This window comes from Lacrimispora struthionigena (assembly GCF_048627165.1).
In the GTDB taxonomy this organism is placed as follows: Bacteria; Bacillota; Clostridia; order Lachnospirales; family Lachnospiraceae; genus Lacrimispora.
Genome location: NZ_JBMBWP010000002.1, coordinates 1,770,344 through 1,828,014 on the forward strand (window position 1 = coordinate 1,770,344; position 57,671 = coordinate 1,828,014).

The following is a 57,671-nucleotide window of genomic DNA, read 5'->3' on the forward strand; positions in this document are numbered from 1 at the left end:
AGATCACTACTGAACTGAACCGTTTCTACAATATGGCGGCCCCAATATTGGGGGGTCGTCATTTCATCTTCCTTCACCCATTGACCGGTCACATTGGAGACAATGGGAATGCTGGGATTTTGCATGGGAAACTGACTGATAAATTGTTGAAATTCTTCAGCTGCTGCTGCCATCATGCCAGTATGAAACGCATGTGATGTTTTAACGATTGTACTTTTTATATTCCTGTCAGCCAGCAGATTCCGAAATCGTTCAATTGCATCCGCACTGCCACCAACAACACAGCGGTCGGAGGTGTTATCCAATGACAGCGTAATATCTCCGGGCAGTAGTGGTGCAACCTGTCTGGCGTTTAACATAACAGCAAGCATTGATCCTGACTGCTGTTTCTGCATGATTTCTCCACGCATTTTAACAATTTCCACGGCGTTTTGAAGACTCCAGACACCAGCCACGGCTGCAGCAGTTACTTCGCCAATGCTGTGACCGATAACCATATCGGGGCGCACACCCAAATCAATCAAAGTCTTAGAAATCGCATATTCGCTTAGAAATAATGCAAATTGGCTGTATTTAGTCTCATTAATCTGCTCTGGTTGTGTATCACCCAATATAACTTCAACATATTCTTCCCGTTCTTCTTTTGAGAGATAATTTAAAATCTGATCCGCATACATCCGGTACCGCTGCCCCAAAACGATGTCAGTGCCATAATAAAGCTGTCTGCCCATCCCCTGATATTGACTTCCCTGTCCGGAAAACATAAAGCAGACCTGTTTGATATCTCTGGCGATTTGGGCTGGATCGCTTAGCACATCAGCAATTGCCTGATCAATATTACAGGCATCTAAAAACTCTGAGTCCACCACTACCGCTTTTCGGTATGGTAAATGTTTTCTGCCTGTCATCATTGTCCAGGCTGCATCGGAATAATTAATATTGCCGGAAGCTGCAAGATTACTAAGTACAGCTCTCAGATTTTCAGTCAGGGCTGATTCTGTCTTGCCGCTGACTAAAATCAGGTTCTGATCATCGGACGGACTGCTTTCACGTTGCTCCTTAAATTCTTCTACGATCATATGGGCGTTTGTTCCTCCCACACCAAAAGAATTAATTCCTGCTCTTAATGGAATCTGATCCTGACTAATCCAGTTTTGTCCTTTATTTGTCACTACAAACGGAGTCTGGCTGAAATCAATCCTGGGGTTGGGATTGTGATAGTTTACTGTACCTGGAATATATTTATGTTTCAGACTCAGGGCAACTTTAACTAAGCCCACAATGCCTGCTGCAGTATCAGCATGACCGATATTTCCTTTTACAGAGCCTAACGTGCAGTAATTTTTCTTGTCTGTGCCAAACGCTTTCGTAAGCGACATCACTTCAATTGGATCACCAAGAATCGTTCCTGTTCCGTGTGCTTCAATATAACTAACTGTTTCAGGATCAATTCCCGCCCTCTGATAAGCCTGAATAATCGCCTGAGACTGTCCTTCTACGCTTGGTGCGGCAAAACCAGCTTTGATGCTTCCATCATTATTGATAGCAGAGCCTTTGATAACCCCATAGATATGATCGCCTGAAGCAATGGCCTCCTCCAGTCTTCTTAGCACAACAATACCCATACCATTTGAAAAAACAGTTCCCTGGGCACCGGCGTCAAACGGGCGGCAGTGCCCGTCTGGAGAAAACATCATTCCATCATAATACATATATCCACCCTCGTTTGGCGATTCAATGGTAATTCCGCCAGCGATAGCAAGGTCACATTCCCTCATAATTAACGATTGACAGGCAAGATGCGGGGTTACAAGAGAGGTTGAGCAGCCAGTCAGGGCTGACAGTGCAGGTCCCTTTAAGTTAAACTTATAAGCTAACCGGGTTGCCAGAAAATGATTGGTGCTCATTGTGTACGATTCATATGTCTCACTATAGCCTCCATCACCATTGCCTAACGCGTCTGCATACCAGACAAAGTCATCGGAACCACCCACGAAAACACCAATTTTATCCTCGGTTGATTCGGGACAGTAACCAGCATCCTCCAATGCCTGCCATGTCCCTTTATACAAGGCCCGAAGCTGGGGTGACATCAGTCTTACTTCATTGGGAGTATGTTCAAATAATGCCGAGTCAAAATAATCAATGGACTGAATTCGCCCCTTAGCTTTGACATAATGCTTATCTTCAATTACTGCCTTTTTAATTCCCAGAGCCAGAAGTTCATCATCACTGTAGAAATGAATGCTTTCTTTTCCTTCCTGTAAAACAGTCCAGAAATCGTCTAAAGTTTCAGCCCCCGGAACATTTACGGACATGCCGATAATGGCAATATCACAAGGTTGAAATGATTTACCCTGGTTTGAGAACAACTTTCTGTTTTCCATTGTTGTCTCCTGATTTCCTGCAAGAAATTCAGCCAGCATTTTAATGGTGGGAAACTCATATAGTGCGGTAATTGAAAAATCGGAATCTATGTAGCGTTTTAGTTTATTATGGGCAAGAATTGCCAGGGTCGAATGACCTCCAATTTCAAAGAAATTATCAGATACATCAATTTTTTCAATTCCCAATACTTCTTTCCATACTGCAGCTATGATATTCTCAAGAGGTGACTCTGGAAGGTGATTAACACTGCCGTTTTCTTTACAACGATGATTAACTGCTATTAATGCTTTACGGTCGGTTTTACCGCTATTGTTGACCGGAATTTCATCAAGCCGGGTAAAGGAGGACGGGATCATATAAGCTGGAATATGACTGTTTAAAAACTTTCGCAGACTGTTCTGATTAATTTCCTGCTCTGCAAGATAGTACGCGCTAAGAACCTGCAGATGATCTGCGGTCTGCTTCATGACTACCACTGCTTTGATAATATCAGGATGCTGACTCAGCGCATTTTCTATTTCACCAAGCTCAATCCGTAAACCATTGATTTTTACCTGGGAATCAATCCGGCCTAAAAATTCAATGGTTCCATTGGGCAGCCATCTGACTAAGTCGCCAGTCTTATACATTTTTTGATACCAGGCCGGATCGATAGCATTATCATAGAATGGATTTTCACAAAATTGCTGGTTAGTCAGTTCTGGCTTATTTAAATATCCCCTTGCCAGACCTACTCCGGATAAGCAAAGTTCTCCCGGCACTCCAATCATCTGAAGCCGGTTATTTTTATCGGTAACATACCACCTGATTTCATTTAATGGACTGCCTATTGACACATTAGCCGTTTCTTCACAGGCAGTAATGGAATAATTAGATGCCCACATCGTACACTCAGTGGGACCGTAAACATTTTCCAATCTGGCTGAAATTCCAGTTTGAAAATACAGCTTAATCGTGTCGGGTGTAATTGCTTCACCACCAACAAAAATCCATTTTAAAGATTTTGCTTTTAATACATTTTCTTTATTTAAAAATAGTTCCAGGAAGAGCCGGAACATGGTTGGAACAAAGTTTATGTGAGTAATTTGATATTGATTGATATATTGTAAAATCAGTTCAGGATTTTTTTCACCATCTGGTTCCATAATGCATAGCGTGCCCTGGCCTGCAAACCATCCATATAATTCAGTCCCTGAGATATCAAAAGAAAACGGTGTTTTATATAAATATACATCTCCTGACTCAACCGGGAAGCGGCGTTCCAGATCCAATATCGTATTAACAACACTATGATGTTCAATCATAACCCCTTTTGGTTCTCCGGTAGAACCTGATGTATATTCAATATAAGCAAGGTCATATGGATTCAGCTCAATTGTTGGGTTGGTATCATCACAATATGACCAATCCTGATCGTGATCCAGATAAAACACCATGCCATTTTCGCAAAAAGTCACATCCATATCGGAAACAGTCAGACAGATTGAGATGTCCGCATCAGCCATAATATATTTCTTTCTGTTTTCAGGATAGTAACTTTCAATCGGCACATAGGCGCACCCGGCCTTTAAAACAGCCAGGATTGCTATCACCATTTCCTTTGACCGTTTTAGCTGGATGCCGACCACTTCATTTTGCCTCGTCTTATTTTCCAGAATTTTTCTGGCCAGTTGATTTGCCTTCCGGTTCAGCTGGTCATAGGTCAGCGCCCCCTCATGATAAACCAGCGCCTTGCGATCCGGATATAAATGAACCTTTTTATGAAACAAATCAATTACGTGGGACGGAACATAATCAAAGAAAGAACTCTGATTGAAATCAATAAGTATCTTTTCTTTTTCCTGCTCCAGAAACAGATCAATTTCTTTCATGGAGATGTCCGGATCAGCAGTGACAATTTCAAGTGTTTTAATAAAGCGCTGACCAAGCAGCTCAATCATTTCCTGGTCATAAATATCGGCTTTGTATTGAATTTTAACAAAATTGTCGTCCGGCATTCGGGAAAACGTAATCATGATGTTGCCTGGAAACGTTGTATCATCCATCTGATACGGCCGGCACTTGATACCTTTCCCTGTTAAATGGGTAAACTTATCGTATACAAACGAAATATCGAAAATAGTCTGGATACCGGCGTAAGCTCCAGGAAAATTATCTCTTGCAATCAGATTATTGGGATAACCTAAATTTTGATGGGCGCCAATAAATTGTTCATATGTTTCATTAACAATATCCCGGAACGTCAAATCACCACCAAAATTATTAGTAAACGGTAAGGTGTAGATAAAACAGCCCACCGACTGATCAAACGTGCTTCCAGGACGATACGTAAACGGAGTGGAAATAGTTACCTGATCTTCATTGCAGCATTTAGACATAAGGAGGCTTAAGGCTGACAGACTTACTAAAAACGGAGTTCCCTCTACCTGCCATGCAGTTGTTTCAATTTTATCCATTAATTCTTTGCTTATGGAAAAGTTTTTTTCCTTACCAGAACCAAAGTTATTTATGGAGCTGAAATCTTTTGGAAAATCTAATGGCTTTGCACCCTGAACTCTGTTGCTCCAGTACTTCTTTTGCGGTTCATAAACTCCTTTGGCCAATTTATCTTTTTCCTGATCTAAAAATTCGAAAAAGCTGTAATCTGGTGTGACAGTAATTTCTTCTCCATTTATTAATTCTGTATAATATGTAATTAATTTACTTAACAGGATATCCAGTGATATTCCATCGGCTATTAAATGATGAATATTGACAAGTAATACAAAAATCTCCGGCGCCTGCTTAACTACAGAGACTCTTAGTAAAGGGGCACTGGATAAATTAAACTCATAAGTAATTTCCTGATTAATAATAGATTTGGTCTCTGCCTCTATATTAATTGCAGAGCCTACGTCGTAAACGTGTGCTTGGATGCTGATTTTATCTTCTATTGCCAGCACCAATTTGTTATTTTCTGTTTTGACACTACTCCGTAAAACCGGCTGCTCTTCCATTAATAGCATTAAGGCACGATCAAGCTGTGAAAGATTTAAAGCAGCCTCTATCTGCATCGCAGCTGGTATATTATAGATATTCTTCCCCCCAGCCTGACACTCAAAATATATTCCCTTTTGTATTTCTGACAGCTCCATAAACTTGTATTCCATACATTACCTTCCTTAATATAAATCGTAATTATTATTAAAAAGTCCAGAACCCATCAATGTTTGTAGATAAAACTGTTAAGTAAATGGCATATATGATCGTCACAATGATCATTGCAATTTCATTTTTATCTTTTTTCCCCTTCATTTTAATACTGTTTAAATGGGACCATGTTCCACTGATACTGTACATATACCAGTTAATCAGGGTAGCCGTCCAGAATCCTCCCCGAAACCAGATACACATAACCCCCAGAACACCAATTGCGATTTGCGAGAAGCCATATTTAATCTGCCAGGGACCACCAGGCCATCCAAGATATTTTGCATTTTTTTCTGCGAAAGCAATATTACTAAAAAAGCCAACAATTCCAACGTCACCAAAGAGTACTACAAATTGATGAAGTAAAAGAATGGAAGAAATTGTGCCTGCATCACTGGGAAATCCCCGTATGTATAAATGAATAATACCCGTAACAACCCCCAGAATAATATTTAAAGTAAAAATCATATTAGCCACCTCGTTTGTTTATTATTTTTAGTAACTGTTAGCGCCAGATTTTATGGTTATGTACTTGTCAGTGACACTCCTATTTTTAGTATAGGCTGCCCATATTCCACTTCCTGGCCGTCTTTTACCATAATTTCTGTTACTTTACCATCAACCGGACATATCACATTGTTATAAAGTTTCATTGCTTCAATCGTACAAAGAGGATCGCCCTGCCTTACCATAATAATATTGTTCTCCAGGTCATCGGTAAGAAACTCTTTCAGATGTATGATTCCCACATGGGGAGAAGAAACAACAACCGGATCATCCCCATGAGATATCTCATTTTTTGTTTCTTTACGATTTATCACAATATTATAATCATTTTTTAATCCACCCAAGGTTTCCACGTTCTGTGGCTTATGAAAGCTAACTTCTCCTTCATGGGATTTAAACTGAAAAAAATCCAACTCTGAATTTTCACAAACATCAATGATGCTTAATAATTCCTCTATTAACAATTCCATCTCTCCTATGTCTTATATATTTTTAATTTCACCTATATTCCTGTATTTCATTAACCGGTCATTGCATATTTCTTCGCCAGACTTAAACTCCAGCTCAGTAAGCACTTTTAAAATGACAGTTTTTATCCTGTCTGCCAGCTGAGTCATTTCCTCTGTTTCTTCAATTATATAATCTATAATTTGGAGACCGTATAAATCCCTGGCTGTTATTTTTAAATCCTTTGCAGCCTGGAAAGCATAACGTTTATCTTTCCATAAAATACTTGCACAGCCTTCCGGTGAGACAACCGAAAAAATGGCATTTTCCAGCATGATTATCCGATTTGCCACAGCTAAGGCCAAAGCGCCGCCACTTCCTCCTTCCCCAGTTATCACAGTAATTACAGGGACTTTGAGCAGGGACATTTCATACAGATTCCTGGCTATGGCCTCTGACTGTCCTCTCTCCTCCGCTTCCATACCCGGGTATGCTCCCGGAGTATCTACCAACGTAATAATGGGACGAGCATACTTTTCCGCCTGTTTCATCAGACGAAGCGCTTTCCGATATCCTTCAGGAAGCGGCATTCCAAAATTGCACTCTTTACGATTTTTATAGCTGTCTCCTTTGCACTGCATAATCACAGTAACAGGCCGCCTGTCAAGATATGCCAGTCCACCTCGTACCGCCCTGTCATCTCCGTAACAACGGTCTCCATGTAATTCAAAAAAAGAGTCAAATAACAGATTAACAAGATCCATGCAGCCAAATCTTGTTTCGCTTCTTACCGCGATTACCTTTTCCCATACTGAATTATCACTGTCTTTCAATTGTGACATCGCCAGCCCTCCCGTCAAATTTCTGATGAAAGCAAAGAAGCCGATAAAGTACCTCTTTAAGATCCCCACGTTCCACAATTCGATCAACAAAACCATGTTTGAGCAAATACTCAGAGGTCTGATAATTGTCTGGAAGTTTTTCTTTTATAGTCTGTTCAATCACTCTTTTTCCAGCAAATCCGATTAATGCTCCCGGTTCTGCTATAATAATATCCCCCAAAAATGCAAAGCTGGCACTTACCCCTCCAGTTGTTGGATTCGTGAGAACGCTAATATAAAATCCCCCCTGCTCCGAGTATTTTGCCACAGCCGCAGCAGTTTTGGCCATCTGCATCAATGAGACCACCCCCTCCTGCATACGTGCGCCTCCAGAGGCTGTGAATATAATAACCGGCTTTGATTCAGTTGCGGCACTCTCAAATAATCTGGCTATTTTCTCACCTACTGCCGTCCCCATACTACTCATCATGAACCCGGAATCCATTACACCGATCATCGTGTCAATTCCCATAATGGAGCCCTTCCCTGTGACAACGGCCTCTTCCAAACCTGTTGTCTCGGCTGCCTTTTTGTATTTTTCAAGGTATCCAGGAAAAGAAATCGGATCCTGGAAACCAATGCCGGATTCAGTCTCCTTAAAAGTTCCTTCATCAAGAATCATTGCCAGTCGCCGACTGGCGCTTAAATTCCCATAGCCGCCACAACGGCTGCATATGCTACCATTCATGTAATATCTTTTTTTTTCAAGTACCAGTTCGCATTTATTACAAATAATAAATATAAAAAACACTCCTTTCTTTCAAATAAAAAAAGGAGCTGTGCAATTCCACCGCCTGCCGTCATATGACAGCAGGCGGATTATTTTTCACAACAGCCTTTTTAAGTAGTACCATATTTTTGAAATTTTCCACTCCCATACGCATCAGATAATCCGCACAAATATCCACCTCCGTTTTTCGGTCTAAAAAATCAAGCATCACCCGCACCCTGTTTCTTCTTGGATTAATACATGTTATTACTCCGGTATAGTTTAACAGCGGACCATCAAAAACATATACTTTCTCATTTTCAACAAAAACCGTTGATGATTCAACAACCCCATCCCTGTTAATCAGATTCAGAATTGGTAAAAGCTCCCTTTTTTCCACTTTTTGAAAACAATCATCCGCCTTTAAAAGTCTGAGTACGGAAGAATGCCAGTTTAACCTGAGAATGGCATGAATTCGGACAATGTTACCCGTATAAATAAAAATATATCCCGGAAACATGTTCTTATATACTACCTTCAGGACGCCTGAATGATATTCCACCAGTTTTCTTTTAGGCACAAGCAGCTGATATTCAACATCATCATAGTATGATAATAAATCATTCAGATATGTGGAAGCGATATCCTCCTGTCCTGTATGTACAAAAAAAACATAACACCCTGTTTCATTTTGCATGGCTTCGCCATCAGCCTGTAAAACCAGGCTGCTCCCCCCTTTCTATTACAGCCCTGGAAGCCTCAGCTAGTCGAAACATAAACTGAGTTTCCGGACATTTTTCTAAAATATATACTGGTGTCAAGCACTTATGAATTGTATCTTTATTCAATATACAGCATCTTTTAATCCCAATCAATAAAGAGGGATATTTGAAAGTTTACCGGGATATTATGTCGATGTTTGTTAAAATTGTAAATTCCAGGATTCTAAAAAAACCAGATATGATGAACGATCCTGCGCACATCATATCTGGTTTCTCCAGAGCTTATGATACTATTCTATAGCATCACGTTTATTTATCTGCTTTTTCTCAATTGCTTAAGTTCTGCAAGCAATGTATGGGGTTCTTCCGGTTGATGCATTCCCCATAATGACGACGTTCCATTTGCCCGGATCGCAACTTTAATTACTACTTCCCTTAATTTTTCCTCCAGCTTTCTCATCGTTTACCCTCCTTGTTTTATTCTACCAACTACCATCAATATTATAATTTGCAGTAGTGCAATTATAATTGTTAGTGATAAAGACCGATGGGTGGCTGCAATACCTACGCTAATGAAACAGCACCCAACATAAAGAATCAGAGACCGCACCTTGTTCGCCTTGCGAAGTGTCTCGTTAATCATCTTATTTTTATGAGTTACTGGTCCTAAAATTAAAATAGTCCCTATCCCCATAATTGAAACTATTACCGCCATAATATACACATTAAAATCAATACATGCGACAATCATCATGTTTATCATATAGCATAATGAAAAACATATATTACATTTTAAGTAATTGTCAGCATGAAAACCACCGGTATATTGACGGACTAAAATAAAAACAACGAGGAATACAACAGCATTTGAGTGTGTACCAGTGACAAAACCTAAAAGCAAAATATTCGATATACTAATCAGTTCAGAAATAATCAGCTCTATTCCATATACATAGCACGTGTAATATTCATCTGAAATAAGCCCATTTCTTACCCATCTTTTTCCGACTCTGTTTGCGAATTTCCTGATCAATAATACACCCCTTCAAACTGCATTTTTCAATATATTTCAGTCTAATATAAAAATTATATTAATGCAATATCTGGGGATAATTTGTATAACAACGGGATAATTAATTCATTCTTTATCTTAAACTCATTTTATACTCAAAAATCAAATTATTGCGACGGCTTCTGCTCAAGGGCAGCGATATAACTGCCTCGCCACAATTAACCTCAACTACCGTCCCTTTAATAAGGTAAACATACTTCAGATTAATCAAAAATCCGCTATGTACGCGGACAAATCTTTTGCTTTCTAATTGTTTTTCTATAATTTTTAAGGTAGATCTAAATACATAGGAACTCCCCGCTAAGACTACCTTAACATTATTATGCAGTGATTCAAAATAAATTATATCATTCACTATTACTTCCTTATCTGTAACCGGATTGACAGGTATTTTAAAGGTTTCCATATTATTTTTTATTGCTGTTGCTGCGCTGACCAGCGCCTCATTTAATTCATTCAAATGAGATTTTCTGATAAACCGAAACGGTTGAAATTTTAAAGATTCGTATACATACATATCCATGTTGCTGACAAATATGACCAGTAACTGGTGATTGTGAACTCTAATTTCTTTTACCACATCAAATCCTTTTACACCCGGCATTTCAATATCAATTAAAAGTAAATCAATGCGTATATCTTTTGACAGCTTAACCACTTCCAACGGATCAGTAAATTCATAACACGTAAAATGGATTAGTGGATTTAGTATGAAGCATAATCTTTCTTTAACTAATTTCACGGCACTTACTTCATCATCACAAATAACGATATGGATATCTTTCATATTCTTTCCCCTTTATTATAATGTTTCTATGTTGAGATAATACTACATTATAATTTACAATACCTATATTATAATACTATTTATGCTCAAAATAAAGTATTCTTTCCATAAAGACAGTTAATCAATTTAGTATAATATACCCATTAAAACTTTATTTTCTTATGCAATAAAAGCAGGGTTGAAATCCTTTTCATATGGATTTCAACCCTGCTTTATTACTTTGAACGTGTTTAATTGCATCGTATACTTAATTATTCATCATAGACCAGCTTAATAAATCAGAATAGCTACAATACTCATAATATACTGGTTCCATATTCCATGAGCAAACGGTTCCAATTATCTCTTTGTTTCTTAAAAAATGTCTGAAATATACATTACCTACCGAAGCCGGATCTAATACATTGAATGAATTAAGGGGTATGGACAAACCTTTTCCAACCATTTTAATATAACTTTCTTTCATTGTCCAAAGCTGGCAGAAGTACTCTGATTGATTTTCCACAAGCTGACTTAAAAGGTATCTGTACTCATTTTCAGTAAAAAACCTTTTTGCTAAATCCAGGCAGCTATTTTTTACTAATTCTACATCAACTCCAACAGGTCCCTTATCATTAAGAGCACAAACGACAAATTGTCCCGCATGGGATATATTATATTCAATGTTTGAATTTAACAAAGCTGGTTTCCCATACTTGTTAACCCTAAAAGACAGCTGGTTATTTAATAAATTAAATTCCTTACAAATTGCATATCTTGTTAAAGTATCTCCTAACAGACTTCTTTGAGCGTCTATGTAAAAGTGATACCTTTTAATAGAACTGCGCTTATCATCAGTTACAGAATACGCAAGCTGTTCATATTCATTTTGCAGTAAATCACGGGTAATTTTTATAATAAATAACTTAAGCATGTTAGCTTTCACCTGATTCCAAAACAGAACAGTGCTCAAAATCGTCTATTATCTCCGGTATAAAATTTTTATCATATTGACCCGTCGCAAATCTCTCGTTTTTTAAAATAAACAGTAGAAAGTCAATGTTTGTATCAATACCTTCAATCCGTATCTCATCAAGACAAAGCTGCATCTTCTTAATTGCCAGACTTCTGTCAGCAGCATAACAGCACAATTTTAAAAGTAAGGAATCATAGTATGGAGATAACGTATCGCCGCATCTGTATCCACAGTCAACTCGTACTCCATTGCCACCAGGTAAATGCATCTGTGTTATTTTTCCAAAAGATGGCTCAAATGAGCGATTGGGATTTTCAGCAAGAATTCTGCATTCCAGTGCAAAGTTTTGGAAACTCACATCATCCTGAGCTAAAGACAATTTTTCACCACAAGCAACTTTGATTTGCTCTTTCACAAGATCAATCCCTGAAACCAGTTCCGTAACTGTATGCTCAACCTGCAGCCTGGTATTCATTTCCAAAAAATAATATGTCTCATCGGGCTGAACCAGAAACTCAACAGTACCTACACCTGTATATCCAATCTTTTTTGCAAGACGAATGGAATCCTGATATAGTTTCTTTCTTAACTTCTCAGATATATTCAGACACCTGGCTTCTTCAATAATTTTCTGGCTATTTCTTTGAATGCTACATTCCCGATCCCCCACATGAATGACATTGCCATAGGAATCTGCAAGAATCTGAACTTCTACATGTCTGGCATTCTTTAAATACTGCTCCACAATCAATTCACTGTTTTTAAAAGCTGATTGGGCCTCTTCCCGGCAAAGTTCATAATATAATTCAATCTGATCTTTATGAGTAATATAACGGATCCCCTTTCCCCCGCCTCCGGCTGTCGCCTTTAATACCACAGGCAGTCCGATCTTTGCTATTGCCTCCTTACATTCTTCTACTGATAAAACCACTGTTTCACTCCCCTGTATCGTCGGCAAACCGACTTCACGGGCAACTCTTTTGGCATTATTTTTATTCCCCATTAAACCTATAATCTGACTCTTAGGACCGATAAATCCTATTCCTGAATTCTCACACAGCTCTGAAAAATCTTCATTTTCAGCTAAAAATCCAATACCAGGGTGAATATAATCAACAGCTTTCATACTGGCTAAAGATAATAACCTATATGAATTTAAATAAGATTCAACTGCACTGGCAGGACCAATACAGACAGACTGATCAGCAATTTCCGTATGCAGCGCATACCTGTCTGCTGTAGAATATACTGCCACTGTTTCAATATTTAACTCTTTTAAAGCCCGAATGATTCGAACCGCGATTTCTCCACGGTTTGCAACTAATGTTTTCATCTTTCTGTTCATATCAGTGGCACCTCTGTTTTATCTTATATTATAATCTGTATATCTTCATTCAATATATTACAAATTATCTACATAAGCAACGAAGAGGGATATTTAAAACTTCACCGGGATATTCTGCTGATTCTCTTTTTCCACTCCGGCAGCCGATCCTTTACTATTGCATCATAGGAATTAGTATTTTTATACAAAAGTATTTTTCCAACTCATAAATATCAATATGCCCCTGATATTTCTGAATAATATCATTGATCTGGCGAAATCCATACCCATGTTCCATATTCTCTTTTTTTGTACTATCAAGGCCTGAATTTACTTCCAATATCGAATCTTCAATTGTATTTTTTACAAAATAGGTCTGATAACCGGCTTGATTGAATATTTCAATATAAATCTGCCTCTCTTTCTGCTTTTCAACAGCCTCAATAGCATTATCCAAAATATTACATAGTAAAATGCACAAATCAAAATCATCCATGTAATGTTTATTAAGATCTTCAATTTGTGCATATACTTTAATATCTTTTTTTTGCGCCTGACTTAGCTTATGATTGATGATAAAATTCAAAGAATTATCCGTAAGTTTTACTAAATTAACTTTTAAATCAGCCTTCTCAATTAATTCCACAATATAATTTTTAGCTTTATCATAATCTTTATTTTCTATGTTAAAGGCAATATAGGTAAGATGATTCTTGATGTCATGATTAATTCTGGCAATTTTATCAATCTGCTGTTTGCTCTCTTCAAAATATAGTTTATCATGCTGTTTCATCTGTCTTAGAAAATAGTTTTCATTTTCTATCCTGCTTTTTTCATTCAATTTTATATATGTATAATAATTTATAATCTGGCTGATTAGGATACCAATAATAATAAATGCAGTACCATAACGTTCTTTTAAATTATCATTTCTTAGTGTTAAAAAAATTAATATAATAAGAGCAATATTGTAAATTGAGTTAATTAACATTGGTTGAATATTTTCATTTTCATTTATTATATTTTTTTCTTCCAGATAGATATAAATTTTCACGATACCCCATAAACAACTTTTTGAGATAAGACACATTAATATAAAAAGTTCATTAGGAGTCGTTAAGGTTTCAATGCCTTTGTTCAAAAGCAGCTGAAATAAGCTGAAAATCATAGAATTAAATAACATTAATGTCCCAAAATAAAGTATACAGGACCAAAAAATTCCAATTCTGGTTTTACGTTCAAATTTTAAAGCAGTCATCACCAAATATGAAGCTGCAATACTTATAAGCACTGCCAGAACATCAAACGAATCGTCAAACACCTGTGTAATTAGAAGCAATACTGGAAATAATACGATAAATCCCGGTTTTTCTTTCCACTTATATTTATTAAAGTGTAGTAAAAAGTAGACTGCAAGCAAAGAATCAAATATTATAAGGCTGAATTGAAATATTCTCATAATTGTCTTCTATCCCAGATTCCTCTCTATTTAATATAAAATTTTATATTATATTAGCCTTATTATAATACCTTTTATCTGTAAAATAAAGTATTGTTTGAATAGAATAAGCGGCACCATTTAACTGGTACCGCTTTTCATTCTCCATATAAATCTGATCTGTTTAAAAATTAATGATGCACCATTTCTTCATAAAATTCAAAGGCCTCTTTATCAGTAAAGCCTTCATGAACAATTTTCCTGACTGCAGCGCACATTTCAACAGGATTTTCACTCTGAAATATGTTTCTTCCCATATCAACTCCCTTTGCACCATGACTGATGGAAAGATAAGCAAGTTCCAGTGCCTGCCGCTCCGGCAGCTTCTTTCCTCCCGCCACCACAATGGGAACCGGACAGGCTGCCACCACCTCTTCGAAGTTTTCGCAGTAATAAGTTTTAATAATATTGGCTCCCAGCTCCGCCACAATTCGTGTCGCCAGCTTAAAGAACCGGTCTGTACGCTCCATCTGTTTCCCCACTGCCACAACGCCCATGGTTGGAATACTGTAGCGCATTCCTGAATTAACTGCTTTGGAAAGATTTTCAAGACTGGACAACTGACCATCCGCGCCAATAAAGGTCTGGATTGCCAGACAGTCCGCATTCATACGGATTGCATCTTCAATATCCACCGCCAGTATTTCCCTGGAAAGATCTTCGTCAAGCATGGAGGAGCCTGAAGTTGCACGCAGGGCAATTCCTTTTCTGCCCGAAACAGGAACGCAGCTTCTGATCGCCCCCCTTGTACCCATTAAGACATCTACATAGGGAAGGATTTTCGGCACAACCAGATCCAGGCGTTCCAGGCCTGCCACAGCGCCCATAAAATACCCGTGGTCGAAAGCAAACATCACCGTATTGTGGCTGGTTTCCTCAAAGATATTGGACAGATGCTTTTTCATACCCCAGTCTAAATTATTTGCTCCCTTTACATAAAATGGCTTCTCATTGCCAAAGGGAATTTCCGTATAATAATTGTGTTCAATTTTTACACCATCAAGATCTGCCATATGTATTTTCTCCTTAATCGAAAAGCATTTAATTAGAAATCATAGTTATTCATATTATCTTTGTTAAATATGGTCCGCTCCGGGAGAAGAACAACGCCGTTGTTTACCTCTGCGGTCGCCGCCCCCTCCACCAGGCAGTTATTTGGCATTACTTCTACTGTCCCGATTTGGGGAATATCCAGCTTGTCTCCTACCTTTAACTGGTTGCCTGCAGCTACGTATGCTGCCAGATAGCAGCCAATGGCTCCCTGAACCTGACAATCCCAAAGCCCCCACTGCTCAATAATCCCTGCATTGCAGTAATCCTTAATGGACATAGGGGAAGCAAAACCGGTAATGGTCACATTCTCTTTGGTAAGTCCTTTATTCTGAGCTGCCTTACACTGCCCAGGTAAAGCAGTAGAATCATTGCAGATAATTAAATCAATGTCCGGATTGGCTTCCAGAATGGAGGCACCTATGGAAACAGCTTTCTCTGCATCCTGTTCAGAATAGTAATTATCCGGCGCTACATTTTCCCAGTTTGGAAATGTCTTCTTAATATAAGCCTCTCCTGCTGCCTGCCATGAGTTCTGATCCGCAACGGTTGCCTGAGAATAATGCCAGCAGTATTTAATTTTATCTGCTTTTATATCTTTTCCACGTTTTGTTAATGAATCCGCTCCCATATCTACAAGCATTTTTCCAAGTATATCAGGTGTTCCCTGGGAAACCATCAGGGTGCGGGCTGTATCGGATACATCAGAATCCCAGGTAACTACACTCACTCCTGCAGCCGTTGCTTCTTTCAGTGCCGAATCAAGGCCGGTTGCATCCACGGATGATACACAGATGGCATCCACGCCGCTGGCAACCGCATTGTTAATCACTGAAACCTGATCAGCAACGGCAGCGTTGGGACTTCCCTGATAATCCACGTTAATTCCCCACTCTTTGCCGAATTTCTCAGCTCCCTTCGCTGCTGATTCAAAAAATGCATTTCCCGTCAGCTTTGGAATAAAAACTACAGTCTTTCCGGTAATATCAGATGCCTTCTTTTCTGCTTTTGCTGCGGCTTCCTTATTTGCTCCACCCGCCCCGTTGCAGCCTGCCAGTGCAGATGCAGCCAGGATTCCTGCTAATAAAAGCGCCATTCCCTTTCTCATACAAAATTCCTCCTTTTGATATAAAACTTTATTTATGAGGGATTCTCCCTCTTATTACCGTATTCACGCTTAACCCGGGGTGGTTTAGTAATGCCCGTCCAATGATAATGACCAGTAAAAGTATGCCCACGGGAATATCCAGGTATTGCTGGCTTACCTTAAAGCAAAGTGGCAAACCAAATCTTAACGTCCCGATTGCCACTGCCGCCAGTGCCGTTCCGGGAACACTCCCCTTTCCTCCTGTACTTAACGTCCCGCCCAGAACTACTGCAGTAATAATGGGTAACGTCAATGTAGATCCAATATCACTTTTCGCAGTCCCCAGATAAGAAGTCAGAATAATGCCTGCCACCGACGCACTGACAGCCGAAAGAATGTAGGTACTCATAATTATCAGCCTTGTATTAATACCCGAATATTCTGCCGCATTCTGGTTCACACCTGCCAGAAATACTTCTCTTCCGTACCGGGTCTTGTGCAAAAGAATGTAGGCAAGAACTGCCAATACAAGAAATATAATCACCTGAAATGGAATGATTCCAAACAGCCTGTATTTTGACAATCGGAGAAAGCCTTCCGGAAACCCTCCGATTCCTTTGTAGCTTTCTGTTGCAGAAAGTTTCGACACCAGAAGCCCGATTCCTGTGTACAAAAAACTTCCGCCCAGTGTCACTACCATGGGCTGTACCCCGCAGTAGGCTATGAAAAATCCTGATATTCCTCCGCACACTCCTGCTGCGACCATTGCCAGACATGACGCCGCCCAGATATTAAAGCCAAAGTCCTGCCATGCAACCCCCAGTATGATAGACGATAATCCTACAATGGACCCTGCCTGTATATCAATTCCTCCCGTAATCATTACAAAGGTTACAAAAAGGGAAATGATACAGATGGAGATAATATCATTCATACTTCCAAACAATACTCTGGGCATCAGAAATTTACTGTTTTTCAATGAAAAAATTATTATTTCTAATAAAATGATAAGAGTCAGAACAAACTCCCACTTTTTCCATATCTGCTTTGGTTTATGTGAAAAGGAATTTTTCATGCTTTTTCCCCTCCTTTTTGCGCTGTCCTTGCCAATAAAATTTCATGACGGTTTTTCCTGACTGTATGATTCTGGACTGATGTATTAATCACTACAATCGCTAACAGCATAAAACCGGTAATCGTATTGTCATAATCAGAGGAAAACCCCAGGAAAACAAGAATTCTGCTGATTGATGACATTATGACTGCACCAATGGATGCTCCTGCCAGACTTCCCACTCCACCTGTCAGGCTAAGCCCCCCAAGAACGCAGGCCGCAATTGCCTTCATTTCATATCCGTTTCCGGCAGTGGGTGTAATGAAACCAATTCTGGAAGCGTAAATCATACCTGCCACAGAGGAAAATATTCCGCACAGCACATATGACAGTATTTTTATCTTATTAGCCGGTATTCCTACCAGCGTTGCTCCTGCACAATTATCTCCCACAGCCACAAAATATTTCCCTTTTCGGGTTCTGGTAAGAATGATATGTCCTATTATTACAACCAAAACAGCAGTGCCATAAAAGTATGTAACATTTTTGGTAAGTAAACGATTTGACATTAAGGTAAAATCAGCAGGGAGATTTTCAACCCAGGCGCCCTTTGTATATACATAAATAATTCCCCTGACCACACCATTGACGCCAAGCGTAAATATGAGAGAGGGAATATTTAGTACAGCCACACCAATTCCATTCATCACTCCCACCACAGTTCCTACCAAAACCGCTGCAAAGAGTGCTGTTGCAATTCCGTAACCATCCCGAAGCAGTGTTGCCCCTACAGCTGCAGACAGCCCAAGCACTGCGCCAATCGATACATCAATTTCACCAGTCAGTATAACGAATGCTATCCCTGCAGAGAGAAACGTAAATACCACACTGTCATTAAAGCAATTGATTATGGTTACCGGCTGCCAGAAACTGGGGTTTATTAAGCCTACCAGAAAAATCAAACCTGCCAGAAATAAAAAACTGTTTATCTCCCGGCTTTTTATAATTTTCCTCATATCTCCACCTGCTTTCCTTCGCCAACACCAAAAGATGCTGCCATCAGCCCGGCCTGTGTAATTTCACGCTTTTTCAGTTCCCCTCTGATGCGCCCCCGATACACCACCACAGCCCGGTCTGACAGTTCCACAATTTCTTCCATGTCCGAAGAAATCAGCATTACAGCAACCCCCTGTTTTTTTAGTTTATGTATGATCCCGTATACATCTTTTCGGGCCGCTGCATCAATACCTCTTGTTGGTTCATCAAGAATTATAAGTTTCGGACCAGTTGCCAGGGATCGTCCGATCACTATTTTCTGCTGATTGCCTCCGGATAAACTGCCGGACAGCTGGTCTAAACCAGTAATCCGTATTCGGAAGCCTTCCACATATCTTCTGGCTATTTCGTATTCTACTTTTTTATTTATGAAGATTCTTCCCATTGTTTTTCCTGTAACAAGGGAAGATGTGACATTAGCTGCCACATCGCTGATTGTGAAGAGACCATTTAAACGGCGGTCTTCCGGAACATAGTTGATTCCCGCTTTCAGTATGGCCCTGGTGGAAAGTCCGGTTACATCCACTCCCTCTAAAAGTGCCTGTCCGGATATGGTCTTGTCTCTGCCAAACACAGTAAGCGCCATCTCAGTCCGCCCGGCACCTACAAGTCCTGCCACCCCCAGGATTTCCCCCGGATAAATCTTCAGATTAATATCCCAAAATCCATATCCTGAGAAATGAATCAGTTCAAAAGCGGGTTTTAATCCGCAATAATCAATCACCTTAGTCTCCTGTTTTTTTGCCTCTTCGCAGTCCGGCGGAAGAAGCCCCTTAACCAGCATATCTCTGGTGAATTCAGAAATTTTACCTTTCAGTGTAATGACACCATCTCTCATAATCGCCACATGTGTAGCGATCTGAAACACTTCCGTCAAGCGGTGGGTAATATATATGATTCCAATTCCCTTTTTCTTTAAATCTTCTACAATCTTAAAAAGGCTTTCCACTTCGTCAAATGTCAGGGCACTGGTAGGTTCATCTAAAATCAGAACTTTTGCCTGCCTCATCAACCCTCTTAAGATCTCCACCAGCTGCTGCTCTGCTATGGATAAGCTCATTGCTTTCCTGAAAATGTCCAGATCCCAGTTAATCTCATTCATGATCTCCTTCAGTCTCTTCCGAAGCTTTGCCGGTTTCTCATGAAAGCCCATGATAATATTTTCCTCAACTGTCATATTGGGAAACAGCATGGGTTCCTGGGGTACCATATAGATTCCTTTTGACAGAGATACACCCGGTTTAAAAGCATGAATCCTTTCACCCGCAACAAAGATGCTTCCTTCATCGGGCTGATAGATTCCCATAATAATTTTCATCAGTGTACTTTTCCCGGCACCATTTCCCCCAATTAGCGCCAGCACTTCACCTTCCCCTACACTGATATCGATCCCTTTCAAAACAGAATTGAAACCAAACGATTTTGTTATTCCGGTTGCAGTAAACAGACCATGACCCTGACTTGCGGTTTCTGATTGTTTCATGATTCTCCCCACCCATTGATACGATATTTTTGTTTGCATGTTAAACTTTTGTTACATTCATGATGATACATGATCTAATTTTGATTGTCAATAGCATCACAAAAAATATATAGTGTTTTTGCACTAATTTACTTTATAATTTCTATATTATTTAGTAATAATAATTTATTTTATAGGAATTTTATCAGGATGATCATTTTTATCTCAGCACTATTGACAGATGATATGCCAATTGCTATACTACGTTTAGTTGCAAACATTTTATTTTATTAACAACTTTTGTGACAATCTTAAGAAACCGGGGATAAACAGAATGAATTACGAAGAATCACTTATTGTTAAGACAGCATGGTACTATTATATCGAAAATATGACCCAGCAGAAGATTTCCGACAAACTTGGCATTTCCCGCATGAAAGTAATAAAGCTGTTAGATAAGGCAAGGCAGAACGGAGTGATACAGTTTAAGATCTCTCAGGAACGCAGCCATCACCTTCAGGCAGAACAGGAATTAATTAAAAAGTGGAATTTAAAGGATGCCTTTGTAGTCCCCTCCTCTCCTGATGATTCCTGTGCCAACGATACCGTTGCCAAAGCAGCCGCCATGTACATTAACGACCGGATTACAGAAAATACTTATATCAATATAGGATACGGAGATACCTTAAGCCGCGTCTTAAATCAGCTTGCAACCGTGGCAGAAGCGCCCCTTTCCGCTGTTTCATTAACAGGGGGAGTCGGGTATTATCTTCCCAATACCTTTTCCAGTGTATTTAATACAAAACTGTATTTGTATCCCGCTCCTTTAATCGTTTCAACAAAAGAACTGTGCAGTCAGTTAAGGCATGAGCCATCCATTCAGGAAATCTCCCGGATGGTGAATCTGGCTTCCATGACAGTAATCAGCATTGGAGGAATTAACGAGGACGCGACAATTATAAAGAATGGAATTTTCACCAAAAACGACTTTCTCTATCTTTCCATGCAGGGAGCCGTGGGAGATCTTTTAAGTCATTTTATTGACAAGGATGGAAATCCCGTTGAAACAGATATTGAAGAGCGGCTATTAAGCACTCCTCTGTCCACACTTCGGGCACTGCCTAATGTAATTGGCGTGGCAGCTGGAAGCAGCAAGGTTAAAGCAATCCGGGCATCCTTAAAAGGCGGATATTTAAATACACTGATTACCGATGAAGAAACTGCACTGAGCCTGCTTAACGAAGATCCCGGTTGATATTAAAAATCAAAATGGAGGTGTCTGCATGTCATCAAATTATCTTTTCGCAATTGACGCTGGAACAGGGAGTGTACGTGCCGTACTGTTTGACTTAAAAGGGAGTCAGATCGCCTGTGTTCAGGAGGAATGGGAACACAAAGAAGATCCGGATTATCCGGGCAGCATGGATTTTGACTGGGTGCAAAACTGGGAACTTACCGCGTCCTGTATCCGCAGGGTAATCAGTGAAAATAATGTAAATCCCAGGGAAATCGCCGCAATATCCACTACCTGTATGAGGGAAGGTATTGTTCTTTATGACAAAGAAGGCCGCGAAATCTGGGCCTGTGCCAATGTCGATGCCAGAAGTAATGATGAAGTAGAACAGTTAATCCAAAACGACCCTGAACTGGAACGCCTTTTGTATCAGGAATCGGGACAGTCCTTCGCCCTGGATGCCATTCCAAGACTTCTCTGGGTGAAAAACAAGCTGCCGGACCGATACGAAAAGGCCGCATACTTAGGGATGTTTAATGACTGGCTTATCTATAAATTAACGGGAATTCTGGCTGTTGAGCCAAGCAACGGCTCTACTACCGGGCTTTTTCGCCTGGCCTCCCGGACATGGAATCCGGAAATTAATGAAAGATGCGGATTACGGACTGACTTGTTCCCTCCCGTAAAGGAATGCGGCACTGTGATTGGAAAGACCATGGCCGGGTTACAGCCTTCTACCGGACTTCCTGAGGGCATACCTGTGGTGGCTGGGGGCGGTGATGCCCAGCTTGGGTGTATTGGTGTGGGAGTGGTAAATCCCGGTGAAGCCGCCGTGTTTGGCGGCAGCTTCTGGCAATATGAATACAACACCGATACTCCCATTATGGATCCGGACTGCCGTGTCCGGGTTAACTGCCATGCCATTCCTTCTCTCTGGCAGTACGAAGCGCTGGCATTTAAGCCAGGACTTGTGATGCGCTGGTACAGGGACAGCTTCTGCAGTGCTGAAAAAAAGCTGGCAGCAGAAACCGGCAGAAATGTTTACGATTTGTTAAATGAAGCAGCCGAAAAGATACCGGCAGGCTGTTATGGGATGATGTGTGCATTTTCAGATATTATGAATTTTATGAAATGGAAACATGCAGCTCCCTCTTTCTCCAACTTTGAACTGGACTCAGCCAGATTTAATCATTATACCTTTTACCGTGCAATCCTTGAAAACACAGCTCTTGTCACAAAAGGGCATCTGGAGCTTGTACAAAGCACAACCGGTAATCTGCCGGAGGAAATAACCTTTGCGGGAGGCGCTGCCAACAGCCATTTATGGGCGCAGATTCTATCGGATGTGCTGGGGATTCCGGTTAATATCCCAAAAGTAAAGGAAGCCACCGCCTTAGGGGCTGCAATTATAGCAGGTTATGGAATTGGTTTATACCCGGATATCCGGGAGACAGCCAAGGATCTTGTTGTAATTGAGGAACGCATCACACCCGATATGGAAAAGCATAAACGATACGGAGAAATCTATGAAGCATGGAGAGAATTTTATAAAATGCAATTAACGCTGTGCGACCGCAGGATAACCAAAAACATGTGGGCTGCCCCAGGCCTGTGAACAAAAAGGAGGGAATAAGTATGTATATCATAAATGAATCGGAACGGGAATATCGGTTTGGAGACAGCGGACCAAAATATCTGATGAAAGGACCACGGATGAATTTTGCAGTGGTGCAGTTTCAGCCCGGCGAGGACTTTACCGCACATTATCACAATGTGATGGAGGAGAATTTCTTTATTCTGGAAGGGGAAATAAAGATTGTTGTGGATGGAGTGACTTACCATCTAAAACAGGGAGATTTCATACATATTGAACCAACGGAAACCCATTACTGCTTCAATCCGTTTGAGGTCAGTGTAAAGATGATTTCTACCCTGGCTCCCTATCAGGAATCGGATAAAGTAGAATTGAAAGATTATACGTTTTAATTTCCTTTAAACTGTTCAAAAAACTTGACAATCTTTGATATAATGTGGCATAATATTGGGACAATATAAAATACTCGTGAGGGAGTAGTTTGCGCAGGTAATGCGTGTCAAGTCAACATACTGACCAGGAACGGTCTGGCTTGTACTTAATAAACGAGACTCATGTATAGCTATCACAGCTATACTGGGTCTCTTTTTGAACTCGTGTATAGCGATGCTGTACGCGGGTTTTTTATTTTGTAAAACAGGAGCATGTATGGAGGAAAAAATGCAGGAATTTTTAGAGTCAAAACAGGAACTGATAAAACGTCTGGGCTCAGATGAGACCACCGGATTATCAACATCTCATGCGGAGAAAAACAGGGAACAATATGGCACTAACGTATTAACAAGAGAAAAACCCGAATCTCTTTTTAAACGTATCTTAAGCGCATCCAGTGAGCCCATGATTCTGATGCTTATTATGGCGGGAGTCATTGCACTGATCGTTAATATTATTCGTGCTACCACCGGATCTGAAGCGGATTTTCTGGAATGTGTGGGAATCTTCGCCGCTATTTTTCTTTCCGTTTTAATCACCGTTGTTATGGAAGGAAAAAGCGCCAAAGCATTTGAAGCTCTATCCAAAATCAGTGACGATACCATGATTAAAGTATTGAGAAATGGTGATACCACCATGCTGAGTCAGAAAGAACTTGTTGCAGGCGATATTGTTCTTCTCTCAACAGGAGACAAGATTCCTGCCGATGGAAGACTTTTGCTAAGTTCAGGACTGGCTGTGGATGAATCAGCTTTAACAGGAGAAAGCGTACCTGCAAAAAAAGATGCAGAGTACATCATTACCGATGAAAAGACACCTCTTGCGGAACGCGCCAACATGCTGTATTCAGGGAATTACATTACCAGCGGATACGGGAAAATGCTGATTACGGCAGTGGGTGATCAGACAGAAATAGGAAAAATAGCAAAAGAACTGACTGGAACAGATCGTACAAGCACACCCCTTCAGGAAAAACTGGCTCGTTTAGGCAAAACAATTACCATACTGGGAATTATTGCAGCTGCTGTTGTGTTTATCTCTGAGCTGATTTCCTTTGCAATCACCGACGGACTTCATCTGGAAGAAGTGCTTAACGCATTTGTTACCAGCATTGTCCTGATTGTAGCTGCAGTTCCGGAAGGACTGCCTACCATCGTAGCCGTGTCACTCTCCATTAATATTATCAAACTTTCCAAGCAGAATGCGCTGGTCAAAAAAATGATTGCCTCTGAAACTGTGGGGTGTATTAATGTGATCTGTTCCGATAAAACAGGAACACTGACAGAGAATAAAATGACAGTTTCGGCATTTTACGATGGCACCTGGCATGACCGGACCAATGAACTTAATTCAGACTGGCTCATACACAATGTCTGCCTTAATACAACAGCGGACATTTCCCAGGATGGAACCTTTATTGGAAACCCGACTGAGTGTGCCATGCTGAATTTTTATGAAAGCTCAGCTGCCCGTGGGACAAGCGGAAAGTCCTATAAGGACGAGCGTAATGATCATGATGTCCTGCATGCATTTCCATTTTCCTCTGAGTTAAAACATATGACTACAATCAGCAAGGTTGATGGAAAAATCATCTCCTATGTGAAAGGAAGTCCGGAGTGTGTATTTGCCATGTGTGCCCTTTCTGATCAGGAAAAGGCTGAAATAGAGCATTATATTACCAAATCTCAGGAAAAAGCCATGCGTGTTATTGCCTTCGCTCATAAAGAGCTGGATCAGATGCGCAATTATGAGGAAGACCATCACCACGCAGCCATGGAAACTGATATGAAGTTTGATGGTTTTGTGGCGATTTCAGATCCCCTGCGTGCCGATGTATACGAAGCTGTTAAAAACTGCCGCAGTGCCGGGATTGACTTAAAAATACTTACCGGCGATAATATTGTTACGGCAAAAGCCATTGCTGATGAACTTCACATTTTAAATGGAGACCGGATTGCCGTAGAAGCAAAGGAAATCAGTGAACTCAGTGACGACCAGCTGCTCAAACTGCTTCCCAGAATCAGTGTTATTGCAAGAAGTACTCCCACGATTAAAATGAGAGTTGTTAAGCTTTTAAAATCACAGGGTAATGTTGTTGCTGTAACAGGAGACGGCATCAATGATGCTCCGGCACTGAAAAATGCCGACGTGGGAATTGCCATGGGAATATCCGGAACGGAAGTTTCAAAAGAAGCCAGTGATATCGTACTTCTTGATGATTCTTTCTCCACAATTGTAAAAGCAATTGCCTGGGGAAGGGGAATCTACGAAAACTTCAAGCGTTTTATCCAGTTTCAGCTGACTGTTAATGTCTCCTCTGTAATCGTGGTGTTTACATCAATTCTGCTAGGACTGAAAGCTCCATTTACCGCTTTGCAGCTATTATGGATCAACATTATTATGGACGGCCCGCCTGCTCTTACCTTAGGACTGGAGCCCATCTATGACGATTTAATGAGCCGCACTCCCACCAAGCGCAGTGATAACATTCTGTCACGGGCTATGTTTTACCGGATCGGTTTAACTGGCTTATATATTTCTGTGATCTTTTTATGCCAGTATGTATTTAACTTTTTAGGAGCTTCAAACGAAGAAACAGGTACGGTATTATTCACATTATTTGCATTATTTCAGTTGTTTAACGCATTTAACTGCAGAGAACTTCACACCACCAGTATCTTTAAGCATCTGCTTCAAAACAGGATTATGCTCCTTGTAATTTCCATAACCTTTGTTTTGCAGATTTTAATTATCCAGTTTGCAGGAGCATTTTTCGGAACCATTCCTCTGGGAATCACCATGTGGGCAAAATTGTTATTACTCAGTTTCAGTGTGATTGTGGTTTCTGAACTTATAAAGGTTGTGCTGCGACAGACAGCTGAGCAAAAATAGTCGAGAAACATTTCCCTTCGTAATGTAGAATGGGTACTGTAAGGTGGTGAAACGATGGAAGAACAAATGGAAGCTGTTCAACGGATGCAGGATTATATCATGGATCATTTGTCAGAGGATATCACACTGGCCGCTCTGGCAGATGTATCTTATTTTTCACCGTGGTATTCTTACCGTCTCTTTGTGCAGCACACGAATCTGACTCCGGCAAACTATATCCGGCGATTAAGGCTTTCCAGGTCTGCAATTCAGTTAAGGGATAAGTCCTGCAAGGTTATTGATGTAGCGGCTGAACTGGGGTTTGGAAGTGTTGACGGATATCAGCGGGCATTCTTTCGGGAATTTGGCTGTAACCCCGGAGATTATGTGAAAAGACCTGTTCCTCTCTATCTATTTACCCCCTATGGTGTTAAATACCGTGCATTAAGAAGGGAGAAACAAATGGGATCTGTGAGAACTATTTTTATTCAGGAAATAGAAAAGCCAAAACGTAAGGTATTAATCAAAAGAGGAATCAAGGCAACTGATTATTTTGCGTATTGTGAAGAAGTCGGATGTGATGTGTGGGGACTTTTGCTTAGCATCAAATCCATAAGCGAGGAACCGGTCTGTCTCTGGCTGCCTAAATCCTATATTACGCCTGGAACTTCGGAATATGTACAGGGTGTGGAGGTACCGGCTGATTATGACGGCGTAATTCCAGACGGCCTGGATGTGATTGAACTTCCCGCAGCAAGATATCTAATGTTTAAAGGCGAACCCTTTGCAGAGGAAGATTACTGTCAGGCGATTGAAGAGCTTCAGGAAGCCAGAAAAAAATATGACCCCTCTGTGATCTGTGCGCAATGGGATTTCTCTAACCCACACATTCAGCTGGAACCATTAGGACAAAGAGGCTATGTGGAGCTTTGGCCCATTAAATAATTCTTTTAATGTATCAACAGGAAAACGGCATCTACTCAGGAAAAGAGCAGGTGCCGTTTTATCATTTCACTATAATTTACCGAATTATAACACCATACACCAAAGTGGAATGGTCACAAGTGATAGCAGGGTTGTCACCACCACACATTTGGTTGCAAAGATATAGTCTCCGTCATATTTAGCCGCCAGTATGGCAGTGGTGCTCCCTGCAGGCATACCAGTAAGCAGCACGGACACGCCGGATATCATAGGGCGCACAGGAAAGAGGCGGCAGCAGATAAATACCAGAAAGGGTATAAAAAACAAACGGATCAGGGTATATTTCATAATCCCTTTATCAAGGATACTTCCCGCCTTTACCTCTGCAAGAATGGTTCCGATTAATATCATGGAAACAGTTGTAGTACAGCCGCCCACATTTTTAATGGTATTCTCTAAAAATACCGGCATTGATATCTGGGTAATCATAAAAAACAGACCAATATACACTGCAACGATACATGGGTGAGTAAGAACTTTCTTTACCACTGTCTTCCTGTCCGGGCTTTCCGTAAAATAAGAGACCCCTGCAGACCACATGACAATTCTCTGGGGAACCAGGAAGATGGACGCATACATTAATCCTTCGGCTCCGTAAACCCCTTCTGCTATTGGATTTCCCATAAAACCGGCATTGGAGCAGACGGTTCCATACTGAAGCACCTTCTTTCGCCGGTCCGGCTCCTTATTATAAAAGGTATTAGCTATGATCAGACAGCCAAACTGAATCAGTGTGGCAATCAGCAGTATGACAGCAAAACCTTTTAATATATCCAGATTAAATTCAATGAGAAAGGAACTTATTATATTGCATGGCAGGATGAGATCAATCACCAGATCGGTCAGCACCTGTTTTGCACTGTCTGGCAGGATTCCCAGTTTCCTTAAAATCACTCCGGCTGCAACCAGTAAAAAAAGCATACCCTGCAGGTTTATAAGACTGCTATTTATCATATTTATCACTCTTCTTTAGATTTCATATATTCATCCATGGCTTCTGCCACAGTTTTTGAGTAGGCCACAGCCTCTACCACGGTTCTGGCTCCTAATACTACATCTCCCGATGCAAATATACCGGGTATGGTAGTCTGACCGTTGTCGTCTGTCATGAGAAGACCATTCTGACTGGCTTTCAGGCCTTCGGTGGTATTCACCAGTTTGCTCTTTGGCCCCTGGCTGACAGAAATAATGGTGGAGTCAGCAAAAAAAAGTTCCCGCTCTTCCCCCTGGCCAATTGCTTTTCCTGTTTCATCATGAATGACACTTACAAATACAGGACCATCATCTGTAATCTCCACAATCTGCTTTCCAAACTGGAAGTCCGCTCCGTCAAGCTTTGCATAGGCAGTTTCATGCTCACTGGCATTGCTCACGGTTCCTCTTGCATAAAGCGTTACTTTTCTGGCACCATGACGGATTGCCGTCCTTGCCACATCCATGGCGGAATTGCCCATTCCAATAATAGCAACGGTATCTCCCAGATTATATGCATCGGGATTGGCAAGATAATCAATGGCATAATGGACATTGCCCAGAGATTCTCCCTTTACACCCAGTGTTTTCGGTCTCCACACACCGGTACCGATAAAGATACTCTGATATCCGTCACGAATTAAGTCCTTTATTTCCAGCGCTGTTCCTATGGCTGTGTTGGGACGAATCTTCACTCCGATTTCCAGAAGCTTTTTCTTGTAACGCTCCAGTATGGATTTGGGAAGGCGGAATTCTGGAATTCCGTACTGTAAAACCCCTCCAACCTTATCTCTGGCATCAAAAATCGTCACACTGTAGCCCTTTTTAGTCAGGAGAATTGCAATGGTGATACCGGCTGGTCCTGCACCGATTACTGCCACCTTTTTTCCGTTTTTCGGCATGCATTCAATTTTTAACTTATCAAAAACAGTATCGGAAATGTAATTCTCAATACTGCTGATGTGGACTGGCTGGCCTTTTTTTCCCATTATGCAGTGGCCTTCGCACTGTTTCTCATGATTACACACCAGGGAACACACCAGGGACATGGGATTATTTTCAAATACCATCTCTCCCGCTCTGTTTAAATCCCCTTCTTTAAATGCCTGAATCATCTGGGGAATGGCAGTCTGTATGGGGCACCCCTGCCGGCATAATGGTTTTTTGCAGTTTAAGCATCTGTTTGCTTCATCAATTACATGTACAGCCATAATTTATTTTCCTTTCGCTTTTGCTCTCTATTGTTGTTCCATTTAAAATTGTTCTTATGTTGCACATTGTATACAATTCAATGTGTTGGACACATCATATCACATTCAAAATAAGAAAATCAATAGACATGTATCATGTACAAAAAAAAATAAATTATGTCAAAAAAATATCGAATTTACCTGGCTTTCTTCAGAAAAAAAGAGAATCCAAAGCTCTTTGTGCACCTGTAAAAAACAGGCAGCAAAAAACCTTAAATTCTCTTACCAGGTGATTATTTACCTTCGTAGATAATCATCGCATCTACATCATATCCCTTAAGTCTGTCTCTACCGTTTAATCCGGCAAGTTCCATGATAAAACAGATCTTAACCACTTCGCCGCCCAGTTCTTCCACCAGCTTAATGATCGCTTCAATGGTTCCTCCGGTTGCAATCAGGTCATCGATAATAACCACTTTCTGTCCTGGTTTAATGGAATCCTTGTGAATCTCTACGGTAGCTTTGCCGTATTCCAGTTCATAATCAGCAGAAAGAACTTCTCTTGGAAGCTTCCCCTTCTTACGCACAGGTATAAAGCCTTTGTGTTCTGCATAGGCTACCGGCACGCCAAAAATAAAGCCTCTGGACTCAGGCCCGATTACAGAATCATATTCCACTCCTTTTAACATCTGACGAACGCCATCCACAGCCATGGAAAGTCCGTCCGGGTCTTCCAGAATGGTAGTCACATCACGGAATACGATTCCTGCCTCCGGGAAATCCGGAATGCTTGTGACATAATCTTCTAATTTCTTCATCTTCTATCCCTCATAATCATAAAATTTTCCTGCAGCTTTTCACGCCGACTCACCTATTATAGCGCAAAGAATCTATACAGGCAAATATTGTTTTATATTCTTCTCTATAATATTCCGGCTAACTTCTTGGGTGAGCCCCTGCATAGGTGCGCCGCACGGTTTCTTTCTGGGCATAGTTCATATACATCTGTGTTGTTGCCATATCAGAATGACCAAGCATAGCCTGTACTGCATGTATATCCGCACCGTTGCGAAGCAGATGAGCGGCAAATGAATGTCTTAAGGTATGAGGGGTAATATCGGATTGAATGCCCGCTTTATCTCCGTAAAACTTGATGATCTTCCAGAATCCCTGGCGGCTCATGGGCTTCCCGCTGCAATTGGTAAACAGCCAGTCCGATTCCTGCCCTTTTAAAAGAGCTTGTCTCCCCCGTTCTATATACGCGGAAAGAGCCAGCTTGGCTACCTTGCCAAAGGGTATCATCCGTTCCTTATGCTCGTCCCGGCATGTAATATATCCCACGGACAGATTCACATCCCTGCTTTCTAAATGAATCAGCTCTGATACCCGGATTCCCGTAGCGTAAAGAAGCTCTAACATGGCACGGTCCCTTAACTCCTTGGGGGAATCTCCGCAGGGCTGGCTTAACAGACAGTTCACCTCGTCCACTGACAATATGGTAGGCGCTTTCTTCTCGACTTTTGGCGCTTTTAACAGCTCTGCCGGATCTTTGGGAATCAACCCTTCTCTGCATTCATAATGGAAAAATGCTTTCATGGAAGCCAGACAGCGTGAAATGGTAGTAGTCGCTCTGCCTTCTTTTTCCAGAAACAGGATATAGGAATTCAGACTGGTCTTCGTCACCTTGTCCACTTCCATGATTCCCTGCTGCCCCAAAAAAGAAGCCATCTGAATCAAATCTCTCTGGTATGACACCTCAGTGTTTTTTGATGTTTTTTTTATCTCTCTTAAATAAATAATAAAATGATTAATATCGGCTACCATTTCAATATCCCCTGACCTTCCGGTTTCGAAAAATGCCCTAAAATAAGGCTTCTTCCTAACATTATATAGACTATTTTCGATAAAATCAAACACATTTTTTGAGCAGAAAAAGCACTTTACATAATATATACTAGATGTTGGTGGCATGCTCCATTATTTCGCAAGATATGGTAACTTTTAGTTAATCATTTTACTATATTTTTTTTCGTGAATTCCCATTTTACAGGACATATTTCAGGAAAACAGGATTCATCCAGGTCTCCAGAGCACTTCCCATGATGCACAGAAGAAGGATGAAAAAAAGCACGGCAACCCGAAACCGTTTCCCTTTCTGAACGCCCCAGTACAATAAAAGAATCCAAAGCGGCAGATAACAAAGCCATTGGGGCATTACTGTCATGAAAAAAAACGGTAACCCCATTAATCCCTTCTGTACGGTAATGACAGACATGACAAATCCCATGGAGAAACCAAGTCCTGCTGTCATAAAACAGTATAAAACGGCAGCATACGCAGTCATTCCTATGAGCCATGCAACGAAAATCTGGATCAGTCTCTGTCTTAACACTTCTCCGAAGAGCCCTATCCCATTCTGCCCGTTTACACTTTTACTTCTGTTTAAAAGCCCCAGATAGTAAACGGCTTCATTTTCAAAAGAAGAATACCAGAAATTGGCAATCATAGTTCCTGCAATCAGTCCGATAAAAAAGCAGACCAGATACCGGTCATCTGCCCTGACTTTCCCTGGAACCTGAATATAGCTGCCTCTTAAGGCTCTTCTCTTTAGTCCTTGTCTCAAACGCAGCAAGTAATTAGCCATAAAAATCCCCCTACAGGTCTTGTCATAATTTATGCCTGCAGAGGGTCTGTTTATTCCCTTATTTTACATCATACTTCCTTGCATAGGCCAAAATAGCCGCAATGGTTTTTCCATCTGTAATCTCTCCCTGATAGATCTTTTCTTCCAGATCCTTTACGGTCCATTCTTCCACTTCAATATATTCATCTTCGTCTAAATTCTGAACGGAAGGCTCTAAATCCCGTGCCACAAAGATATCAATGACTTCATCACAGAATGCAACCGTAGTGTTGACTCTTATGAGAAATTCCAGCTTTTCTTTTTCTGTCTTGTACCCGGTCTCCTCTTCCAGTTCTCTGTGAGCGCAGTCAATCTTTGGCTCCTCAGGGAAGTTCAGTGCTCCCGCCGGCACCTCCAGCGTATACCGGTCCAGTGCATTACGGTACTGTCTGACCATAAGAATGGTCCCGTCTTTTGTAACCGGTACCACTGCTGCTGCCCCATTATGATGAATGAAGTCCCAGTGTGCCAGATGTCCGTTTGCATCTACCGTATCTTCGTATATTTTCAAAATGCTCCCCTGATATTTCAGGATTCTGTCTAATCGTTTTACCGGAAGCTGATCCATGTCTAGCTTCTCCTTTCCCTGACCTTTGTCTATATCTTCTCACATTTCTTAAAACAGGCATCTGATGCCTTAATCACCGCATTGCGGAAACCATATTCCTCTAACGCAGAAACTCCGGCAATGGTAGTTCCGCCTGGAGAGCAGACCTTGTCTTTCAGTGCTCCCGGGTGCTCCCCGGTCTCAAGCACCATTCTGGCACTTCCGACTACCGCCTGGGCTGCCATCTCATAAGCCGCATCACGGGGAAGGCCGTATTTTACAGCACTGTCAGCCAGTGCTTCAATAAACAGATAGACATAAGCAGGGGAACTGCCGCTGACACATACCACTGCATTCATCAGGCGTTCTTCTACAATTCTCATTTTTCCAAGGGAAGTGAATATGCTTTCAATGGCGTGCTTCTCTTCGTCTGAAAAGGCTTTTTCCTCATAGCAGACTCCTGTCATACCCTCTCCCAAAAGAGCAGGGGTATTGGGCATGGCACGTACCACTCTTTTTTCCTCTCCCAGTTTTTCCTTCAGCTGGGTGGTGGTAATTCCGGGTGCAATGGATATGATAACATTCTTTTCAGTTACAGTATCCTTAAGCTGCTCCAAAAGCGGATCAAAATACTGAGGTTTTACTGCCAGAACAATATATGTTGCAAGCTCCCCGCATTCCTGGTTTGATTTCACCCAGTCAATGCCAAGCTCCTTTGATACCTGGGCGCAGCGATCCTGATTCACATCAGTAAAAACAATATCCTCTTTTCCATATTGTTTCAATAATCCTTTGGCAATTGCGTATCCCATATTTCCAATTCCGATGATTCCTATCTTCGCCATCTGATATCCTCCTGCTAATTTACTGCTTTCAATTAGCACCATTCTAACACCATTTTTTCAAATGTCAATGAGGTTAAAATTAAATTTAAATTACGTATTGACATTTTCTTTCTGATCTCATATACTGTAGCAAAGCAAAGTAATAAACTGTTGAGCAGGAGTAAGTAAGATCTCTTCATCATGCACAGAGAGCTTCCGGTTGGTGAGAGGAAGCGTTGATGTCTGGTCTGAATGGACCTGCGAGGGCGGCTTGAAACCGGTGTATGTCTCCGGTAGTAGATGCCGACGGGTTTCCTATCCGTTATCAAGGGGAGGCACATGTTAGTGTGCTATAAGCGGGAGAATTTTATCTTCTCCAATCAGGGTGGTACCGCGGAACGTATATTTTAAGCTTCCGTCCCTCTTATCCATAAAACTATGGAAGAGGGACGGGAGCTTTTTTTGTTACAGAAAATTCTTATTCAGGAAAGGAGCCAGTAATTATGAACATTACACCGGATTGCAGGGAGATTGAAGCGCTTGGTGCTTCCTACCCTGTCATACCAGTCTGCAGGGAAATTTATGCAGACATTGTAACCCCCATCACGCTGCTTAGAAAAATCGGTGCATTAAGCAGTAAGTACTATTTGTTAGAAAGTATCGAGGGCGGCGAAAACTGGGGACGCTACTCCTTTCTTGGATATGATCCGGTCATGAAGATCAGCTGCAAGGATCATGTTGTTACCAAACGCCGTTATGACAGTAACGGAGGAGCAGCTCTTGATGAAATTATTCCCACTGACACTCCCTTTGAAATTCTCCGGGAAATTATAAAGGAATATCATTCTCCAAAAATTCCGGGACTTCCACCTTTTACAGGAGGCTTTGTAGGATATTTTGCTTACAGCATGATCGGATATGCGGAGCCTGTGCTGTCAATTAAAAAAGGGGACTGCAGCGATTTTGATCTCATGCTGTTTGATACGGTAATTGCCTATGATCATTTGAAACAGAAAATAAGCATCGTGGTAAATATGAAAACCGACCGGATTATGGAAAACTACGGAGCCGCCTGTACAAGACTGGAAAGCATTGCACGGATGATCGGAGAAAATACTCCTCTGAAAAAATCCACTGTACAGGGCAGACCGGATTTTCACTGCAATGTTACAAAAGAGGAATACTGCCGTATGGTGGAGAAGGCAAAAGATTACATTGTGGACGGTGATATTTTTCAGGCAGTACTGTCCAGACAATTTAAAAGCGAGTATCACGACAGTCTTTTAAATGCTTACCGGGTGTTAAGAACCACCAATCCCTCCCCTTACATGGTTTATCTTCACATGGATGAGACTGAAATTATCAGCACCTCTCCTGAGACTCTGGTCCGGTTAAAGGACGGCAGGCTGACCACCTTCCCCGTTGCCGGTTCCAGACCCAGGGGAAGCAGTGAAGAGGAAGACAGACAGCTGGAAGAGGAACTGCTTGCTGATGAAAAGGAGCTGTCTGAACATAACATGCTTGTGGATTTAGGACGGAATGATCTGGGGAAAATCGCAACGTTTTCCACGGTTGAGGTCACCGGATACAAGATGATCCACCGATTTTCCCGGATTATGCACATCTGCTCCCAGGTAGAGGCAGACATAAGACCAGACTGCGACGGACTTTCCGCAATCGAGGCAGTACTTCCTGCCGGCACACTCTCCGGTGCACCAAAGATTCGTGCCTGTGAGATTATTGAGGAGCTGGAGAGGGAACCAAGGGGCATCTACGGCGGTGCTCTTGGATACATTGATTTTACCGGAAACATGGATACCTGCATTGCCATACGAATGGCAGTGAAGAAAAATGGAACGGTAACCGTTCAGGCAGGCGGCGGAATTGTGGCTGACAGTGTTCCGGAGCTGGAGTATGAGGAATCTGGTAATAAGGCAAAAGCTGTAATCCATGCAATTGAAACGGCTGGGGAGGTGAATGACTGATGATACTGCTGATTGATAATTATGACAGCTTCTCCTATAATCTGGTCCAGCTGTTCGGTTCCATTGAACCGGATATAAAAGTTATAAGAAATGACGAACTGACGGTTGAGGAAATCCGCCTCCTGCACCCTTCCCATATCATACTTTCTCCCGGGCCGGGATACCCAAAGGATGCCGGTGTGTGCGAGACGGTGGTAAAGGAGCTTGCTGGAACGGTTCCCATTCTTGGCGTCTGTCTGGGGCACCAGGGAATCTGTGAGGTGTACGGGGCGAATATTACCCACGCAAAAAAACTGATGCATGGAAAGCAGAGTCTGATTGACATTGATCACTCAGATCCCATTTTTAAGGGACTTCCAGATACAATCCCTGCTGCCAGATACCATTCTCTGATTGCCAAAAAAGATTCCCTTCCGGACTGCCTGACTGTAATCGGAACGGATTCCATCGGAGAAGTCATGGCAGTAAAGCATAAGGATTATCCGGTCTACGGACTTCAGTTTCACCCGGAATCCATACTCACACCAGATGGAATGACTATATTAGAAAATTTTCTGACCATTATATAAAGGAGGTAACCCAATGATTCAAGAAGCAATCCATGAGATAATTGAAGGGCAGGACCTTAGTTTTGAAGCGGCAAGAGAGGTTATGAATGAAATTATGAGCGGAGAAACCACTCCCGCCCAGATGGCAGCATTTTTAACGGCTCTTCGCATGAAAGGTGAGACCATAGATGAGATCACCGCCTGCGCAACTGTTATGAGAGAGAAAGCCATGAAACTGGCTCCTGATTTTCCTGTTATTGATATCGTGGGTACAGGAGGGGATGAGGTGGGAACCTTTAATATCTCCACTACCAGCGCCTTTGTAGTGGCTGCAGGAGGCGTTCCGGTTGCAAAACACGGGAACAGAAGCGTTTCCAGTAAAAGCGGTGCTGCGGACGTATTAGAACAGCTGGGAGTTAATTTAAGTCTATCTGCAGAACAATCTGGTAAGGTCTTAAAAGAGACTGGTATGTGTTTTCTCTTTGCACAGACCCATCACTCTTCCATGAGGTATGCAGGTCCTGTGAGAAAAGAGCTGGGAGTCCGTACCATTTTCAACATTCTTGGGCCTTTATCAAACCCTGCAGGCGCCACTATGCAGCTGTTAGGTGTCTATGACAAAAAGCTGGTGGAACCCCTTGCTCAGGTGTTAAGTAATTTAGGTGTGAAACGAGGGCTTGTTGTCTGCGGATCAGATGGTCTGGATGAAGCAACTGTAACGGGTCCTACCCATGTCTGTGAGATCCGTTTCGGGGAGCTGATTCCCTATGAAATCACGCCGGAACAGTTTTCCTTAAGCCGCAGCAGCTTATCCGATCTGCTGGGCGGAACCCCTGCAGAGAATGCGGTAATCACGAAAGAAATTTTAAACGGAACCCTACGGGGTCCCAAGAGAGATATTGTGATTTTAAATTCCGCTCTCAGCCTTTACCTGGGTATTGATAACTGTACCATTTCCGACTGCATCAAAACTGCTGCTGACTTAATTGATTCTGGAAAAGCTGCTGCAAAGCTGGAGGAATTTGTGAAAGCAGTAAATGAGGTGGCTTTATGATTCTTGATACATTGGCGGCTGCCTCAAAGCAGCGGGCTGAGGCGGCAAAAATAACAATTCCAGTAAGCCAGATGGAGGAAATGGCATACATGGCATTTGAAGACGGAAAAAGGGAGTGTGATTTCTCTTTTGAAAAAGCCATCTCCTCTCCCGGAATCTCCTTTATCTGTGAAGTAAAGCGAGCCTCCCCCTCTAAAGGAATGATTGCACCTGATTTTCCTTACAGGGAAATTGCCATGGAATATGAAGAAGCAGGAGCTGATGCCATCTCTGTACTGACGGAGCCGGATTATTTTCTTGGAAAAGGGGAATATTTAACCGAAATCAGCCAGTCGGTTTCCCTTCCTCTTTTAAGAAAGGATTTTACCGTAGATCCTTATCAGATCTTTGAGGCAAAGGTGCTTGGTGCCTCCGCAGTACTTCTCATCTGCGCCCTTCTGGATACGGAAAAGCTGAAAGAATACATGAAAATCTGTGACAGTCTTGGACTCAGCGCTCTTGTTGAGGCTCATGACGAAGCAGAAATCCACAGCGCACTGACTGCAGGAGCCCGCCTGATCGGAGTCAATAACCGGAACTTAAAGACATTTGAAGTTGACTTTGAAAATTCGATCCGTTTAAGGGGTCTGGTGCCTGCTGGAACCGTTTTTATTGCAGAAAGCGGAATACAGACCGCCGATGATGTAAAACGGCTGTATCAGGCGGGAGTAAACGGAGTCCTGATCGGAGAAAGTCTGATGCGATCTCCAGATAAGAAAGTGATTTTACAGGAAATGAGGAAGGCTGCCAATGGTATACGCTGAAAAGAAAATCAAAATCTGCGGCCTTACAAGGAAGGAAGATGTGCTCGCCATTAACTGCTATAAACCGGACTATGCAGGATTTGTTTTTGCCCCCGGGAAACGGCAGCTCACCCCCAGGCAGGCAGCACTTTTAAGAAATGATTTACTCCCGGAAATCCCTGCTGTGGGTGTCTTTGTAAACAGCCCAGCTGACGAAATCATTTCCCTTGTAAAAAATGATATTATTCAGCTGATCCAGCTTCACGGGGAGGAAAGTGAAGCGGAAATTCTGGAACTGAAAGACAAATTAGACCGTCCGGTCCCCATTATTAAAGCTATCCGGGTACAGTCAGCAAAGGAAATTTTAGAAGCGGAAACACTTTCAGCCGACTATCTGCTTCTCGACTCCTATGTAAGAGGAATTCAGGGCGGCAGCGGAACAAGCTTTGACTGGACCATGATACCATCCATAAAAAAGCCCTGGTTCCTGGCAGGCGGCGTCGGTATGGCAAACATTGAAGGTGCTCTTAAAACAGAAGCTTTCTGCCTGGATGTCAGCAGTCTTGTTGAAACGGAAGGCAGAAAAGATCCGGAAAAAATAAAAGAAATCATACAAACAGTAAGGAGTGTAAAATTATGTCAAAAGGAAGATTTGGACAGCACGGCGGACAATTTATCCCCGAAACGCTGATGAATGCAGTGACGGAACTGGAAAAAGCATACAATGCCTGTATGCAGGATGAAGAATTTCTTGCAGAGTTAAAGGCACTTCATGAAACTTACACAGGAAGACCATCTCTTTTGTACTATGCAGAAAAAATGACAGAGGATCTTGGCGGTGCAAAGATTTATTTAAAGCGGGAAGATTTAAACCACACAGGATCTCATAAAATCAACAATGCACTGGGTCAGGTTCTCCTGGCTAAGAAAATGGGAAAAACCCGCGTTATCGCAGAAACCGGTGCTGGCCAGCACGGTGTGGCTACTGCTACTGCTGCAGCCTTAATGGGAATGGAATGCGAAATTTTCATGGGAAAAGAGGATACGGACCGCCAGGCATTAAACGTATTTCGTATGGAGCTTTTAGGAGCCAGGGTTCATCCGGTTACCAGCGGAACCCAAACATTAAAGGATGCGGTAAATGAAACCCTTCGGGAATGGACCAACCGAGTGGAGGATACCCACTACGTTCTGGGCTCTGTTATGGGACCTCATCCATTTCCCACCATTGTACGTGATTTCCAAAGCATCATCGGAAAAGAAGTCAGGGAACAGATCTTAAAAGCAGAAGGAAAGCTGCCCGATATGCTCATTGCCTGTGTGGGCGGCGGCAGCAATGCCATGGGCCTGTTCTATGATTTTATCGGAGACAGTTCTGTTAAGCTGGTAGGCTGTGAGGCTGCCGGACACGGCATTGACACTGATAAAAATGCTGCTACTATTTCCACTGGAACCGTAGGCATCTTCCATGGAATGAAATCCTATTTCTGCCAGGATGAGTACGGACAGATCGCTCCCGTATACTCTATCTCAGCAGGACTTGACTATCCGGGTATCGGACCCGAACACGCCGCACTGTTTGACACCGGCAGGGCTGATTATGTTCCTGTTACTGATAAGGAAGCAGTGGAGGCATTTGAATATTTATCCCGAAAAGAAGGAATCATTCCTGCCATTGAAAGCGCCCATGCAATCGCCTATGCCAGAAAGATTGCGCCTTCTATGGGAAAAGACCAGATTATCGTCATCAACTTATCCGGCCGTGGAGACAAAGATGTGGCCGCAATTGCTCGTTACAAGGGGGTAGAAATCTATGAGTAGAATCAGTGAAGCATTTTTAAAAGGAAAAGCATTTATTCCGTTTATTACAGCCGGGGATCCGGATCTTACCGTAACAGAGCAGCTGGTTCCTGCCATGGCAGAGGCAGGTGCTGATATAATAGAGCTGGGAATCCCTTTTTCTGACCCGGTTGCAGAGGGAATCGTGATCCAGGAAGCAGACCAGCGTGCTCTTGCTGCTGGCACGACTGCAGATAAAATTTTTGAATCTGTCACCCGTATACGGCAAAAAACAAATGTCCCTCTGGCGTTTATGACATACATTAATCCCATATTTGTATATGGAAGTGAGCGTTTTATTAAAAATGCGGCAGAATGCGGCATTGATGCTCTTATTGTGCCCGACATGCCTTTTGAGGAAAAAGAAGAGCTTCATCCCATCTGCCAAAAGTACGGGATTGACTTGATTTCTCTCATCGCACCTACTTCCAAGGAACGGATTACTGCCATCGCATCTGAAGCGGAGGGATTTGTTTACTGCGTTTCTTCCATGGGCGTAACCGGCGTAAGAAAAGAAATCACCTCGGATATCGAGGATATGGTTTCTCTGGTAAAAGCCTCCAAGGACCTCCCCTGTGCCATCGGATTTGGTATTTCAACACCGGAGCAGGCGAAGGAATTAAGTAAATATGCAGATGGCATTATCGTGGGAAGTGCCATTGTAAAGCTGGCTGCCTTGCATGGCAAAGATTGTGTAGCGCCGATTTGTGACTACATAAGAGAGATGAAATCTGCCATAACGAAATGATTATCTACTTGACATCCATATGTACCGGTGCTACACTAGTGCCACAAGAGGGAGCTCGTATGCGGGCTGAGAGGAAGTTATCAAACTTCGACCTTTATAACCTGATTTGGGTAATGCCAACGTAGGGATTTATACAAGACGGATGTATCTATCTGGGCCTGTACCTATTTGGTATGGGCTCTTTTTTTGTCCTGTGCCGTAAATCCCTTCAAAATGAAGGAGGACTACATATGAATTACACTACACAGATGGATGCCGCAAGAAAAGGCATTCTGACCAGAGAAATGGAAATCACAGCCAAAAAAGAGGGAATGAAACCGGAAGAGTTAATGGAGCTGGTGGCCGAAGGCAAGGCAGTGATTCCAGCCAACAAACACCATGCCTGCTTAGAGCCAAATGCCATTGGCTCCATGCTGAAAACAAAGATTAATGTAAATCTTGGAACTTCCAGAGATTTAAACGACATGGAATTAGAACTAAAAAAGGTTGAGGATGCAGTTTTAATGGGAGCGGAATCCATTATGGATTTAAGTTCCTTTGGAGATACCAGGAAATTCAGAAAAAGACTGACAAGCCAGTGCCCGGCCATGATTGGAACTGTGCCAATCTATGATGCCGTGGTTTATTATCATAAACCACTTAAGGAGATAACTTCTGAGGAATGGATTCAGATTGTGGAAATGCATGCGTTAGACGGAGTGGATTTCATGACCATTCACGTGGGCATCAACAAGCAGACGGCTCATCGTTTTAAAGAAGCAAAACGCCTGACCAATATTGTATCCAGAGGCGGCTCCATTATCTTTGCCTGGATGGAGATGACGGGAAATGAAAACCCATTTTATGAAAGCTTCGACCGCATTCTGGAAATCTGCCGGGAGCACGATGTCACATTAAGTCTTGGAGACGCCTGCCGTCCAGGCTGTATTGAAGATGCTTCCGATATTTCCCAGATTGAAGAGCTGGTAACCCTTGGGGAACTGACCCGCCGCGCGTGGGAAAAGGATGTACAGGTAATTATTGAAGGACCCGGACACATGCCTCTTGACCAGATTGCCGCCAATATGAAAATTCAGCAGACCATCTGTAAAGGCGCTCCCTTCTATGTATTAGGACCTCTGGTTACAGACATTGCTCCCGGTTACGATCACATTACCGCAGCCATCGGAGGTGCCATAGCCGCCGCTGCCGGCGCTTCTTTTCTCTGCTACGTGACCCCTGCGGAACATCTAAGGCTTCCCGATGCCGATGATGTGAAGGAAGGCATTATTTCTGCACGGATCGCTGCCCATGCTGCTGACCTGGCAAAGGGCATCAAAGGGGCAAAGGAATGGGATTACCAGATGAGTGATGCAAGAAAACGCCTTGATTGGGAAGCTATGTTTAATCTGGCCATTGATCCGGAAAAAGCCAGAAGGTACCGTGCATCCTCCAAACCGGAAAAGGAAGATACCTGTTCCATGTGCGGCAACTTCTGTGCAATGAAAAATATGAACCGGATTTTAGACGGAGAAATTGTCAACATCTATGATGAATGAGATTGACCAGGAAGGAGTAAAAACATGTATTTAAAAACAGACTCAGGCAAAACAGGTATATCCCGGATTTCTTCAGGAGTTACAATTAAAAAAATGGCAGCCAGTGGAATGCTTGTGGCACTTACCGTTTCACTTTCCGGCTTTTCCATTCCCATTGGAGCCTCTAAATGTTTTCCCATTCAGCACTTAGTAAATGTCCTCGCAGGAGTATTTTTAGGCCCCGCTTACGGTGTTGCCATGGCATTTATCTCATCTCTTATCAGAAACTTATCCGGTACCGGAACCCTTCTTGCATTTCCCGGAAGTATGGTGGGGGCATTTTTCAGTGCGCTTCTGTTTCAAAAGACCGGAAAACTTCTATGGGCTTACGTGGGAGAAATTACTGGGACAGGAATCATCGGTGCAATCCTCTGCTATCCGGTTGCGACGCTGATACTTGGCAAGGATGTTGCTGTTTTCTTTTTTGTAGTTCCTTTTTTGATGAGCACTGTATGTGGGACCGTATTTGCTGCATTCTTATTAGAAACATTTCGCAGACTTGGATTGCTCTCCTATCTGCGGCAGCTCATTGGCCAATAGATAAACAAGTTAAATATAATTTTTTTAACTTAAAAGAACCGTTGTTCTGAAAGATTTCTCCTATAGAGCAACGGTCCCCTTTTAACCTGAAAAGTTGGATTAATATTTCATATTTTTAATAATCTGGATCATTAATATATGTTACTATCCTTTTTTACCCATTAGTATGCAAGCTATGATGGCAGAAATAATCACACTGATAATTTCTATTGGATTAATATACTTATAAATATCTGTGTAATAATTTAAGCCATTCAACTTATCTAAATACATCGAAACTTTTGCTAATGAAATCAAAATAGCTAAGCTAAGAAAACTTAATCCCAATAGCAATGCCCCAAAATAACTTTTCATTTAATTGCTCCCTACCTGACAATATTGACCATTAATGAATTCGTAGTATTCAACATGAGTTGGATGTCCTGCCGAGTCTGACCTTACCTGATTACCATTCGCCCAGTACTCAAGTTTTATTTTAGGTTGAATTGCTTTTTTAGCGTATACATAAGATGTAATTGTTTCAATTCTATTCACTGGCCTATACTGACCACCTGAAAGTATATATCCTGTCGTACGTTTCAGATCTGTTTGTTGAATTTTTGAGACATCAAAATTTTTCTGATAGTAAGCTTTTACATATTCCCCCTTTTTTAACGAACCACTGTTTTTTGATATACCGAAAGTAACAGTCTTTCCAAAAGAGTATCCTAGTTGAGCTTGGATTCCCCCTTTTAGATCACCGCCTATTGTACCGGTGTATGTATGAGAATAGGCAGTTGAGTGGGATATTGAATCATATTCCCCATTTCGTGTAGCAGGCGATCCCGTATAAATATGTGTCCATCCCCCCTGTGTTTCTTCATAAGTACGGTCTACTTTGAAACTCCAATTATGAGTAACAGTAGTCCCTACTGCATCTGGTGTAACTATTGCATCATCTGCCGCAATAGAAGTTATGCTACCTCCGATAATCATACCCACTAAAATTGTAACACCAAAAAATGTTTTTAACTTCATTGTCTCATCCCCCTTAAATTTATTATCTCCAACACTTTCCAGGCAATTATAAATAAATATATTATACATATGAACTATCTATAATAACATTGTTTTAATTATACATTGTCTTTATTTTTTTTACAACAATAAAACAGCAAATAATTGTCAAATATTTTTTAGCATATCTTACAATCCTATTAATTGAAAAAATATAAAATAGTATGCAAGATTATTAAATAAGAATCTGAACAGGATAATACTCTTTCTCCTTAGAAAAGGAAAAAGTCTGAGAGTAGATAAACAAACATCTTCTCTCAGACTATTGTACGGTATTTATTTCATATAAATAATTTACCGGTTACTTCCAGGTACCAGTGTAAATTCAAATGTAAATTCTTCTTCCACAAACATATATTCTTTGCGAAGTTCCGGTCCGCAGCTTTCTGATCCGATTCCGTTCTGTCTGTAGTCCACACAGAATTCTGTGTAACCGGAAGGAGTCAGTTCATAATTATGGGCTTTCTCTGTCAGTTCCTCCTGGGTATATTCGGAGGCGTGGAAAGAGAAGGTTTTATCTGCTGCAACAGAGAGTGACAAATCGTCTCCCTCTATGGTCACAAAGTCACAATCACTTCTGCTTCCGTTCTCCTGAGGTCTTAAATAATCCTCATGCATCTCTTTTACGCTGGAAGAGAACAGACCATGATAGCTGGCATTGTTCTTATCAATATAGTTTTCAACAGGACCAAGACCGAAATAGGTTACCTGACCCATCTGCTTTGGAAGGAACAGTCTGAGGCCGAATCGTGGAAGTTCGGGGAACTCCATATCTCTTTTTACATCCAGTCTTACGTTTAAGGCGCCGTCTGCACCAATGGTCCAGACCGCATCAATCATAAGAATCCGCTGAATTGGTGCTGCTACCATTGACATCTTAGTGGATATTACAAGACTGCCATCTTTTTCTTCCCATCTGGTTTCATATCCTCTGGAAGATGCACGGTGATAGTGAGCCTCTTTCCATTTACCCTTAATATCGCTGTCATTATCCGTAGGTGCTCTCCAGATATTGATTTCCATGGGACGTTCCAGAATGGACTGATTTTCAAAATTCATATCCTGAAATGTTCCAGTTAATTTGCTGTAGGTGTAGAAAAAGCTTTTTCCGCTAACACGGATATAACGATCATCTTCACAAACCTCAAATCCACCCTTTTCTTCTTTCTTCATTAAAAGTACAGCTGCTTTCTGGTTTCTCATATCTGCATTTTCCAAAAGTACCTCATCAAAACCAAGAAGACTTCCAGCTTTTACAAGAGCATTGCTTTCTTTCAGATAATAGCTTATTTTTAAGTAACACTTACCAGCTGCCGGAACGTCAAAGTTTAAGGAAAGTCTGCACTCCTGCTGGGGCATAAGTTCAGGCATGTCGGTTTCTCCAACCATTCCGTTTGCTATTACCTCTCCGTCACAGCTCACCTCATAACCAATGCATCCATACTCTTTAAAGTTAGTAAAGTGAAGGTAATTATGAAGGGTCAGTTCTTTTTTCTTCTGGTCAAAGGAAACAACCCGAACCGGACGATTTACATTCTTAAATTCCATAAGACCTGTATGAGGTCTTCTGTCCGGATAGACAAGCCCATCCATACAGAAATTACCGTCATGAGGATATTCCCCATGATCTCCTCCATAAAGATACATGGGCTTTCCGTCAATGGTTCTTCCCTGATAAATCGCATGGTCACACCATTCCCATACAAAACCGCCGCATACCCGGTCGTGCTGTTCGAACACCTGGAAGTATCCCTCTAAATCTCCAGGTCCATTTCCCATGGCATGACTGTATTCACAGAGAATAAATGGCTTTGCTGTCTCCCGCTTTGTGTATTCGATAATTTCATCCAGACTGGGATACATACGGCTGAATAAATCGATATTGGAGAAATCATAGGTTTTATCCACAGCGATGTATCTGGCACCCTCATAGTGGGTAAGTCTGGTTGGATCATAAGACTTTGTCCAGGAAAGAGCTGCTTCAAAGGTGCATCCATAAGCACATTCATTTCCCATAGACCAGATCACTACGCAGGGACGGTTCTTATCCCGTTCAACTAAAAGCCTGGTTCTGTCAACGGTCGCTTCTGTGAATTCAGGATTGTCTGCGATGGCACGGTTCCAACGGTCTCTCCAAACCTCTGTGGTGCGGTTCGCCATATAGATATAACCGGTTCCATGGCTTTCATTATCTGCTTCATCAATGACATAAAATCCGTATTCATCGCAAAGCTGATAGAACTGAGGCGCATTGGGATAATGACTGGTTCGGATAGCATTTACATTATGCTCTTTCATCAGACGTAAATCACGCTTCATCTGATCCAGGCTGATTGTAAATCCGGTAACAGGATCACTGTCGTGGCGGTTTACGCCATGAAACTTTATTTTTTCTCCATTTAGGTATACCACACCATCACGAATGGCGATTTCCCTGATTCCAAGACGGTCAACAATCACTTCCTGGCCAGTTTCAAACATAACCGTATAAAGATATGGTTTTTCTGCATTCCAGAGCACTGGATTTTCTATCCCGAACTCTATCTTACCATCAACAGGATATCCCTCTTTACTGGCTACCGTATTCCCATCTCTGTCAGTTACTGTTACTTTCACCGGAATCTCTTTTCCGCTAAATGTGATTGCTGCCTGCACATGTGCCTGGTTGTTTCCAACAGTGGTAGTCAGGAAATAATCAAAAATACCTTCTTCCGGTCTCTTTAACAGATATACGTCTCTGAAAATACCGGTCATACGGAATTTATCCTGATCTTCCAGATAGCTTCCGTCACACCATTTTAAAACGAGAACAGAAAGAGTATTGTCTCCCTCCCGAATTACTCCAGTAACATCAAACTCACTGGTTCCGTGAGAAACCTGACTGTATCCCACGTAACTGCCATTTAACCATACGTAGAAACAGGAATCCACTCCCTCAAAGTTTAAGTAAGCTCTGGGTGCCTCATCCTCTCTTTTATAGACAAAATGATGGACATACGCGCCGCATGGATTCTCAGCCGGTACGTAAGGCGGGTCCATGGGGAATGGATAACGGGTATTGGTATACTGGTGCTTATCATAGCCGTAATTTTGAAAGCAGCCAGGTACCGGAATCTCATCGAAACGGGAAGTATCAAAGCCTTCCAGAAAAAATTCTTCTTTTACATCATAAATGCTGTCATAATAGCGGAACTTCCAGTTACCATTTAACAAAAAGAACCGGTCAGATTTCTCCCTTTCCTGTGTTAAATCAAACTGGGCCTTGGAAGCCGGAATATAATAAGCTCTGTGTGGCATGGTGTTTTCATGTAGCAGATGCAGATTTTCATAATGTCTGGGTACGATCATAGTCGACTCCTCCTTCTTTTCATACCTATTATTATAAGATCACAGAGCAAAAAATCCATATCTTTGATTGGACAAAACATGCACAAAATGATACTGCACAAAAAAAGAAAAGAGACGGAGCTGTCCGTCTCTGTAAATCTGTTTATTTATTTTTATTTAAAAATATCTGGAAATTGATTTATAATACCATTTGTCATCATGTCAGCCATTACCAAAGCCTGTTCTTCAATTTCATCAAAATCATTAATACTTTCCAAATACTTACCGGTCAATATGTTAACAGCTTCGTCTTTAGTCATTGCCAAATGTTTATACAGCATTGCTTTCCAATCTTCCCGAGACCAATAAGGGTTGATACCAGCAAGGAAATCAGCTATTTGATCCGCATTTGCATACCATCTTTTTTCTGCATCTGCAGCAGCATTATTATCACCGGCCTTGGCCGCCTTTACAAGTTCTGCAGCGATCACAAGATGATTTGTAAATAGATCTGAAAATGTGGAAGCTTTCTCATCTCCATAAAAAAGCCTCAGTAATGCTTCAAAGTCTTTCGGATTTCTAAGCAGGCGGTTTGTAACAAAATCTACATCTGGCAGGTTAAATACTAAACTCAGGATAGTCAGTCTGGTCCATGTAACATGCTGCTCCCAGAGTCCACGTATATAATCACTTAAGTCCGCCTGTGACTTACTTATTTCATTGGTATCATATCGTTCTGAAGAAAAATATTTTAATCCCGGATTGAGACAGATAACTTGCCCGACAGTAAGATTTTCTGGCTTTAATTCAGGATTAGCAGTCATGATTTCATCTATCGTTGTATCAAACATCTGACTAATTAAAAATAATGTGTCCCCTGGACAGATTCTATAACAAATTGTTTTAAGCAGGTATTGCGGCATTTATTCACGACCTTAGTAATTTATATTTATAATTATTAGTATGATTATTTGTAAAAAAAGTAACCAAATTTATAATAACTTAAAAAATTTGAGTTAAATATAATCTTGGCTCAGAACAAAAAAAAATTACATGATTAGACAAAGCATGGATAAAATGATACAATAACAGGTAATTGCGCTGTTTTATCATCTTATTCGAGTATGGGGGAAATGAATGTGAAAAAATGTTTCATAATTATAGGAGTGTGCTTACTATTATCAGGCTGTTCAAAAGCAACCGTGGAGAAAGAAATGCAAACCTCTGCTGCAGAAAGTGTTACTGAGGTCTCTTCAACAGAAGATTCCGAAATGAATACACAAGATTTACCAAATTTAGATTATCTCAAGAAAAAGCTGAACGACTGTGTGGCCATTCTTGGAATCTCGGAAGTTTCAGATGCTTACTATGAAAACGTTGAAAAAATAGATTCAGATACCATCTTTTTAGATGTTATATTAACAACGGATCTATATAAACTAAAATGTACCTGTTCTTACATTGGCCTCACTGATCACTGGGCTATTCTCTATGTCGAAAACAATGAAAATAATCACACTTACTATATTGCACCCGGACATGAAGAAACGGTAGACCTTTATGATTACGCAACCGATACTCTGATTTCAAAAAAGAAAGATAATCCGGAAACGAAAGATCCCGTGACTGATTTTAATGAAAGCATGGAAAGTATTAATGAAGATTTTGATTCCAAATTAAATAGTATTGCTGATCAGTATAACATAAGACAATAAAAAACCACCTCTTTCAGGCTGTCAGAAAAAAGGTGAAAGGAGCTTCCCTTCATGTATACAAACACAGGCTATATGAATTTGACAGAAGAAGAACTGGAAAATATGAAAGTCCCATTAAGAGTCAATAGCTGCGGAGTCTACCGTCTGGTTTCTCTCAATGTTATGTCAACTTTCCGTCCTCTCGGCCGTTCTGATTATCAGCTCCTTTATATTGCATCAGGAAAAGCCTTTTTTACCTTTAATGGAACCGTTACCGAAGTTTCAGAAGGCAGCATGTTTTTATATCCTCCCAATACCCCCCAGCAATATGCTTATTATTTAAACGATAAGCCGGAGGTTTACTGGCTCCACTTCACCGGCAGCGAGGCTGCTTCTCTTACCAGAGAAGCCGGTTTTTTGGAAAACCGGATCGTGTATGCTGGAATATCTTCCAAATATCAGGAACTGTTCCTGTCAGTAATCAGGGAAATACAGCTTACCCGCCCTTCCTTTGAGGAGCTGTCCGCCCTTTACTTAAAGCAGCTTTTTCTCCTCCTCAAACGAATCAGAGAAGAAGGCGGATTTAAGAAAACAGAAATTCAAAAAGAAATGGAAAAAGCAGTCCGTTTTTTTCATGAGAACCTGGCCAAAAATATCGAAGTTGAGACGTATGCCAGAGAACTTCACATGAGCACCTGCTGGTTCATCCGAAGCTTCAAGGAATATTCCGGAATGCCTCCTGGGAGATATCTAACCGATATCCGGATCAGGAAAGCCAAGGAGCTCTTAGAAAGTACAGATTACAGCATCGGTGAAATAGGTGGAATCATCGGTTATGATAACCCGCTCTATTTCAGCCGTATATTTAAAAAAACTGCCGGAGTTTCTCCAGCTGAATACAGAAAGGCAGCAAGGTAAATGTATCCCCTGCCGCCTTTCTTCTACCGTTCAATGACACTATAGGTCTGCCGGTATTCCTTTGCTGTCATTCCCATATATTTCTTAAATATCCTTCTGAAATAATCCACGTCTTCATATCCGCACCGGTAAGCAATCTCACTTCCCGTCAGATTCGTCTCAATCAGCATTCTGCATGCCTTATTAAGCCGGGCCTCATGGATTCCTTCCGTCAGAGTCTTTCCATAAACTGCATGATAGGTCCGTCCTAAATAATCCGGACTGCATTCCAGCTTTTCCGCCAATATGGAAGCCGATAACGGTTCTTTTATATGGTTTTTAATATACTGCCCAGCCTGGTTGGCCAGAAGCACCTTTTGCCCGTTAATTTCCATGGGAGAAAGAGAATCACTCAGCTCGCAAAGCAGTTCTAGCAAAACCAGATTTAAAATAGTTCTGTCCTCCCTGCATACATTCTGCCTCTTAATAAACCGGCGAAACAGTTCCTCAAACTGCTGGGGTTTTCCGATCCGTATGAGCTGGGGAAGGGACATAATATCTGTTCCAATCTCTTCTGCCTTCTCTTCCAAATGAAAATGAAGCCAGTAAAAATTTAAATCCGTTCCAAATTCCCTGGTTCCCCAATGATGCCTGCCAGGAAATAAAATCAGGGCCTCCCCCTCTTCCACTTCATATTCCACATCTTCTTCCGCAATTCCCAGCACACCGGAATTGACATAGATAATTTCAAAGGAATCCATGACACGGTCTGCGTGCCGTCCCTTTCCCTCTGTAACCAGATATCCTGCATTTAATGCCCTTACTGGAAGAACTGCCTTTAGATGTAAGTAATGTTCCATGTGTCGCCCCCCTCTGTTGTCTTCAAGTCGGAATCATCCAGTTTTTCGCTTCTTTTTCCTCTTGTATCCTTTGACTCAAACTGGCAATATAGAGAAAGTATTTTTATTTCTATAAAAAGGATAGCAGATCTACGAATAAAAGAAAAGGGGAACACGGCAGATTTGCCGTTTATCTATAATGGTTACAGACTTGACAAGAAAAAAAACGGCGTTTTCCAGTAAGGAAACAACGCCTATGACAGCCACAGATTTTTCAAAAGGACGAAATCTTTTTATTGCGGAAGGATGCTGCGCCAATGGTATCGTTACGCTCACCACAGGTGCTTTTCTCTCCGGATACGCCAGTTCTTTGGGAGCTGAAGACTCTTTAAACGGCATCATTGGATCTATTCCACTCCTTCTTTGCAGCCTTCAGATGTTTTCATCCATACTTTTAGAAAGCCTCAGTAGAAAAAAAGGACTGATTGTTGGTTTTTCCTTTGTCCACAGGCTGCTGCTTTCACTGATGTTTTTTCTGCCGTTATTTATCACTCAGCCGGTCATTCGTTTGACAGCAGTGGTCATTCTCTATGGAATCGCCCACTTCTTTGGTGCATCCATCGGTACCGGAACCGGGAACTGGATACTCCAGCTGGTTCCCCAGAATATCAGAGGAGATTATCTTGGCCGAAAAGATTCCTTTGCCTTTGCTTTCTCCACTGTTTTAAGTCTTATTATGGGCAGAGTCATGGACTGGTTTCGCAACAACTCCATGGAACAGACCGGCTTTCTGGTAGTCGGGGCCACCGTTCTTATGATTGCATGTACAGACTTCTGGTGCCTGCTATCCATAAAAGAACCGGAAAGTACTCCCCATAAACAGAAATTAAAGGATGTTCTTCTGGCTCCAATTGCTGACATAAAATACCGGAAGGTTATGATCACCTATGTATTCTGGAACCTTGCTCTGCAGATTGCAGGTCCTTTTTTCAGTGTATACATGGTTACCGGACTTAAAATGGATTATACTTATATCACATTTCTTGGACTGATTTCATCCACCGTCCGGATTCTGGCTGCATGGCTTTGGGGGAAACTGGCAGATGCCACCTCCTGGCTTCTTGCCGGCAGACTTTCCATGGGACTGCTTGGTTTTATCCATATCAGCTGGCTCTTTATGACACCGGATACCTGCTATGCCCTCCAGCCTGTCTTACAGGCCTTATCCGGAGCTGCATGGGGCGGAATTGCAATATCCGTTTTTAATCTGCAGTATCATTATGCACCAGAAGATAAACGGGTTTTATACGTCAGTGCCAATTCATCCTATGCGGGACTTTGCGGCTTTTTCTCCACCCTCATAGGCGCCAGTTTACTGACCATACTCCCATCTTTTAAAATCGGGGACCTGCCAGTCAGCGGTATGCAGATTCTCTTCCTGCTGTCCGGATCCTTAATACTGGGCTGTGTTCTTTATATGGGAAAACTGAAGAAATACTAACCGGTTACGGATTCTTTCTCCTGTCTTTGCAGGACTCCCGGATCACAAGTACCGGCTTTAATACCCGTTCCACCCGGCTTTCTTCGTCCGGAATTTCATGAATCTTTTCCAAAAGCAGTTCAGCCGCCATTGCCCCCAGCCGTTCCTGTGGGTGTGCAATGGTGGTTAGCTTCACCATTCCATTTTCTGCTATGAAAGAATTGTCATACCCTGTGACAGATATCTCTTCCGGAACAGAAATCCCTTCTTTCTGTATAGTCTTAATAACCTCAAAGGCAATCTGATCGTTGTAGCAGACAATCCCGTCAACAGGGATCTCCTCCTCCAGCATAATCTTTAAAGCCTCAGAAGGCTTGGCAGACCGGTCCTCAGTATGATACCAGATCACCATATCCGGATCGTAGGAAAAACCGCTTTCCTGAAGGGCCTTTACAAAGCCTTTGTGCCTGTCTCTTCCCTGGCTGTCATCTGCCTTAAAAATCCCCAGTATATGCTCATGCCCCAGATCAAGGAGATACTTTGTCACCAGATATCCACCCATACAGTCATCAAGCCTGATATGGGGTTTGCTTTTCATCTGGGCGTAGTAGCCCTGTATAAACACATAAGGTATCTTATAAAAATCCAGCTTGTCATACAGTCCCCTGTGCCCACAGAGAATCTCGCTTTTGCTTGGTTCAATAATGAGTCCGTCCACGTCTTTTTCCAGGATTTCTTCTAAACATCTGCTTTCTTTTAATCTGCTGTTTCCTGTATTTTTAATAATAATACTGTAACCATTCTCCGTCAGTACCTGATCGATTCCCTGAATCAGCCGCGGGAAAATATAGTCGGACAAATAGGTAGTAATCACCGCTATATTGCCCGACCCTTTTTTCCTTCCCGCTTTTCTGGACACGAAGGTACCTCTGCCATGTTCCGCTTCAATGTAGCCTTCCTGCTCCAGTATGGACAGGGCTTTTCTCACCGTATGACGGCTGATATGGTAAACTTCCGAAAGCTGATTCTCCGAAGGAAGCCGGTCTCCAGGCTTCTTCTCTCCGGAGATAATCTCTTTTTTCAGTTCTTCCATTAATACGTAATACTTTGTTTTTCCACTGTCCGACACTGTAAGGACTCCTTGCTATTTTTTCTGCCCATAATAGGCATCCGGTCCGTGCTTTCTCATAAAATGCTTATCCTGCAAGGACTGGGGTGCTGGCTTTACTGCTGTATTTAACAGCTCTGTCATTAAATTCATTTTTGCAATTTCTTCTAATACCACCGCATTGTGTACTGCATTGGCCGCATCAGTTCCCCAGGTAAAAGGACCATGGTTTTTGCACAATACCGCCGGAACATGCATGGGATCAATCCCTTCAAAGGTTTCTATAATCACAGTTCCCGTATTTTTCTCATAGCCTTCATCAATCTCTTCCTGAGTTAAGTTTCTTGCACACGGAATCTCTCCATAAAAATAATCTGCATGGGTAGTGCCATAGCAGGGCAGCGCTCTTCCGGCCTGAGCCCAGGAGGTGGCCATAGGGGAGTGGGTATGGACTATTCCGCCAATCTTTTCAAATGCCCGGTACAGTTCCAGATGGGTGGCTGTATCCGAAGAGGGATTTAATTCTCCCTCCACCTGATTGCCGTCTAAATCCATAACCACCATGTCCTCCGGTTTCAGCTTATCATAATCCACTCCACTGGGTTTAATAACAAATAACCCCTTTTCCCGGTCAATGCCGCTGACATTTCCCCAGGTGTAGGTAATCAGCCCTCTCCGGGGCAATTCCATATTTGCTTCATATACACTTAATTTCAGTTCTTCCAGCATCGTATCGCCTTTATCCTTTCTCTATATGTTTAAGCTGTCCACTGCCGCCCGTTCAATGGCAAGACCCTTTTTATACCGCTTCATAAATGTCTGGAATCCTGTTACATCTTCCGGATCCGGCTCCATGGTTTCACCTGCCATATCTTTAAATACCCGGTCAGATAAGTAATGATCCAGAGATTCGCCTTCTTTCTTGCGAAGCAGGTAGGATGCAAGCAGTGCTGCTCCCCAGGCTCCGCCTTCTCCAGCCGTTTCCATAACAGAAACAGGAACTCCCACAGCTGCAGCCATGATTCTCTGCCCCGTTTCTCTGGTCTTAAACAGACCGCCGTGTCCCAGAAGCACATCCAGCTTCACACCTTCTTTAAACAGAATCTCCATGCCCATATTTAAGGCTCCCAAAGCCGTATAAAGATGGACTCTCATGAAGTTTGCCAGGTCAAACCTGCTGTTTGGAGTTCGGACAAATAATGGTCTTCCTTCTTCAAAATGAGTGATATGTTCTCCCGATAAATAGCCGTAGGACAAAAGTCCGCCGCCATCTTTATCGCCTTCCAGTGCCTTTTTATAAAGTGCGGTAAAAAGTTCGTTTTTATCCGGCTTCATACCCATGGTATTTGCAAACTCTTCAAACAAACCAACCCATGCATTTAAGTCAGAAGTGCAGTTATTGCAGTGTACCATGGCAACAGCGTCTCCTGCCGGTGTGGTAACCAGGTCAAGCTCTTCATAAACTTTGGAAAGCTCCTTTTCCAGCACTACCATGGCAAAAACACTGGTACCTGCCGATACATTACCGGTTCTCTTTGCAACAGAGTTGGTGGCAGTCATACCGGTTCCTGCATCACCTTCCGGCGGGCAGAGTGGAATACCAGGCTTTAAATTGCCGCTTTCATCCAGCAAAGCCGCTCCCGCTGCAGTAAGAGTACCTGCGTCTTCTCCTGCAGTCAGAACTTCAGGCATGATATCCCTAAATTTCCATGGCAGATTCCGGTCAGAGACAAGCTCATCAAACTGGCTGATCATCCGCTCATTAAAATCCTTTGTCTCACTGTCTACAGGAAACATTCCGGCACAGTCGCCGATGCCCAGGACTCTCTTCCCGGTCAGCTTCCAGTGAACATATCCTTCCAGAGTAATCAGATAATCGATTTCAGAAACATGGCTCTCGCCATTTAAAATAGCCTGATACAAATGGGCAATGCTCCATCTTTGAGGAATGTGGAACGAAAACAGCTCCGTCAGTTTTCCGGCTGCCTCTTCCGTCATGGTATTTCTCCAGGTCCGAAATGGAACCAGTAACTCTCCATTCTTGTCAAATGCCATATATCCATGCATCATGGCAGAAAATCCAATGGCTCCGATGGTAGTAATCGTTACCCCGTACTTCTCCTTTACTTCATCTGCCATCTTCCCGTAGCTTTCCCTGACACCTTCCCATATATCATCAATGCCATAGGTCCAGATTCCGTTTTCATAACGGTTTTCCCAGTCATGACCGCCGGAAGCGATGGGATTATGATTTTCATCTACCAGGACTGCCTTGATTCTGGTGGAGCCCAGTTCGATTCCCAGTGCGGTATTTCCTTCCCGGATTGCTGCTATTAATTTTTCGTTATCCATAGAAACCCCCTCAAACTTTCTATCAGTATCAGCGATATGCCACCGAATTCCATCTCAGTTCATTCTTAAAATCACGGATATTTGTATTTTCATCAATATAAACAGCCTCGATTCCCATTGCTTCCGCCCAGTCCCCCAGCTGTTTCGCTGTCAGATCATAGGTAAATGCCGTATGATGGGCACCGCCTGCCAGAATCCAGCATTCCGCACCAGTTATTAAGTTTGGCTCCGGAGTCCAGAATGCTGACGCCACCGGAAGCTTGGGCATGGGTTTTTCCACCTTTTTACAATTAACTGTATTGATAATAAGGCGGAAGCGGTTTCCCAGATCGATGAGGGAAGCAGCAACTCCTCTGCCCTCTTTTGCAGTAAATACAAGTCTTGCAGGATCTTCTCTGTCTCCCATGGTCAATGGATTTACCTTGATGCCTGCTTTGCCCTCTGCAATAGACGGACAGACCTCCAGCATATGAGCCTGAAGAATCCCTTCCTTGCCCGGAACCAGATTATATGTATAATCCTCCATGAAAGAAGTTCCCTTTGCATCCTTTGTCCCCTCTGTCATCAGCTTCATTAAGCGTACCATGGCCGCTGTTTTCCAGTCGCCTTCTCCGCCGAAGCCGTACCCTTTTACCATCAGACGCTGGATTGCAAGTCCGGGAAGCTGTTTTAAGGAACCTAAATCACCGAAATGGGTAACGATTGCCTGATAATTTTTTTCTTTTAAAAATGCTTCAAATCCAAGCTCAATCTGTGCCTGAACTGCCACATGTTTTTTAAATTCCTCAGGATCTCTTCCCTCCAGCAAAATATCGTAGCGGTCATAATATTCTTCCATAAGTGCAGAAACGTCTCCCGCTTTTACATCTGAAACATAATCTGCAACTTCATTCACCGGATATGCATCGATCTCCCAGCCAAATTTCATCTGGGCCTCTACCTTATCTCCTTCTGTAACTGCTACGTTTCGCATATTATCAGCAAAACGTACTACACGGATATGGCTGCTTTCTACAATTCCCACTGCAGTTCTCATCCAGGAAGCAATTCTTCTTTTCACCGAATCATCATCCCAGAAACCGGCAATTACTTCTCTTACCAATCCCATTCTGGTTACCATATGTCCGAATTCCCGGTCGCCGTGGGCTGACTGGTTCTCGTTCATGAAGTCCATATCTATAGAATCATATGGGATTTCCTGGTTAAACTGGGTATGTAAATGAAGCAGGGGTTTTCTGTATTCCTGCAAACCTAAGATCCAGGATTTCGCAGGGGAAAATGTATGCATCCAGGTAATGACACCTGCGCAGTATTCATCATCATTTGCCTGACGGAACAAAGACCGTATGGAAGCATTGTCAATGAGCACCGGTTTTAAAACCACTTCATATGGCAGGAGGCCGGAGGCGTTAAGCCTACCGGTTATAATTCCTGCATGTTCTGCTACATCTCTTAAGCAGGCTTCTCCGTAAAGGTCCTGAGAGCCTGTTGCAAACCAGAATTGATACGCTTTTTGTTTCATATGTATAACCCCCTCCTGTTTTATTTGCCCAGACGAATTACGTTCCAGGATGCCTTGTGTAAGACGCTTGTTACAGTTCCGCCATCTAAGGTAGACTGGCTGGTCTGCTTTGGTGCCACTTTTTCATTAAATGGTCCGTTCACTGCTAACAGATCATCACTTTCCAGTACGGTGTGCTCCAGAATACGGTATCCCTCAAAACATCTGACATCTATTGTCATTTCTGCATCATCTTTGATAGAACGGTTGACTGCGAAAATGGTTACTTCCTCTTTTTCCTCATTGTAAACAGAAACCGCTTCTACTGCTGTTACATCTACATGGGTGGCAGTGTCAAATTTCGGAGAGCTGATCACTGGTAAGAGAGCGGTTCCTCTTCCGTAAGCTGACGCATGCATGAATGGATAGAAGATTGTCTGCTTCCAGGCTGCGCCGCCGCCAGCTTCTGTCATAATCGGAGCAATTACATTAACTAACTGTGCCAGACATGCCATCTTCACCCTGTCAGCATGCTTTAATAAAGTGATTAACATCAGGCCTACTAAAAGTGCATCTTCAAAATTATAGATGTCCTCTAACAGGGGAGGTGCAATCTGCCATGGATGTTTTTCTGTTGTTTCGCTATCAGCTGCAGAGGAGTGATACCATACATTCCACTCATCAAAGCTGATTTTAATATCCTTTTTGCCCCTCTTTTTTGCTTTCACATAATCGCAGGTAGCAATTACTGTGCGGATAAACTGATCCATGTCATCGGAAGAGGCAAGGAAATCCTCACTGTCTCCTTTTCCATTACCATAATAC

The 57,671-nt window shown here is 42.1% G+C and carries 51 protein-coding genes, 1 riboswitch and 1 other annotated feature (2 of these 53 running past the window's edge); of the genes, 17 read left to right on the forward strand and 34 right to left on the reverse strand.

Features of this window, described 5'->3' with window-relative positions:
• The 17 genes from ACOAOT_RS17355 to ACOAOT_RS17435 form a co-directional block, all read right to left on the reverse strand.
• On the reverse strand, positions 1-5,537 hold the 5' portion of the coding sequence (locus ACOAOT_RS17355) for an amino acid adenylation domain-containing protein (RefSeq protein ID WP_420218131.1). It extends 5,206 nt beyond the left edge of the window; 5,537 of the gene's 10,743 nt are visible here — the first part of the coding sequence; its start codon is at positions 5,535-5,537; the stop codon falls past the left edge of the window.
• A 34-nt stretch (positions 5,538-5,571) separates the two neighbouring features.
• On the reverse strand, positions 5,572-6,045 hold the full coding sequence (locus tag ACOAOT_RS17360; RefSeq protein ID WP_420218132.1) for a DUF6790 family protein: 474 nt from the start codon (positions 6,043-6,045) through the stop codon (positions 5,572-5,574).
• A 56-nt stretch (positions 6,046-6,101) separates the two neighbouring features.
• Complete coding sequence (locus tag ACOAOT_RS17365; RefSeq protein ID WP_420218133.1) at positions 6,102-6,548, reverse strand: acetyl-CoA carboxylase biotin carboxyl carrier protein; 447 nt, start codon at positions 6,546-6,548, stop codon at positions 6,102-6,104.
• A gap of 18 nt (positions 6,549-6,566) precedes the next feature.
• The gene (gene accA / locus ACOAOT_RS17370) at positions 6,567-7,373 is read right to left on the reverse strand and encodes an acetyl-CoA carboxylase carboxyl transferase subunit alpha (protein WP_420218134.1); all 807 of its coding nucleotides are present in this window, start codon (positions 7,371-7,373) and stop codon (positions 6,567-6,569) included.
• Positions 7,351-8,163, reverse strand: a complete 813-nt coding sequence (accD, locus tag ACOAOT_RS17375; RefSeq protein ID WP_420218135.1) for an acetyl-CoA carboxylase, carboxyltransferase subunit beta — start codon at positions 8,161-8,163, stop codon at positions 7,351-7,353. Before accD ends, accA begins: the two co-directional genes overlap by 23 nt.
• 49 nt (positions 8,164-8,212) lie before the next feature.
• A complete protein-coding gene (loaP, locus tag ACOAOT_RS17380) occupies positions 8,213-8,818 on the reverse strand; it encodes an antiterminator LoaP (RefSeq protein WP_420218136.1) in 606 nt (201 codons plus the stop codon).
• 338 nt (positions 8,819-9,156) lie between these two features.
• The gene (locus ACOAOT_RS17385) at positions 9,157-9,303 is read right to left on the reverse strand and encodes a cyclic lactone autoinducer peptide (protein ID WP_420218137.1); all 147 of its coding nucleotides are present in this window, start codon (positions 9,301-9,303) and stop codon (positions 9,157-9,159) included.
• Between the two features lie 3 nt (positions 9,304-9,306).
• A complete protein-coding gene (locus ACOAOT_RS17390) occupies positions 9,307-9,876 on the reverse strand; it encodes an accessory gene regulator B family protein (protein WP_420218138.1) in 570 nt (189 codons plus the stop codon).
• 112 nt (positions 9,877-9,988) lie between these two features.
• The gene (locus ACOAOT_RS17395; protein WP_420218139.1) at positions 9,989-10,702 is read right to left on the reverse strand and encodes a LytR/AlgR family response regulator transcription factor; all 714 of its coding nucleotides are present in this window, start codon (positions 10,700-10,702) and stop codon (positions 9,989-9,991) included.
• 247 nt (positions 10,703-10,949) lie between these two features.
• Positions 10,950-11,615, reverse strand: coding sequence for a 4'-phosphopantetheinyl transferase family protein (locus tag ACOAOT_RS17400; protein ID WP_420218140.1), 666 nt, complete (start codon positions 11,613-11,615; stop codon positions 10,950-10,952).
• Between the two features lies 1 nt (position 11,616).
• The gene (locus tag ACOAOT_RS17405; protein WP_420218141.1) at positions 11,617-13,002 is read right to left on the reverse strand and encodes an acetyl-CoA carboxylase biotin carboxylase subunit; all 1,386 of its coding nucleotides are present in this window, start codon (positions 13,000-13,002) and stop codon (positions 11,617-11,619) included.
• Between the two features lie 154 nt (positions 13,003-13,156).
• The gene (locus ACOAOT_RS17410) at positions 13,157-14,440 is read right to left on the reverse strand and encodes a sensor histidine kinase (RefSeq protein ID WP_420218142.1); all 1,284 of its coding nucleotides are present in this window, start codon (positions 14,438-14,440) and stop codon (positions 13,157-13,159) included.
• Between the two features lie 170 nt (positions 14,441-14,610).
• Positions 14,611-15,492: a 3-hydroxy-5-phosphonooxypentane-2,4-dione thiolase gene (gene lsrF, locus ACOAOT_RS17415; RefSeq protein ID WP_420218143.1), complete on the reverse strand. Its 882-nt coding sequence runs from the start codon at positions 15,490-15,492 to the stop codon at positions 14,611-14,613.
• Between the two features lie 32 nt (positions 15,493-15,524).
• Positions 15,525-16,637 carry a substrate-binding domain-containing protein gene (locus ACOAOT_RS17420; RefSeq protein ID WP_420218144.1) on the reverse strand — a complete coding sequence of 371 codons (1,113 nt, stop codon included), beginning with the start codon at positions 16,635-16,637 and terminating at the stop codon, positions 15,525-15,527.
• Positions 16,638-16,665: 28 nt separating this feature from the next.
• Complete coding sequence (locus ACOAOT_RS17425; RefSeq protein WP_420218145.1) at positions 16,666-17,691, reverse strand: ABC transporter permease; 1,026 nt, start codon at positions 17,689-17,691, stop codon at positions 16,666-16,668.
• Positions 17,688-18,686, reverse strand: a complete 999-nt coding sequence (locus ACOAOT_RS17430) for an ABC transporter permease (protein WP_420218146.1) — start codon at positions 18,684-18,686, stop codon at positions 17,688-17,690. The genes ACOAOT_RS17425 and ACOAOT_RS17430 overlap by 4 nt, the downstream gene beginning before the upstream one ends.
• Positions 18,683-20,209 (reverse strand): sugar ABC transporter ATP-binding protein, encoded by a 1,527-nt coding sequence (locus tag ACOAOT_RS17435; protein WP_420218147.1) that lies wholly within the window; start codon positions 20,207-20,209, stop codon positions 18,683-18,685. The genes ACOAOT_RS17430 and ACOAOT_RS17435 overlap by 4 nt, the downstream gene beginning before the upstream one ends.
• A 313-nt stretch (positions 20,210-20,522) precedes the next feature.
• On the opposite strand from ACOAOT_RS17435, the gene ACOAOT_RS17440 reads away from it, so the two are divergent.
• From ACOAOT_RS17440 to ACOAOT_RS17460, 5 genes are all read left to right on the forward strand, one after another.
• Positions 20,523-21,443 (forward strand): sugar-binding transcriptional regulator, encoded by a 921-nt coding sequence (locus tag ACOAOT_RS17440; protein WP_420218148.1) that lies wholly within the window; start codon positions 20,523-20,525, stop codon positions 21,441-21,443.
• A gap of 28 nt (positions 21,444-21,471) precedes the next feature.
• Positions 21,472-23,037 carry an autoinducer-2 kinase gene (lsrK, locus tag ACOAOT_RS17445; RefSeq protein WP_420218149.1) on the forward strand — a complete coding sequence of 522 codons (1,566 nt, stop codon included), beginning with the start codon at positions 21,472-21,474 and terminating at the stop codon, positions 23,035-23,037.
• A 20-nt stretch (positions 23,038-23,057) separates the two neighbouring features.
• On the forward strand, positions 23,058-23,408 hold the full coding sequence (locus tag ACOAOT_RS17450; protein ID WP_277409084.1) for a cupin domain-containing protein: 351 nt from the start codon (positions 23,058-23,060) through the stop codon (positions 23,406-23,408).
• Positions 23,409-23,664: 256 nt separating this feature from the next.
• Positions 23,665-26,340, forward strand: a complete 2,676-nt coding sequence (locus tag ACOAOT_RS17455) for a calcium-translocating P-type ATPase, PMCA-type (protein WP_420218150.1) — start codon at positions 23,665-23,667, stop codon at positions 26,338-26,340.
• A gap of 54 nt (positions 26,341-26,394) precedes the next feature.
• Positions 26,395-27,264, forward strand: coding sequence for a helix-turn-helix domain-containing protein (locus tag ACOAOT_RS17460; RefSeq protein ID WP_420218151.1), 870 nt, complete (start codon positions 26,395-26,397; stop codon positions 27,262-27,264).
• 84 nt (positions 27,265-27,348) lie between these two features.
• Here ACOAOT_RS17460 and ACOAOT_RS17465 read toward each other — a convergent pair whose 3' ends face one another.
• The 7 genes from ACOAOT_RS17465 to proC all read right to left on the reverse strand — a co-directional run bounded on the left by ACOAOT_RS17465 (position 27,349) and on the right by proC (position 33,540).
• Positions 27,349-28,257, reverse strand: a complete 909-nt coding sequence (locus ACOAOT_RS17465; RefSeq protein WP_420218152.1) for an AEC family transporter — start codon at positions 28,255-28,257, stop codon at positions 27,349-27,351.
• Positions 28,258-28,262: 5 nt separating this feature from the next.
• Positions 28,263-29,486 (reverse strand): NAD(P)-dependent oxidoreductase, encoded by a 1,224-nt coding sequence (locus ACOAOT_RS17470; RefSeq protein WP_420218153.1) that lies wholly within the window; start codon positions 29,484-29,486, stop codon positions 28,263-28,265.
• A gap of 272 nt (positions 29,487-29,758) precedes the next feature.
• On the reverse strand, positions 29,759-30,283 hold the full coding sequence (locus tag ACOAOT_RS17475; protein ID WP_420218154.1) for an adenine phosphoribosyltransferase: 525 nt from the start codon (positions 30,281-30,283) through the stop codon (positions 29,759-29,761).
• A gap of 118 nt (positions 30,284-30,401) precedes the next feature.
• Positions 30,402-31,289, reverse strand: a complete 888-nt coding sequence (locus ACOAOT_RS17480; protein ID WP_420218155.1) for a site-specific tyrosine recombinase — start codon at positions 31,287-31,289, stop codon at positions 30,402-30,404.
• A gap of 220 nt (positions 31,290-31,509) precedes the next feature.
• Complete coding sequence (locus ACOAOT_RS17485; protein ID WP_420218156.1) at positions 31,510-32,109, reverse strand: stage II sporulation protein M; 600 nt, start codon at positions 32,107-32,109, stop codon at positions 31,510-31,512.
• 58 nt (positions 32,110-32,167) lie between these two features.
• The gene (locus ACOAOT_RS17490; RefSeq protein ID WP_420218158.1) at positions 32,168-32,716 is read right to left on the reverse strand and encodes an NUDIX hydrolase; all 549 of its coding nucleotides are present in this window, start codon (positions 32,714-32,716) and stop codon (positions 32,168-32,170) included.
• A 29-nt stretch (positions 32,717-32,745) separates the two neighbouring features.
• Positions 32,746-33,540: a pyrroline-5-carboxylate reductase gene (gene proC, locus ACOAOT_RS17495; RefSeq protein WP_420218159.1), complete on the reverse strand. Its 795-nt coding sequence runs from the start codon at positions 33,538-33,540 to the stop codon at positions 32,746-32,748.
• A 141-nt stretch (positions 33,541-33,681) separates the two neighbouring features.
• Positions 33,682-33,945 (forward strand) — a binding site (T-box leader).
• 77 nt (positions 33,946-34,022) lie between these two features.
• Here proC and ACOAOT_RS17500 point away from each other — a divergent pair.
• From ACOAOT_RS17500 to thiW, 9 genes are all read left to right on the forward strand, one after another.
• Positions 34,023-35,504 carry an anthranilate synthase component I family protein gene (locus ACOAOT_RS17500; RefSeq protein WP_420218160.1) on the forward strand — a complete coding sequence of 494 codons (1,482 nt, stop codon included), beginning with the start codon at positions 34,023-34,025 and terminating at the stop codon, positions 35,502-35,504.
• Complete coding sequence (locus ACOAOT_RS17505) at positions 35,504-36,073, forward strand: anthranilate synthase component II (RefSeq protein ID WP_420218161.1); 570 nt, start codon at positions 35,504-35,506, stop codon at positions 36,071-36,073. Before ACOAOT_RS17500 ends, ACOAOT_RS17505 begins: the two co-directional genes overlap by 1 nt.
• Positions 36,074-36,086: 13 nt before the next feature.
• Entirely contained in the window at positions 36,087-37,106 is a 1,020-nt protein-coding gene (gene trpD / locus ACOAOT_RS17510) for an anthranilate phosphoribosyltransferase (protein ID WP_420218162.1), read from the forward strand.
• Complete coding sequence (trpC, locus tag ACOAOT_RS17515) at positions 37,103-37,909, forward strand: indole-3-glycerol phosphate synthase TrpC (RefSeq protein WP_420218163.1); 807 nt, start codon at positions 37,103-37,105, stop codon at positions 37,907-37,909. The genes trpD and trpC overlap by 4 nt, the downstream gene beginning before the upstream one ends.
• Positions 37,896-38,579: a phosphoribosylanthranilate isomerase gene (locus ACOAOT_RS17520; RefSeq protein WP_420218164.1), complete on the forward strand. Its 684-nt coding sequence runs from the start codon at positions 37,896-37,898 to the stop codon at positions 38,577-38,579. Before trpC ends, ACOAOT_RS17520 begins: the two co-directional genes overlap by 14 nt.
• On the forward strand, positions 38,525-39,709 hold the full coding sequence (gene trpB / locus ACOAOT_RS17525) for a tryptophan synthase subunit beta (protein WP_420218165.1): 1,185 nt from the start codon (positions 38,525-38,527) through the stop codon (positions 39,707-39,709). Before ACOAOT_RS17520 ends, trpB begins: the two co-directional genes overlap by 55 nt.
• The gene (gene trpA / locus ACOAOT_RS17530) at positions 39,702-40,475 is read left to right on the forward strand and encodes a tryptophan synthase subunit alpha (RefSeq protein ID WP_420218166.1); all 774 of its coding nucleotides are present in this window, start codon (positions 39,702-39,704) and stop codon (positions 40,473-40,475) included. The genes trpB and trpA overlap by 8 nt, the downstream gene beginning before the upstream one ends.
• Before the next feature lie 37 nt (positions 40,476-40,512).
• Positions 40,513-40,621: riboswitch (TPP riboswitch) on the forward strand.
• An 84-nt stretch (positions 40,622-40,705) separates the two neighbouring features.
• Positions 40,706-42,013: a phosphomethylpyrimidine synthase ThiC gene (thiC, locus tag ACOAOT_RS17535; protein ID WP_420218167.1), complete on the forward strand. Its 1,308-nt coding sequence runs from the start codon at positions 40,706-40,708 to the stop codon at positions 42,011-42,013.
• A 24-nt stretch (positions 42,014-42,037) separates the two neighbouring features.
• Positions 42,038-42,592, forward strand: coding sequence for an energy coupling factor transporter S component ThiW (thiW, locus tag ACOAOT_RS17540; RefSeq protein WP_420218168.1), 555 nt, complete (start codon positions 42,038-42,040; stop codon positions 42,590-42,592).
• Positions 42,593-42,736: 144 nt separating this feature from the next.
• Here thiW and ACOAOT_RS17545 read toward each other — a convergent pair whose 3' ends face one another.
• The 4 genes from ACOAOT_RS17545 to ACOAOT_RS17560 all read right to left on the reverse strand — a co-directional run bounded on the left by ACOAOT_RS17545 (position 42,737) and on the right by ACOAOT_RS17560 (position 47,898).
• Complete coding sequence (locus tag ACOAOT_RS17545) at positions 42,737-42,946, reverse strand: hypothetical protein (RefSeq protein ID WP_420218169.1); 210 nt, start codon at positions 42,944-42,946, stop codon at positions 42,737-42,739.
• On the reverse strand, positions 42,947-43,609 hold the full coding sequence (locus tag ACOAOT_RS17550; protein WP_420218170.1) for a hypothetical protein: 663 nt from the start codon (positions 43,607-43,609) through the stop codon (positions 42,947-42,949).
• Positions 43,610-43,942: 333 nt separating this feature from the next.
• The gene (locus ACOAOT_RS17555; RefSeq protein ID WP_420218171.1) at positions 43,943-46,996 is read right to left on the reverse strand and encodes a glycoside hydrolase family 2 TIM barrel-domain containing protein; all 3,054 of its coding nucleotides are present in this window, start codon (positions 46,994-46,996) and stop codon (positions 43,943-43,945) included.
• A 152-nt stretch (positions 46,997-47,148) separates the two neighbouring features.
• The gene (locus tag ACOAOT_RS17560) at positions 47,149-47,898 is read right to left on the reverse strand and encodes a LysM peptidoglycan-binding domain-containing protein (RefSeq protein WP_420218172.1); all 750 of its coding nucleotides are present in this window, start codon (positions 47,896-47,898) and stop codon (positions 47,149-47,151) included.
• A gap of 210 nt (positions 47,899-48,108) precedes the next feature.
• On the opposite strand from ACOAOT_RS17560, the gene ACOAOT_RS17565 reads away from it, so the two are divergent.
• Complete coding sequence (locus ACOAOT_RS17565) at positions 48,109-48,690, forward strand: hypothetical protein (RefSeq protein WP_420218173.1); 582 nt, start codon at positions 48,109-48,111, stop codon at positions 48,688-48,690.
• Positions 48,691-48,741: 51 nt separating this feature from the next.
• A complete protein-coding gene (locus ACOAOT_RS17570) occupies positions 48,742-49,587 on the forward strand; it encodes a helix-turn-helix domain-containing protein (protein WP_420218174.1) in 846 nt (281 codons plus the stop codon).
• 23 nt (positions 49,588-49,610) lie between these two features.
• Here the strand turns inward: ACOAOT_RS17570 and ACOAOT_RS17575 are convergent, their stop codons facing one another.
• Entirely contained in the window at positions 49,611-50,426 is an 816-nt protein-coding gene (locus ACOAOT_RS17575; protein ID WP_420218175.1) for a helix-turn-helix transcriptional regulator, read from the reverse strand.
• A gap of 235 nt (positions 50,427-50,661) precedes the next feature.
• Between ACOAOT_RS17575 and ACOAOT_RS17580 the strand changes: the two genes are divergently transcribed.
• Positions 50,662-51,906, forward strand: coding sequence for an MFS transporter (locus ACOAOT_RS17580; protein ID WP_420218176.1), 1,245 nt, complete (start codon positions 50,662-50,664; stop codon positions 51,904-51,906).
• Between the two features lie 4 nt (positions 51,907-51,910).
• Here the strand turns inward: ACOAOT_RS17580 and ACOAOT_RS17585 are convergent, their stop codons facing one another.
• The 5 genes in view from ACOAOT_RS17585 to arfA are tightly spaced (at most 51 nt apart) and all read right to left on the reverse strand, a layout consistent with a single transcriptional unit that may run on beyond the window.
• Positions 51,911-52,978, reverse strand: coding sequence for a GntR family transcriptional regulator (locus ACOAOT_RS17585; RefSeq protein ID WP_420219444.1), 1,068 nt, complete (start codon positions 52,976-52,978; stop codon positions 51,911-51,913).
• 51 nt (positions 52,979-53,029) lie between these two features.
• The gene (locus tag ACOAOT_RS17590; RefSeq protein ID WP_277409110.1) at positions 53,030-53,722 is read right to left on the reverse strand and encodes an L-ribulose-5-phosphate 4-epimerase; all 693 of its coding nucleotides are present in this window, start codon (positions 53,720-53,722) and stop codon (positions 53,030-53,032) included.
• A gap of 21 nt (positions 53,723-53,743) precedes the next feature.
• A complete protein-coding gene (locus tag ACOAOT_RS17595; RefSeq protein ID WP_420218177.1) occupies positions 53,744-55,345 on the reverse strand; it encodes a xylulokinase in 1,602 nt (533 codons plus the stop codon).
• A 28-nt stretch (positions 55,346-55,373) separates the two neighbouring features.
• Positions 55,374-56,867, reverse strand: coding sequence for an L-arabinose isomerase (gene araA, locus ACOAOT_RS17600; RefSeq protein WP_420218178.1), 1,494 nt, complete (start codon positions 56,865-56,867; stop codon positions 55,374-55,376).
• A 20-nt stretch (positions 56,868-56,887) separates the two neighbouring features.
• On the reverse strand, positions 56,888-57,671 hold the 3' portion of the coding sequence (gene arfA, locus ACOAOT_RS17605) for an arabinosylfuranosidase ArfA (RefSeq protein ID WP_420218179.1). 734 nt of this gene lie beyond the right edge of the window; the window shows 784 of its 1,518 coding nt (coding positions 735-1,518); its start codon lies off the right edge, out of view; it ends in the stop codon at positions 56,888-56,890.

Coding starts and splice junctions, on each gene's coding strand:
- ACOAOT_RS17395 (WP_420218139.1), bottom strand. CDS start 10,702: ATGAAAGATATCCATATCGTTATTTGTGATGATGAAGTAAGTGCCGTG.
- ACOAOT_RS17430 (WP_420218146.1), bottom strand. CDS start 18,686: ATGAGGAAAATTATAAAAAGCCGGGAGATAAACAGTTTTTTATTTCTG.
- ACOAOT_RS17455 (WP_420218150.1), top strand. CDS start 23,665: ATGGAGGAAAAAATGCAGGAATTTTTAGAGTCAAAACAGGAACTGATA.
- trpD (WP_420218162.1), top strand. CDS start 36,087: ATGATTCAAGAAGCAATCCATGAGATAATTGAAGGGCAGGACCTTAGT.
- ACOAOT_RS17435 (WP_420218147.1), bottom strand. CDS start 20,209: ATGAAACAATCAGAAACCGCAAGTCAGGGTCATGGTCTGTTTACTGCA.
- ACOAOT_RS17505 (WP_420218161.1), top strand. CDS start 35,504: ATGATACTGCTGATTGATAATTATGACAGCTTCTCCTATAATCTGGTC.
- ACOAOT_RS17385 (WP_420218137.1), bottom strand. CDS start 9,303: ATGAGAAAGCTGGAGGAAAAATTAAGGGAAGTAGTAATTAAAGTTGCG.
- ACOAOT_RS17550 (WP_420218170.1), bottom strand. CDS start 43,609: ATGAAGTTAAAAACATTTTTTGGTGTTACAATTTTAGTGGGTATGATT.
- ACOAOT_RS17555 (WP_420218171.1), bottom strand. CDS start 46,996: ATGATCGTACCCAGACATTATGAAAATCTGCATCTGCTACATGAAAAC.
- ACOAOT_RS17520 (WP_420218164.1), top strand. CDS start 37,896: ATGGTATACGCTGAAAAGAAAATCAAAATCTGCGGCCTTACAAGGAAG.
- ACOAOT_RS17565 (WP_420218173.1), top strand. CDS start 48,109: ATGAATGTGAAAAAATGTTTCATAATTATAGGAGTGTGCTTACTATTA.
- accA (WP_420218134.1), bottom strand. CDS start 7,373: ATGTCACAATTGAAAGACAGTGATAATTCAGTATGGGAAAAGGTAATC.
- ACOAOT_RS17570 (WP_420218174.1), top strand. CDS start 48,742: ATGTATACAAACACAGGCTATATGAATTTGACAGAAGAAGAACTGGAA.
- ACOAOT_RS17460 (WP_420218151.1), top strand. CDS start 26,395: ATGGAAGAACAAATGGAAGCTGTTCAACGGATGCAGGATTATATCATG.
- ACOAOT_RS17400 (WP_420218140.1), bottom strand. CDS start 11,615: ATGCTTAAGTTATTTATTATAAAAATTACCCGTGATTTACTGCAAAAT.
- ACOAOT_RS17545 (WP_420218169.1), bottom strand. CDS start 42,946: ATGAAAAGTTATTTTGGGGCATTGCTATTGGGATTAAGTTTTCTTAGC.
- ACOAOT_RS17450 (WP_277409084.1), top strand. CDS start 23,058: ATGTATATCATAAATGAATCGGAACGGGAATATCGGTTTGGAGACAGC.
- ACOAOT_RS17580 (WP_420218176.1), top strand. CDS start 50,662: ATGACAGCCACAGATTTTTCAAAAGGACGAAATCTTTTTATTGCGGAA.
- ACOAOT_RS17480 (WP_420218155.1), bottom strand. CDS start 31,289: ATGGTAGCCGATATTAATCATTTTATTATTTATTTAAGAGAGATAAAA.
- ACOAOT_RS17440 (WP_420218148.1), top strand. CDS start 20,523: ATGAATTACGAAGAATCACTTATTGTTAAGACAGCATGGTACTATTAT.
- proC (WP_420218159.1), bottom strand. CDS start 33,540: ATGGCGAAGATAGGAATCATCGGAATTGGAAATATGGGATACGCAATT.
- ACOAOT_RS17490 (WP_420218158.1), bottom strand. CDS start 32,716: ATGGATCAGCTTCCGGTAAAACGATTAGACAGAATCCTGAAATATCAG.
- ACOAOT_RS17585 (WP_420219444.1), bottom strand. CDS start 52,978: ATGGAAGAACTGAAAAAAGAGATTATCTCCGGAGAGAAGAAGCCTGGA.
- lsrK (WP_420218149.1), top strand. CDS start 21,472: ATGTCATCAAATTATCTTTTCGCAATTGACGCTGGAACAGGGAGTGTA.
- thiC (WP_420218167.1), top strand. CDS start 40,706: ATGAATTACACTACACAGATGGATGCCGCAAGAAAAGGCATTCTGACC.
- loaP (WP_420218136.1), bottom strand. CDS start 8,818: ATGCAAAATGAAACAGGGTGTTATGTTTTTTTTGTACATACAGGACAG.
- ACOAOT_RS17560 (WP_420218172.1), bottom strand. CDS start 47,898: ATGCCGCAATACCTGCTTAAAACAATTTGTTATAGAATCTGTCCAGGG.
- ACOAOT_RS17360 (WP_420218132.1), bottom strand. CDS start 6,045: ATGATTTTTACTTTAAATATTATTCTGGGGGTTGTTACGGGTATTATT.
- ACOAOT_RS17575 (WP_420218175.1), bottom strand. CDS start 50,426: ATGGAACATTACTTACATCTAAAGGCAGTTCTTCCAGTAAGGGCATTA.
- ACOAOT_RS17465 (WP_420218152.1), bottom strand. CDS start 28,257: ATGATAAATAGCAGTCTTATAAACCTGCAGGGTATGCTTTTTTTACTG.
- trpA (WP_420218166.1), top strand. CDS start 39,702: ATGAGTAGAATCAGTGAAGCATTTTTAAAAGGAAAAGCATTTATTCCG.
- ACOAOT_RS17475 (WP_420218154.1), bottom strand. CDS start 30,283: ATGAAGAAATTAGAAGATTATGTCACAAGCATTCCGGATTTCCCGGAG.
- ACOAOT_RS17500 (WP_420218160.1), top strand. CDS start 34,023: ATGAACATTACACCGGATTGCAGGGAGATTGAAGCGCTTGGTGCTTCC.
- ACOAOT_RS17470 (WP_420218153.1), bottom strand. CDS start 29,486: ATGGCTGTACATGTAATTGATGAAGCAAACAGATGCTTAAACTGCAAA.
- thiW (WP_420218168.1), top strand. CDS start 42,038: ATGTATTTAAAAACAGACTCAGGCAAAACAGGTATATCCCGGATTTCT.
- ACOAOT_RS17595 (WP_420218177.1), bottom strand. CDS start 55,345: ATGGATAACGAAAAATTAATAGCAGCAATCCGGGAAGGAAATACCGCA.
- ACOAOT_RS17420 (WP_420218144.1), bottom strand. CDS start 16,637: ATGAGAAAGGGAATGGCGCTTTTATTAGCAGGAATCCTGGCTGCATCT.
- araA (WP_420218178.1), bottom strand. CDS start 56,867: ATGAAACAAAAAGCGTATCAATTCTGGTTTGCAACAGGCTCTCAGGAC.
- trpB (WP_420218165.1), top strand. CDS start 38,525: ATGTCAAAAGGAAGATTTGGACAGCACGGCGGACAATTTATCCCCGAA.
- trpC (WP_420218163.1), top strand. CDS start 37,103: ATGATTCTTGATACATTGGCGGCTGCCTCAAAGCAGCGGGCTGAGGCG.
- ACOAOT_RS17485 (WP_420218156.1), bottom strand. CDS start 32,109: ATGGCTAATTACTTGCTGCGTTTGAGACAAGGACTAAAGAGAAGAGCC.
- ACOAOT_RS17405 (WP_420218141.1), bottom strand. CDS start 13,002: ATGAACAGAAAGATGAAAACATTAGTTGCAAACCGTGGAGAAATCGCG.
- lsrF (WP_420218143.1), bottom strand. CDS start 15,492: ATGGCAGATCTTGATGGTGTAAAAATTGAACACAATTATTATACGGAA.
- ACOAOT_RS17425 (WP_420218145.1), bottom strand. CDS start 17,691: ATGAAAAATTCCTTTTCACATAAACCAAAGCAGATATGGAAAAAGTGG.
- ACOAOT_RS17590 (WP_277409110.1), bottom strand. CDS start 53,722: ATGCTGGAAGAACTGAAATTAAGTGTATATGAAGCAAATATGGAATTG.
- ACOAOT_RS17410 (WP_420218142.1), bottom strand. CDS start 14,440: ATGAGAATATTTCAATTCAGCCTTATAATATTTGATTCTTTGCTTGCA.